Here is a 54,521-nt window from a genome sequence, read left to right as displayed (position 1 = left end):
GGACGACGACCCCGCCGGTGAGCCAGGTCGGACCACCCAGCGGCGGAACCAGCCCGGCAAGCGCCGGCGAGACCGCGAGGACGACGAGCGCGGCAAAGAGCGACCCGACGCCGGCGAGGACGACCCGGCGGGGGCCGAAGCGGCGGGCCAGCCGGCCGACGACGACGCCCTGGTTTATCGTTCCGAGGACGCCGATGTAGGTGAGAAACAGGGCCGCGCCGGTGGCGTCGTAGCCGAAGAAATCGGCGAGGAAGGGGATGAACATCACCTGGACGCCGGCGAAGGCGAAAGAGGTCAGGAAAAAGGAGAGCACGAGCGGGCGGATGGCGGCGTCGGCCAGCGCCTCGCGGAACTGCGAGACGAAGGTGACCCGGCGGGCGGGCGCGCGCTGTCGGTCGGGCTCTTTCAGGACGACGGCGGCAGCCCCGAGCGCCAGAAAGGAGAGGCCGGCGGCGGTGAAACTCGGCAGCGAGAAGCGGGTCGCCGGGACGACCCCCGGCAGGACGTCCCGGGCGAGCGCGACGACGCCGTCGCTTGCCATCAGGCCGCCGATGGCCGGGCCGAAGACGAAACCCAGGCCGAAGGCCGCGCCCACGAGGCCGAGCGCGCTCGCGCGGGACTCCCGGGGGGTCACGTCCGCGATGTACGCCTGCGCGGCGGCGATGTTCCCGCCGGCGGCGCCCGCGAGCAGGCGGGCCGCAAAGAGGGTCAGGACCGCCGCGGTCGTCCCGGCGGCCGCCCCCACCTCGGCGGCGACGCCGAAGACCAGCCAGGCGACCCCCGCCGCGCCGACCGAGAGCATCAGCACGGGCCGGCGGCCCCGCTCGTCGGAGATCCGCCCGAGGTAGGGAGCGGCGACGAACTGCGCCAGCGAGTACGAGGCCGCGAGCAGCCCGATGAAGACGTCGCTGATGGCAAACGACCGGACGTAGAAGGGGAGGATCGGGATGATGATCCCGAAGCCGAGCAGGTCCAGAAAGACGACGCCGACGACGACCGCGACGGCGCGGCGCGACCCGCCGGCTGTCGCGGTCGCGTCCGCCGCCGTCGCGGCCTGGCTCCGTGACACGCCTCCGGGGAACGGGCGGCGGCGTCAAATAGCCGGGGGTGTCGACTCGCTCAGTCCCCCTCGCGCTTGATGTGCAGGGAGACCCGCCCCGTCGCGACGTCCTTCCGTCCGACGGGCGTGTCGCCGGTCACGTCCACCTCCACCACGCCCATCGAGGTACCGGCGCGGACGACCTCCGCCTCCGCGGTCAGGTCGCCCGTCGCCGGCCGGAGGTAGGTGACATTGAGATCCGTCGTGGCGTGGGGCGTCCCGAAGGGGTCATCGAGGACAGTCCGGATGGCCGCGCCGCCGCCGTGGTCGATAAGCGTCGCCACCACCCCGCCCTGCATGGTGTTCGACCCCGGGTTCGCGAGCGAGTCGTCGTGTGGCAGCGAGAGCACGACCCGCCCCTCCTCCTGGTGGTCGAGCGCGATGCCGAGGTCCTGCAGGTGGTCGTGGTTCGCGAGAAAGCGCCTGTTGGCGTCGGCGTCCATGCCGACCCCTCCCACGCGGACCGACTTAACGTGGGGCGGTCCCGCCCCGGCGCGTGCCGCTCCGGCCGTCGGTGTGCCACACCGGCGCGCCGCCAGATTGACGACCCCCCGGAGAGACGTGGCGGCATGGCACAACCTGGCGAGCCGACCCACGGCTCCGCGTACGTCAACGGCGTCGACCTCCACTACGTCCGGGCGGGGGAGGGCCCGCCGCTGTTGCTGTTGCACGGCTGGCCCCAGACCTGGTACGAGTGGCGGGAGGTGATCGGGCCGCTGGCCCAGCAGTACACCGTCATCGCCCCGGACCTGCGGGGGATGGGCGACTCCGGCAAGCCACGGGAGGGGTACGACAAGCGGACCGTCGCCGACGACACCCGCGCACTCGTCCACGAGCTGGGCTTCGAGGAGGTGGCGGTCGTGGGCCACGACTGGGGGATGCCCACGGCCTACGCCTACGCCGCCCGCTACCGCGAGGAGGTGCAGGCGCTCGCCGTCATGGAGGCGATGCTGCCGGGGGTCCGGGAGGACGACAAGCTGGGGATGCTCTGGCACGTCCGCTTTCACCAGGTCCGGGACCTCCCCGAGCGACTGGTCTCCGGCAACGAGGAGACCTACCTCAAGTGGTTCTACCGGGAGGGCGCCTACGACCCCTCGGCCATCGACCGCGAGGCCCTCCAGGAGTACGTCCGCGCGTACTCCGCGCCGGGCGGGCTCCGCGGGGGCTTCGAGTACTACCGCGCCTACGACGAGGACGCCGAACACAACAAAGAACACACCCAGCAGGCCCTGGAGATGCCGGTGCTCGCGCTCGGGGGCGAGGCCTCCTTCGGGTCGATGCCCGTCGAGGATATGGAGGCCGTCGCGACCGACGTCGACGGCGAGGTCGTCGAGCGCGCCGGCCACTGGATCCCCGAGGAGCGCCCCGACTACCTGGTCGAGCGGCTCCGGGGCTTTCTCGAGGACGCCGGCTACGCACCCTGAGCGGGCGGTCGTCCGGCCGCCCACGTCCCGGGCCGTCGCCCGCTACTCCTCCCCGGGCTCGTAGGGCTGGGCGTCGTCGACGGAGGGCGCACCGATGGCGAGTGCGCGCACGCGCCCCTCGGCGCTCTCGGGGTTGAACGCCCGCTGTGGGCTCCCCGGCTCGACGACCAGCGCCTCGTCGGCGCCGACGGTCAGCTCTCCCTCCGGCGTCTGGACGTGTAACGTCCCCTCGAGGACGTAAAAGACCTCGACCTGCTCGTCGTGGTAGTGATAGGAAAGCGGGAACTGCTCGCCGGGGTCGGCCTCGTAGACGCGCATGCCGAGTTTCGCGTCCTGGTAATCCAGGCCCGCGGCGGCGCTTATCGAGCGGACATCGACGGGGCGGTCGTCCCACTGTTCCAGGGTGTCGGGGTCGACGTGGTGGTATCCCATACCGGCGTGTCGGTCCCGGGGTACAAAACTCCGGTCGGTAGCGAAACACTGCGGAGTCGACCGAACCTGACCTCGACGCTTTTCGTTCCCGGTAGCGGCAGGAGTGCGCCGGACGGCGGCAACGGCTGTCACCGGACTTCGAGCCAGACTGCGACAGCAACCAGAGCGGAGACCAGCGCCAGCGAAACCGGGACGACCGGCACGTCGACGCCCAGGTTGACCATGAAGACCATCACCTGCACGACCAGTAACAGGAGCATCGCCAGCGACCCGACGACCCGGTTGTCGGCGTCGACACCCACGCGCTCGAACAGGAGACTCATGAACACGACGACCGCCGGCATGAAGAGGACCGCGACCAGCTTCGGGACGGTACCGTCGGCCTCACCCGGACCGAGCCAGTAGAACGCCACCCGGTCCGGGAGCGCCGGGTAAAGTGCCACCCCGAGTAGTACCAACGCTCCAGCGACCCCTCCCGCAACCGTCTTCTGTTCGGTGAGTAGCCCTCTGAGCCTGGTCACGTTCGGTCACACCACACGATCCACGGCCAGTGACTAATAGCACAGTGCCGGAGACCAACTGATACGGTTTTGCCGATACGCCCGCACGCAGTCGCGCGGTCGACCCGGTACTGACGCACAGCAATCCGTATGAGTGGCACTCCATCGTCGTTGTCTCCCGGACCTCCCGTTCGTCCCGCACCTCCCGTTCGGTCAGGCGCCCTGCTGTCTCCTTTGCCCCCGCGAAATCGGTCCGGCCGCGGGACGGGAGCTGTTTGGATATACGAATCAGGGTGTCACAGAACGGTTGCCACACCCATCTTCTGACCTCCCCACTCGCCCGACGCAGCCACCGTGTCGATCACTCACCGATATGCCCAGGGGTGGTACGGAGGCTCCTGCTGTGGACTCATAAAGCGGGTGTTCATTCCCTCCAAAGCTACTGGCCGGGTCGCTCTACCTTCGAAATCAAACGCAACGTTCGGAAGAGGAACATCATGCTCTTCCGCATATACGACCACTGGTTGAAGGTCCCGACCAGATAGACGTCGATCGTGGGATTGTACACCATGAACGCACTGCTCGCACCCAATCCGCCCCACGAGTGGAAGCGTTTGAGAAACGGCAACGGACGGATGCGGACGAGGCCGTAGCCGTAGTCGATCCCCTGCCACAGTTTGTTCCACTGCTGCATCTCCTGGAGCGTCTCCTCGGCTACGAGTTCCCCCTCGACCAAGGCCCGCTGGAACCGGAATAGTTCTTCCCCGGTGTTCACCGTCTGCCCACCGGCGTAGAATGCGCTCAACGAGGGCACGTCATCCACATCGATCCTCGTCTCGTCGATGTAAAACGGGGCCGTGGGAAGCTCACTTTCGACAGCAGGGTCAGAGAACGGCGGTAAGTACGAATGCTCCATCCCCAACGGATCAAAAAGGAACTCCTCCAGAGCCTCGTGGTACGGTTGCTCAGTTACGCTTTCGATGGTCAACCCGAGCAGGTTGTACCCGAACTCCGAATAGTAGCAGTCCTCCCCGGGCGGGAAGTGCGGTTCCAGATGGTGTTTTGCCCACTCGATCGTCTCTTCGGGTTCCCACATCCGGTCGGGTTCCTCCAGCATCTCGTCGAACAGTGTTTTCCCCTCGGGGGATTCTTCCGATCGAGTGTTCAAGAACATCTTCCCGCCTTCGGGAAGGGAATGAGGGAGTCCGGAGGTGTGACCGAGGAGGTGACGGATACGGATATCGTCTGTGTAGTCCGTGCCGTTGATCGTGTGAAGACCGTCGAGAAGTGACTCCGACAGGTACTCCGAGACCGGGTCATCGAAACTCAGTTGCCCGTCGTCGGCGAGCATAGCCACGATTGTCGAGGTGAAGGTCTTGCCAATGCTGGCTGCGTAGTATGGCTGCTCTGGAGCGGCTTCGATGCCCTCCGTCTGACCGGTGGCTAGATTCCAGTGAAGGTCACGGCTGTCGGAATGGACCAGCAGGTACGCGGAGTGGAGGTCGGAGTTGTCTTCGACCGCAGATCGTAACCTGGATTCCAGACGGGATTTGGCTTCTTGGCATTCCATAATGGTCGAATATTATGTTTTGGGGGTTTTAAATGGTAGTACCGTCCCCGGGTCCGAAGGAAGTCTTCGACAAGAAGTCGTACTTGGAGAGAGTCTCGGGAAGACCGGGGGAGGAGTGGTTGATTGGATAGTGACCGGCACCGATGAGAGCGAGGCGGTCTCTGAACGTTTCCAGAGGCTTCTACTGACCGTTTTCTGTCGCACCCTCTGTACCAGTAGACGGTATTGTTGAGGGTCTCAACCGGTGATAGATTTCAGAAGCCGTGCTGGCTGCAGCGCGCATATCTCGCCTCGGCCGGCCCGGACAACGGCGAAGACCGGCCTGGTAACGCGTCGTACTAGCACAAACTGGATTGTTTCCCGGCAGCGGGCATAAATACTCGCCCGCCGTTGCTGACTGAGCACTTCGGCGGTTGGTACGTTACTCCCGTGGCGACAACCACCCGGACGGATCATGTCGAGACAGCGCCGCCTCTCACGTCGACAGTTTGTTGTGGCTGCAAGCACTGCAGGAATTGGAACCCTCGCTGGCTGTGCCAGCAGTGCCCCCGGTGACGGAACGACGACCCCCCGTTCGAACACACCCACTCAGTCTGCGGGTGCGGGGACACCGACCCCCAGCGACGGGGCAAAGTCCCCCGTCTCAGCCATCGAAGCCGAATCGGTCCCCATTGCGCTCTCCGGCGGTGACGGCCTTGACAGTGTGGCCTCAACGCTTGCGTCGGCTCCGATTGTCGGGATCGGGGAGAACTCACACGGGATCCAGGAGTTCAAGACCCTCCAGAAACTCCTCGTCGAACGGCTGGTAGCTGCTGAAGGATACCGATTGATCGCAATCGAGGGCACACTCGGAGAGTTCGGGCCCGTGAACGAGTACGTCACCGGTACCTCGGACGACCTCGACAGTGCACTCTCGGGGCTCGAGTTTTACTTCTGGCAGACGGAGGCGATCCGCCAGCTCTTCGAGTGGCTTCGGTCGTTCAACGACGGGCGCCCTGCAGACGACCAGGCTGTTGTCTACGGCTACGATGCGCAGTTCCATGACGTGAACGCGACCGCCCTGCGCTCGTACTTCAAACGGGTCGACCCTGACTACCTGAACGAGGTCGAGGACCGGCTGGACCCGCTGACGCAGCCCCTGTACGAACAGGACGAGGTCAGCTATATGACCGACGCGCAGACCTCGCTCATCTCGGACCTCCAGGCTCGACTCCACTCTCACGAGACGGCCTACGTCGATGCGAGTTCGCGGTCAGCATGGAAACTCGCACGCCGTCACGTCTGGACACTCAACCGAAGTCTCCAGTTCCAGCAGAAACTCCGCGCACACAAGTTCACACAGGGCAAGACGATCCGTGACGCAGCGATGGCACGAAACGTGCGCTGGCTACGTGAGTGGGCTGGCAAAGACCGGACAGTCGTGCTCGGGAACTCGAACCACACGATGCGGGGATCGAGTGGGTCCGGCGGTCATGGCGCTCGCATGGGCCAGCACCTCACCGAGACATTCGGCGAGGATTACTACTCGCTGGGGTTGCTGTTTGGCTCTGGACAGTTCAGAGCACCTCAGAGTCAGCCGCGAGAGCCATTCTCGACCTACGAACTCGGTGAGCCGACCGATGGGACACCAGCAGCCACCCTGGTCGATGTGCAACATCCCGAGTTCTTCTTGGACCTCGAGTCCGCTCGAGAACGCGCCCGTATCGACTCTTGGCTTGATACTGTGTCCGATGTCCAGTTCTCGACGCCGAGCGCCGCTGACCGAGGTTCGGTGCCGCTCCCAGCACCCCCCGGCACGGTCTACGACGGGATCGTGTTCGTGCAAACCGCCTCACCCAGCTCTTTCGAGTACAGGTCAGTACCCCACAGCTGAGGAACTCACACCGGCCCTCGGGAACTCTCGGAACTGGACCGCGAGTTGCATACGCAGCTCCCGAACAACAAACACAGTGCTGGAGAAGGTGAGACCAGACGGCAAGCCCAGCACCGAACACTATTCGCGGGGTTTCAACGGTGCCGTTCGATGCGTCGTAGAATCGGGATCTCATCGCGCCGCTGTTCGTCGAGGAGGCCCCACTCGATCCCGACCGGTTTGTCGTCGGCAGCCTCCGTCCGAACTGACCGTTCCGGGGTGAAGAGCCAGTCTATCGGAACGTCTTGCGGCGTCGTCGGGACCGCTTCGTCGACGACCTGAATTTCGTGAACGGTCGTGACGGTCGTCGTGTTGTCGTCGACCAGTCCGAACTCGCGGAGGATCGCGAACTCCAGGTCGCTGTACCCCTCGCCTTTCCCGACTCGTTCACCGTCCTCGGTCATCGCGACGCTCCCGGAGACGATCAACTCGATAGGCTCCATCTCCTCGGGGCCCACCTGCTCCCCCAGTTCCGACGAACCACCAATCGTTGTCGCGTGGTCGATGTCATCTATCTCGTCGGGGTCCAGCCGCAAGAAACACTCCTCGTCCCGTAACCGGGGGACAGCCATATAGACGACCTTGCCAGCCTCCAGTGCCCGCCGACGAACCGGGCGCTGAGGCGAATCCGGGTTCGACTTGATTACGTCTGCATTGTTCCAGACGTCGGTCCCGGCGAGACGCTCCGCAGCCTGCTCTGCACCCGCAAAATTGGGAATTCTCCCCCGCGGCGGAAATGGGAAACGGGCCTCTCCACTCTCCTCGAGTTCGCCCCAGACGCGCTCTCTGAGGTTCTCTTTCGCGGGCATCAGTTCTCTCGCTCCCGCTCACGGAGGTCGACCCGGCGGATCTTCCCCGTCGAGGTCTTGGGGAGCGCGTCGACGAACTCGATCTCGCGGGGGTACTCGTACTCCGCGAGGCGGTCCCGGGCTCGCTCGCGGAGCTCCTCGCGCAGGTCGTCATCGCCCGTCGCGTCCCCGACCAGCTCGATGAACGCTTTGATCACCTCGCCGCGGGTGTCGTCGGGGACGCCGACCACGCCGGCCTGTTCGACCGCGGGGTGGCCGAGCAGCGACTCCTCGACCTCCAGCGGGCCGACGCGGTAGCCGCTGGTGATGATCACGTCGTCCTTGCGGGATTCGAACCAGAGATAGCCGTCCTCGTCCTGACGGGCGAGGTCGCCCGTGAGATACCACCCGCCGCGCTGCTTCGCCGCCGTGGCCTCCGGGCGGTTCCAGAACTCCCTGAAGAACACGCGGTCGTCGTCGGGTCGGACGGCGATCTCCCCGACCTCTCCCCGGGGGAGCTCGTCGGGGTCCTCGGCGTCCTCCGGGAGGTCGGGGTCGACGATCCGCACGTCGTATCCGGGGAGGGGTTTGCCCATGCTCCCCGGCTTCGTCTCGAACCACCGGGAAGCGTTCGCGACCACCAGATTGAGCTCGGTCTGGCCGTAGTACTCGTTGACCGACACGCCTTCGAGCGTCTCGTCGGCCCACTCGAGGATCTCGGGGGTGACCGGCTCGCCCGCGGAGGCGACCGTCTCCAGGGCGAGGTCCTCCGGGGCCTCGGCGCTCATCATCATCCGGAGCGCGGTGGGGGGGACCAGCGCCTCGGTGACGTCGTACGCCTCGAGGATCTCGAAGGCAGCGCCGGCGTCGAACCCCTCCATCGGCGCGGCGACCACAGTCCCGCCGTAGTGCCACGTCCCCATGAGGAGTCCGCCGAGCGCCGACCCCCACGCCCAGTCCGCGGGGGTCCAGGCGACGGTGTCGGCGCCGAGCCCGCCCTCGAAGAAGTTGAACGCGGCGGCTCCCCGGCCGGCCCACAGCGCGTGCCCGTGCCGGACGCCCTTCGGCGGCCCCGTCGACCCGGAGGTGTACATGACCGCCGAATCCGTCGCCGGTGTCGCGTCGTAGGGCTCGACGTCGGGGTCGCGGTCCGCGACGAAGGGGTCGTAGTCGACGACCTCGCAGTCGATGTCGGCCCCGCCCTCCGCGGACACGTCGGGCTCGCCGACGTAGTAGGGCCGGTCGTCGAGGGCGATAGCGACCTCCAGCGCCGGAGACTCGCTGCTCGCGGCCGCCAGGTCGTCGCGGACGGAGGGCGCGAAGACGACCGCGCGCGCGCCGGCGTCGTCGAGCCGGTAGGCGAGCGCGTCCCGGCCGAACAGCGTCGTCAGGGGGATGGTGACCGCGCCGAGCAGCCAGCAGGCCATGTGGGTGATGGGGGTCTCCGGGCGCTGTGGCGCGACGACGCCGACGCGGTCGCCGGGCTCGATGCCGCGGTCGGCGAGTGCCGTCGCCAGCCGGCCGGCCGCCGCCCCGATATCACGGAAGGAGTGCTCCTCGCCGGTGGCGGCGTCGACCAGCGCGACCCGGTCGGCCGGTCCCGGGTCGTCGTGACCCCGCAGGCAGTACCGGGCCGGGTTGTAGCGGTCGGGCAGGTTCCAGGAAAAGTCCGCGCGGGCCCGCTCGTAGCTGTCGTAGTCCGGCATCGGCTCCCAGCTCATACCCCGCCGTTCGACCGACGCCGGCTTTAGGGTTCGGTCGCCGCTGGCAGGTCCGGGACCGGTCCGCTAGTCCCGTCCCCCGTACTTCGCCGCGAACTCCCGCCCCGTGCAGTGGTTCGTGCTCAGGCCGAACAACCGGAACTCGACCTCTTCGAACGGGATCCCCCAGATACCGAAGTCGGCGGGGAACTCCGCGTTCGCGGCCAGGCTCGCGTACGCCTGCTCCTGCTCGTTCTCCCCGATCTCCGCTATCTCACCCGTGATGACGACACTCCGCCAGACTGCCTCGTCGTCAGTGTCCTGCTCGTAGACGGTGAGACACACGTTGGGATTGGCGTCGATAGCCCGGCTTTTCCGGCTCCCGTACCCGCCACCCCACTGCATCGGGAACACCATCCGGTCGGAGTCGTAGCCGAACGACACCGGGACCGCGTACGGCTGCCCGTCGTCGACCATGGCGAGGACGCCGACCCCCTTCCGCACGAGCAGTTCGTCGATCTCGTCTCGCTCAAGACGTCTCATACTCTGCCGAGGATACCCGGCAGTGGTAAGTGATGCGATGGGGCGCCCCGGAACGGCCCGTCCGCCCCACGACGCCGGCTCCCCGGAGCCCAGGCTCGCAGGGGATACGCTCACGGAGGCGGTGCCGTAGCGGCGCCCGAAGGGTTACTGTGTCGGGCCCCGACGGGCCGGACATGCAGGGGATCCGTCTGCTCGGCGGCGGTGTCACAGCGCTCGGCGTGGCCGGGTACGTCGCCGGGGTCGCGGTCGAGTACCCCGGCCGGGCGTTCGCGGTCGCGGCGGTCATGCTCGGGCTCACGCTCGTCGCCGTCGGAGGTGACCGCCGGTGACCGACGCGCTCGTCTACAGCGACGGAACCGTCAGCACCCGGCCCGCCGAAACCCCGGCGCAGCTCCGGGCCGCGAAGGAGGCGGCCGGGACCACCTGGGTCCGCGCGAGCGGGGCCGACATCGACGCCGTCGCCGAGGCGTTCGGGCTGCACGCGCTGACCGTCGAGGACGTCCGCGGGCACGTCCGCCCGAAAAGCGAGGAGTTCGCCGACTACGCCTTCCTGCTGGTGAAAGACGCCGACCTCCGGCGGGGCGAGCAGACCTTCGAGGAGGAGATCGACGACCAGCCGGTCGGGCTCTACGTCGGCGACGACTGGCTTGTGACCCTCTCGCTGAACCCCGTCCCCGCCGTCGGGACCGTCTGGGAGCGGGCGCTGTCGGGCGACGAGCGCCTGCTGAGCCGGGGTCCGGACTTCGCCGCCTACCGCGTCGTCGACCTGCTCGTCGACGAGTACTTCGCCATCCTCGACCAGGTGGAGACCCAGATCGAGGTCATCGAGGACGAGGTCCTCGAGTCGACCGACATCGCCACCCTCGAGGGGCTCAACGCCGTCCGGCGTGACCTGCTCGCCTTCCGCAAGATCGCCTGGCCGACCCGGGAGGCGGTCAGTGCCTTCGCGCGCGGGCGTCCGGAGCAGGTCAACGCCGAGACCGAGAAGTACTACCGCGACGTCTACGACCACCTCGTCCAGGTGGTCGACCTGACCGAGACCTACCGGGACCTGACAGCCGGCGCCCGCGACATCTACCTCAACACGCTCTCGCAGTCGACCAACGAGGTCACAAAGGCGCTGACGGTCGTCGCCACGGTCTTCATTCCCCTGACGTTCATCGCGGGCGTCTACGGGATGAACTTCGCCGGCACCCCCTTCGCCATGCCCGAACTGGGGTGGACCTACGGCTACCCGGCCGTGATGGTCGGGATGACGCTCGTCGGAGTGGTGCTGCTGTACTCGTTTCGCAAGCGGGGGTGGATCTGAGTGGGCAGTTCCGACGCCCCCGAGGACCCGGACCTCGAGGACGCGATGGACGAACTGGAGGAGCTGGAGGAACTGGTCGACTCGCCGGCCGAGCGCGAGCAGGTCCGCGAGGCGATGCGCACGCTCCGGCGGGCCCGGGCACGCCCGTTCGGGCGCCTGCGCAGCGCCTTCGGGCGCCGGGACGCCGGGGAGGCGCTGGTGGGGAGTTTCATCTTCGGCATCCCGATGATCGTCGAGGAGGGGACCCTCGAGATCGGGGCCTACATCGCCGCGCGTCCGGCCTACATCGGGCTAACCGCAATACTGGGGCTGGGCTTCGTCCTCGGGATCCTGTACGCTGCCGGGTTCGCCGAGGTCGAGGAGGACCTGCTCGCCGGGGTCGTCCCGTTCCGCCTGGTCGGGATCCTCGTGGTCTCGTGCGGGGCGGCGCTCCTGTTGATGACCGTCTGGGGGCGGGTCGACTGGACGACGCCGGTGGTCGCCGGGAGCCAGACGCTCGTGACGGCTGTCGTGATGGCCGTCGGGGCCTCGCTCGGGGACATCCTCCCCGAACGGTAGCCATCCCGGGCCGGGGTCGGCGTCCAGGCCCCGGCCGAGGATCACGGGCGGCGCCTCCCCGGCAGTCGGCGTCCTGATACGCCGCCAGGGTGTGAACTTATACGCGAACGTGGAGTACGCGCAGGGGATGGTCGTCGACACGTTCGTGGACGTCTTCGGGACGAACCCGCTGGTCCACGGGCTGGTGGGGGGGATCTTCATCGCCCTGCTGAACGTCTTCGGTGCCGCGCTGATCTTCGTGGTGCGGGACCCGAGCCAGCGCGCGCTCGACGGGGCGCTGGGGTTCGCCGCCGGCGTCATGCTCGCCGCCAGCTTCACGAGCCTCATCGTCCCCGGGATCGAGCTGACGGAGGTGGTCGTCCCCGGCATCGAGGCGACCGGGTTCCTCCAGCCCGTCCCCGTCCTCGCGGGCGTGTTGCTCGGCACGCTCTTTCTGGACCGGGCGGACATGCTGGTCCCCCACGCCCACTACCTGCTGACCGGCGAGCGCCGCGCCGACGCCGCCGAGCCCGGCGACTCGCTGCCGGTCGACGACGCCCGGCTTGCCTCCGTGGTCCTGTTCGTCCTCGCGATCACCCTCCACAACATGCCGGAGGGGCTGGCTGTCGGGGTGGGCTTTGGCTCCGGGCGGGTCGGTGAGGCGCTGGCACTGATGCTCGCGATCGGGATCCAGAACATCCCCGAGGGGCTCGCGGTGTCGATCGCCGCCGTCAACGCCGGCCTGGACCGGCGGCTCTACGCCGCCGTCGCTGGCGTCCGGGCCGGCGTCGTCGAGATCCCGCTCGCGGTCTTCGGCGCCGTCGCGGTGACGCTTGCCGCCCCGCTTCTCCCCTACGCCATGGGGTTTGCCGCCGGCGCGATGCTCTTCGTCATCAGCGACGAGATCGTCCCCGAAACCCACCTCCGTGGCAACGAGCGGGTCGCGACCCTCGGGACGATGGTCGGCATCGTCGTCATGCTGTATCTCGACGTCGCGCTCGCGGCCTGAGGTTACCCGCCGAAAGCGGATGGTTTTGCCCCCTCCGGGCGCGGTGCTGGTCTGTGTGTGGACGGCCGTCGTCACTGGAAGATCTGTCTCGTCCCCAGGATCTGCCAGTTTCGGCGGCACTCGGCCGCCGGGCGCCGGCGGCCGGGCGTCAACGATACCGGTGCTCGTTGCCGGCATACCCGAGCCCTGGTAGCGTTTACAGGTGCGGCGAGCCTTATGAAGTGGAGGCTCTTAGGGAGGGACACGACTGACCCCGGAGGTCTGTCGGTGGCATGACTGAAGCAATGACAACGACATCTGACACCGAGGACGAGGCGCGGGACGGCGACCACCTAGAGGACATCGACGACGGGTGTGGCTGTGCCGAGGTCTGGGAGCACCTCTCGGAGCGCCGGGAGTCCGAGACCGACGAGGACTGAACCTACGGGACACTTTTGACGCTGAGCACGCTACGGTAACTCGATGAGTGGCGAGGGCCCCGACGAGGCGATCCCGACGGACCGCGAGTCGCCGGTCGGCGCGCCGGTGATCCGCGGCGACCCGTCGCTGACCGGCGAGCACGCCGAGCGGGCCGTCGAGTTCGACCCCGAGGACCCCGAGAGTCTCGCGCTCGCGGCGGAGACGGTCCGCGCGTTCGCCGACAACGAGGCCGGGGCCGACGACAACGTCCTGATGCTCCGGGGGGCGGCGGCGTGTGCCGCGCTGGTGCGCGGCGAGGGCTCCTACAAGGACGCGGCCGCCCGCGCCGGTGAGGGCGTCACCGTCTCATTCATCCGGAAGTGGTCGCGGGTCCACGACCTCCCCCAGGCGATCCGCCGTCACGTCGCCCGCGGGGAGATCGCGCCGACGGCCGCGAAACACATCGCCCGCCTCTCTGGCCCCGACCGGCTCCACCTCGCGTGGGCCGTGCTGGACCACGACATGACCGTCCGGCAGGTCCGCTCGGTAGCGAGCACCGTCGGCGACGGGACCGACATCGAGGCGGCGCTGGCCGACGAAGGGGTCACGCTCGGGGCGTTCGACCTCCGGCTCTCCCCGGAGGTCTACTGCAAGCTCCGCCGGCAGGCCTCGCTTGACGACAGCAGGCCGGGCGAGCTCGTCGATGACGCGCTCGAGGGCTGGCTCGAAGACGGCTGATCGTAAGGATTTACCTCCGGGGGACCTCCCATTGATCCGAGGGCCGGTAGCTCAGTGAGGGAGAGCGTCTGGCTTTTATCGTGACAGCCCGGTCGTACGGGAAGTCACGGAAGAGACCAGATGGTCGGGGGTTCAAATCCCTCCCGGCCCGTGCAGGGAACCGCTGAGCGACAGCGAAGCGGTGACCGAACCGGCCCGGAAGGATTTGAACCCGGGGAGTCGCAACCGTGAGCGGGGCGAGCGGTCCGTCTCCACTCGGTTCAAACCCCTCCCGGCCCGCTTTTGCGAGAAGCGGACGTGGCGAACGCAAGCCGCAGCCGGCGGCGTGAGGGGCGAGGTCGCGAACCGCACCACTTAGGTTCGCGCCCCACGAGCGCCCGTGCATGGTAACCGTCGAGGACAGGCTGGAGCCGCTCGGGGTCGCCGTCGGGGTCGTCCTGGTGCTGGGCTCGCTGGGGACGCTGCTCGGGTCGCCGTGGTCGACCGGAAGTGCAGTCGTCACCGTCCTGCAGCTCGTCGGGGTCGTACTCGGCGTCGGGGTCGGGGTGGGGCTGGCGTGGCTGAGCTACGGTGCGGGCGCGTCCTGACTATTTGACCGGCATGAACGCCGTCGCGAGCAGGAACAGTCCCGCCAGGAACGCGAGGATCACGACCCCCCACACGCCGTTGCGCCGCTCCTCGAAGTAGTCGATCTCCGTGAGCTGTGACTGGTAGTTGCCGTAGTACTCGTCGTTGGGGAGGAGCTGGACGCTCTCCTCGCTGGGGAAGTGGACGAAGTGTTGCTGGCCGTTGAGCGTCACGTTCGCGCCCTCCTGGAGGGGGATCCGGTTGGTCACGCTGGTGGTCCAGGACAGCGTCGCCGTGTCGGCGGTGACCGCCGTCACGGTCGCGGTGACGTTACCGGAGTCTGCGGGGTACCGGTAGTCGTCGCCGACCGCGAAGGTCAGCCGCTCGGGCTCGGGCAGGTACTCCGAGAGCGGCTGGAGCGTGCCGTCCTCGACGTACCGGACGTACTGCGTACCGTTCTGGTCGAACGGCTCGTCCTCGACGGCCGGGTCGGCCGCGAGGATGGCCGAGACGTTCTGGAGTGCCGTCAGCGTGATCTCCCCGGTCTCGTTGTCGAGACTGACGTTGTACTCCGTCCCCTCGTAGGTCGTCGTCGACCCGCTCTCGAGCGTCGCGGTCATGCGCGCGGAGTCGTTGACCCACGTGAGGTTCCCGCGGATGACTTCCTCGCCGCCGCCGCCACCGTGTCCGCCCTCCCCTCCGGTCGTCACGGTCGTGACGTTCGCGACCGTGTGTGTCCGCCCGTCGACGGTGATCGTATCATCCGATGCGTACTCCGGGGCGTCCGGGAACTGGACAGTGGGCTGGGTCATCCCGACCTGGACGAACCCGAGCGCACCCGCCCCGATGAGGACGAAGAGCACGAAGTAGACCGCCGCGGCGCGTCGTTGCATACGGGAAGGTGGCCACCCCGGATAAAAAACGGTTACTTTCCGTCGCCGAACCCGACCCGGTCGGCGTCGGCCAGCGCCCGCTCGCTCGCCGCCGCCACCGAGAAGTCCCGGACGGCCTCGCCGTCCCGGACGAGCGGCTCCAGCAGCGGCTCCCCGTCGGCGGGGCCCGGCCGGTCGGCCAGCCCGACGTGGTGGCCGCCGTCGGGCGTCCGGTAGACCTGCTTTTTGCCGTCGAGTTTCCCCCGCTTGGCGGCCGGCTCGCCCTCCACCTCGACGATGTCGAGCGCGAAATCGAGCGGGTCGGCGTTGCTGACGTAGCTGCCGACGCCGAACCCGTCGGCTACGTCCCGCAGTTCACGCAGTTCCTCGGCACCCAGCCCGCCGCTAGCGAAGATGCCCACGTCTTCGTCGCGGGCCTCGAGCTTCCAGCGGAGCTCCCGGAGGATGTGTCTGAAGTCCCCGCGCCGCGAACCGGTGGTGTCGATCCGGACGCTGTCCAGGTCTTCGACGGCGTCGACCGCGCGCAGGACCTCCTCGACCTCGTCGTCGTAGGTGTCACAGAGCGCCACCCGGGGGACGTCCTCGGCGACGGCCTCGTCGAAGGCCCGCCAGGCGGCCTCCTGGTTGCCGCGGCCGAAACAGATCACCAGCGCGTGGGGCATCGTCCCGCCGGCCTCGCGGCCGACCACCTCGCCGGCCGCGACGTTGGAGATGCCATCGAGCCCGCCCAGAAGCGCCGACCGCTCGACCATCGCCCCGATGGCGGGGTGGACGTGGCGGGTCCCGAAGCTCAGCACCGTCGAGTCCGGCGCGGCCCGCCTGGCGCGCAGGGCCCTCGTGGCGACGCCCGTGGCGTGAGAGAGAAAGCCGAGCAGCGCGGTCTCCAGCCGACAGAACTCCAGGTACGGCCCCTCGACCCGGAGGACGGGACCGCCGTCGAACAGCCGCCCCTCCCGGAGCGCCTCCACGTCGACGGCGCGCCCCTCGAACAGCGCGGCGGCGTCTTTCACCCCCGCCAGCAGGTGCCACTCGCCGGTGGGGAACTGGTTCGCGGTCACCTCGGCGACGACGTTCGGGTTCCGTCCGGCGTGGGAAAGCGTCTCGACCGTCCGGTCGAAGTACGCGTCCGTCGCTCGCCCTTCGGCTATCGCGTCCGGGCTCACGATGTCGAACTCCATGGCCAGCCCTACTCGGGCCCGGTTGAAACGATTTTCTCTTCATTCGAGGGTGATGAAGACCAGCGACCCTCATGGCGGGCCGGTCGGCGGGCATCGGGGTGGTCCCGCCGGGGTGGCCGCCACGGCTCGCCGCTCACTCCGCGTGAACGCCGTCGAGGCTCCCGGCGGTCGGGGCGTTGACGACCCGGACGCGGCTGCCCTCGCGGGTGACCCGGAAGGCGTCGGCGAAGGCCCCCTCCGGGATGACCCAGACCCCGTCACCGCGGGATACCGCCCCCCGCTTCTCCAGCAGTTCGCGGTAGGCGTCGTGGAACTCCCTGGCCTCTCCGGGGTTCTCCCAGGCGGTCTCCCAGACGTAGCCGTACTCGCCGCCCGACCGGTAGGGGACGAGCGCGTCGCCGGCCCAGCCGTCGGCCGCGGGGTGGCTGTAGCTGTACCGCGAGGGCGGCGTCTCGCCGACGCCGTTGGCGACCAGCATCGCGTAGACCGATGCCTCGCCGACGGTGTCGGCGACGGGGTCGTGGTCGAAGCGGTCCCACGCCGCCGACGAACGGTCCGGCACGGAGACGTCGACAGGCTCGTCGTCGGGGTAGCGCTCGGGGTGGATGACCTGCTCGGTGCTCGCGGGGTACGCCTCGTGGAGGTCGTCGACGGCGTCCCAGCCACCGCGTCCCTCGATGGCCGCGACGAAACCCGGCCCGCTGGCGTAGGGCTGGTAGAGCACGACGAACACGCCGGGGTTCGAGAGGCTCCCGCCGCCACCGCCGCCCCCGGGGACGGTGACACAGGACCACTCACCGTCACACCGCCCCTGGTAGCGGGCGGTCAGGAGGTTCGCCTCCCCCTCGACGACGGCGCTGTGGGCCAGCTGGCGGTCCTGGGTGTCCATCGACTCGTCCAGCCCGAACTGCTGGTCCTGGAGGGCGTGGACGAGTTCGTGGACCAGTGTCCCCCTGCGGAGCCGCGGGGTCGCGGAGTCGCTGACGATCACGATCTCGTCGCGGCCCGGCGAGTAGTAGCCCTGGACCGTGCTCCCGCGGAGGTCGTCGAAGACTGCCGAGACGTTCCTGTCCTCGCCGACCAGGAACAGGCCCTCCCAGACCTGGTTGTTCCACAGCTGGTGGGTCCGGTTGGGTGTCGAGGTCGCGTTGGCGCGGTACTGCTCGCGCGTGATGACGCGGACGGGTACGTCTTCGGTGAACTCCAGGCCGCGCAGGCGCTCGAGGCGGGCCATCGCCCGGCTCTTGACCGCCGTCAGTTCCGTCCCGTTGAGCCCGTCCTCTGTTGTGACCGATAGGTCGTCGTCGTAGCTATAGCCGTTCTCGACGCCGAGCTCGCCGTCGTCGGCCGGACCGACGGCGCCACACCCCGCGAGTACCGCCAGCGCGGCGAGCGCGAGTGTGAGAACCGCCGCGCGCCTCACGGAGCCCGCACCTCGTCCAGCCCGGCCCGCGTGGGCGCGTTGGTGACGGTCACCCGCGACCCGTCGACGGTCACGCGGAAGGCGTCGGCGAAGGGGCCGTCCTCGACGACCCAGACGCCCTCGGCGACCCGGTCCCCGCCCCAGTAGGACAGCAGCGCGCGATAGGCGCCGGCAAACCGTTCTGCGTCGGCCGGCGACTCCCAGGCCAGCCGCCAGACGTAGGCCAGCTCCTCGCCGTTGCGGTAGACGTGCAGGCGGTCGCCGGTCCAGCCGCGGGTGACCGCCAGGTCGTAGTTCAGCGGGTCGGTGGCGTTGACCTCGCCGCCGTCGAGGTTGAGCCACTCCTGTGCAGCAACGAGTGATGTCCGGTTCGAGTCGTCGTACAGCGTCCGGGCGAACATCGCGCCCAGCCCGGACCGGCCGAGGCGGCCGTAGTCCGGTCGGTCCGGGGGGCGGACCCGCTCCCAGCCGCCGGTCGCGCGGTCGGCCAGCTCGACGTCCTCGACCTCGAAGCTGCCGTAGTCGTCGGGGTCGATGACCACCCGCGCACTTCGCGGCGGGTTCTCGTAGGCGGCGTCCACCCGCGACCAGTCGTCCCCGTCACGGAGCGAGGCGATGAAGCCCGGCCCGTCACTGTACGGGAAAAACTGCAGGAAGTAGGTCCCCCAGTTCGGCGGCGGGCTCGGGTCGCCCCCCTCGCCGGAGTCGGGCGGGCTGAGACAGGTCCACTCCTCGCCACACCGGGCGGTGTAGGCCTGCTGGACGGTGTTCGCCTCGCCCTCGACCAGCCCGAGGACGCCGTTGTAGCCGTCGCGGGTGTCGACGCGGCGCTGGACCGAGAGGTTCAGCCGCTGGTCCTGGATGGCGTGGGTGAGTTCGTGCGCGAGCGTCCCCTCGCCGTCGAGCGTGGGCGTCGCCGAGTCGCTGACGAGCACGATCGCGTCGGCCTCGGAGTCGTAGTAGCCCGCAACCGTCTGGTTGCGGCTCTCCTGCTGGACCGACAGCGAGTCCTCGTCCTCGCCGATGAGGAATGCGGCCTCGAACTTCGCGTTGTCGAAAGACCGGAGTGCAGGGTCGCGGTCGCCGCCGCCACCGATGCTGGCGTTCTCGCGGCTGCGGACGCTCACCTCGACGGTGCTGTTGAACTCCAGGTCACGGACCCGCTCGACGCGGGCCATCGCCCGGGCGAGGACTGCCTCCCGCTGCTCGGCGGTGAGGTTCGCCGTGTTCTCGACCGACAGCGGGTCGTTGTACCAGTAGCCGTTCTCCCAGCCCAGCCGGTCGGTCTCCGGGTCCGGCCGGGGCTCGTCGGCCATCTCGGTCCCGTTCACCGTCGGGCCGTCACCGGGTCCGGGCTCCGCCGGGGTCGCCGTGCCGGGTCCGTCGGGACCTTCCGTCGACGTGTCCGGGCTGTCGGTCGCCGGGGCGAGCGTGCCGCCACAGCCGGCGAGCAGGAGGGCTCCGACCAGGGCGAGCAGGGCGGTCCGTCGCATTGCCCTCCCTTACGACCGCGCCGACAAAAGTGACGCGGGCGCCGGCCGGCCGGTGGCGGGCCGACGACCGGCAGGGAGCCCGGAGAAGTTTTCTTGAGCCTCGGCGCCGAACGGGCGGACATGAACCTCGACCCCGACACCACCGCGCTCGTGGTCGTCGACATGCAGAACGGCTTCTGTCACCCCGACGGCAGCCTCTACGCCCCGCCCAGCGAGGACGCCATCGAGCCCTGCGCCGGCCTGGTCGAGCGCGCCCGCGGGGCGGGTGCACAGGTCGTCTACACGCGCGACGTCCACCCGCCCGAGCAGTTCGAGGACGCTCACTACTACGACGAGTTCGAGCGCTGGGGCGAGCACGTCCTCGAGGGCTCCTGGGAGGCAGAGGTCGTCGACGACCTCCCGGTCCAGGAGGAAGACCACGTCGTCGAGAAACACACCTACGACGCCTTCCACCAGACCGACCTCGACGGGTGGCTCTCGGCGCGCGATATCACGGACCTCGTCTTCTGTGGCACGCTCGCAAACGTCTGCGTGCTCCACACCGCCGGCTCGGCGGGACTGCGCGACTACCGGCCGGTGCTGGTCGGGGACGCCGTCGGCTACATCGAGGAGGACCACCGCGAGTACGCGCTGGAGCACGCCGACTGGCTGTTCGGCGAGGTGACCGACCGCGACGCCCTCTCGTTCGGGTGAGCCACGCGGACCGGTCGATCCCGAACGTCGCAAATATCGCCCCGAGAGCGGCGAACACTCCCGTTTTCCCGAAACATTGATGTGTCTACAGGACTGTATGTCGGTGTACCATGTGCCACGGATACCACCCGGAGTGGGACAGCGCCCGGAGGACCGTCTACGACGAGGAGGAAGAGGAGACACCCTCATTCCTCGCTGAGGAGTCTTCGACGGAGACGGAGCTGCTGACCGACGGCGGCGACGAGGACGAGGAGTAACGGCCCCGACCGCCGCCCGGCCGGGAGCCCGGCGACGGCCCGGCCCCGCCGGCCCGATCCCGTCAGGTTTTCATCGCCCGGTATCGAGAGAGCAGCCGATGCGCGTTCGCGACCTCGCCCCCGAGGACGCCCCGGCGCTGACGGCTCTCTACGGGGAGTACGAGTGGTGGGCTGACCGCGAGCAGAGCCGCGTCCGCCGGGCGCTGGCCGGGTCGGACGTGGCCGTCGGCGTCGAGACCGCTGGCGGCGACCTCGTCGCCGCGGCTCGAGTCCTCACTGACCGCACCTTCTACGCGGCCGTCTACGACGTCATCGTGGCGACCGACCGCCGCAGGGAGGGCGTCGGCAGGGCGCTCATGGAAGGGGTCCGCGACCACCCCGTCCTCGACTCTGTGGACGGTATCAGCCTGCTCTGCCGGGAAGGGCTGGTCCCCTTCTACGAGTCGGTCGGGTTCACCGAGTTCGAGCGCCCGGTCGCCGTCCCGGAGGGCGGGACCGAGCAGCTCGTGCGGATGACCTATCAGAAGTGACTCACGCGGGAGGGTGACTCACGCAGCCGCCTCGACCGCGCGCCCGAGCGCCACGGCCGTCGCCTCGTCGTACCAGTCGGTCACGACCTGGCAGCCGACCGGCTCGCCGCCCGCCTCCACGGGCACAGAGAGCGCGGGGTGGCCGGTGAGGTTGAAGGGCGAGGTGTGGGCGATGGTCCGCAACAAGTCGGCGTCCTCGGTCACCTCGCCGAAGTCGGGTGCGGTCGTCGGCGTCGTCGAGAGGAAGAGTGCGTCGTACTCGGAGAGGCGGTCGTCGACGACGGCGTGAAACTCGTGGCGGGCGTTCTGGGCGGCGACGTAGCCCGCACCGCCCGTCGCCTCCGTCAGCGCCCGGCCGACCACCAGCCGCCCGCGGACGTTCTCACCTAGCTCGCCGGCGTCCATCCCGGCAACTGCCGCCCGCCAGGCCTCGCTGTAGCCCGTGCCGACGCCGTAGTCCTGGCCGGCCTGGGCGACGAGGGTCGTAAACTCCGTGGCTGTCACCGCGGAGTTGACGAGCGGCTGGGCGCCGAAGCCCGGCAGCGACACCTCCTCGACGGTCGCGCCGGCGTCGGCGAGCCCGTCGGCGGCGTCCTCGACCGCTGCCGCGACCGCGTCGTCGGCCCCCTCCTGGGCCTCGGTGACGAGGCCGACGCGGTAGTCCGCGGCGCTGGCGCCCGTGTCGCCGTCCAGCCCCCCGGTCGGGTCCGGGACGGGCGTCCCGTGGGTCGAGGGGTCCCGGCGGTCGGGGCCGTTGAGTTCCGCGAGGACGCGGGCGGCAGTCTCGACGTCCGGCGCGAGCGGCCCGACGTGGTCGAGCGAGGACGCCAGGTCCGCGAAGCCGAACCGGGGGACGGTCCGGAAGGTCGGCTTGAACCCGACCACGCCACAGAAGGAAGCCGGGATACGGACCGAGCCGCCGGTGTCGGTCCCGAGGGCGGCGTCGACGAGGCCGGCGGCGACGGCCGCGCCGCTGCCGCTGGAGGAGCCGCCCGGCACGCCGTCGGCGCCGGGGTTCTCGACGGGCCCGTGGGCGCAGGTTTCGCTGGTCGTGTGGTAGGCGAACTCGTCCATGTTGGTCGTCCCGACCAGGTCCGCCCCCGCCCCGAGCAGGCGCTCGACGACTGCCGCGTGGTAGCCGGGCTCGAAGTCCACCGCCGCCGACCCGCAGGTCATCGGGACGCCCGCGACCGCGATGTTGTCCTTGACCGCCACATCCATCCCCGCCAGTGGCCCCACGTCGGCACCGGGCAGGTCACACCGATACAGGAAGGCGTTGTGCTCGTCGTCGCCGGGTTCGACGTCGGCCGCCGGCGCGGATTCGAAGGCGGTCGGTTCGAGGTCACCCAGGAGGTCCTCGGTCATCTCGGCCTCGAGCGCGTAGCCCTCCCGTTCCTCCTCGGAGAGGTCGATCCCGTAGGTTGCCGCGGCGGCCTCGACCGCCGCCACGAGGTCGTCGTCTGTCATCAGTTCACACGGAGAGCGGAAACCGATTAAGCGTTGGGTAGGCCGGCGTCTCGGGTGATTTTTGAGCCGGCGTCTCCTGCTGTCTCCATGGACAGCCGCGAGGGAAAGCCCATCGAGACGTTCACCGGCGGGCGGTTCTACCCCTTCGACCCTCGCCCGGCGGAGGTTCGGCTGGAAGACATCGCCGGGTCGCTTGCACACACCTGCCGGTTCGGCGGGCACTGTCAACGCTTCTACAGCGTGGCCGAGCACTCCCTGTACGTCGCCCGCGAGCTGGCCGACCACGGCGAGCGCGTCCAGGCCTACGGCCTGCTGCACGACGCCGGGGAGGCATACGTCGGTGACGTTCCGCGGCCGGTCAAGTCGCGGCTGGGTGACTTCGAGGCCGTCGAGGCGCGCATCCAGGACGCGGTCTGGGAGGCGCTCGGCCTGCCCGCACCGACCGAATCCGAGTGGGAGGCGGTGATGGCCGCCGACGACCGCCTGCTGGCTCACGAGGCCGACCGCCTGCTCGACGACGGCTCCTGGGCCACGGAGGCACCGGAGCTGCGCTACGACCTCGACGCGTCCGTCCCGGCCTCGCCGTCGGATGCCCGGGCAGCGTTTCTCGACCGGGCGCGGTCGTTGCTGGACTGACCGCGGTGCGCGCTCCGCGAGGCGGTACTCGACGCGCTACTCGTAGCTGCGGCCGTAGTCGGGCTCGCGGCCCTCGTTGAACGCGGCGACGGCCTCGTCGTGTTCCTCGTCGGTGACACACTCCCACTGGTACTCGCAGGCCAGCGCGCAGTAGTCCTCGAAGGTCCGCTGCGGGTCGACCAGGTCGTTGGTCCGCCGGACGGCCACTGCCGGCTTGTCGCGGATCTCCGCGGCGAGTTCGCGGGCCGCGCCGAGCGCGTCCTCGGCCTCCTCGACCGCGAGCCCGATGTCGACGGCGTCCTCGGGGGTGATATCGCGGCCCGTCAGCAGGTACTCCCGGGCCTTTGACTCGCCGACCAGCCGGGGGAGCAGCCACGCGCCGCCGTCCCCGGGGATCAGCCCGATGTTGACGAACCCTTCGCGGAGCAAGCTCTCGGGAGCCATCACCCGCAGGTCGCAGGCCAGCGCGAAGTCACAGCCCGCACCCACCCCGGGGCCGTTGACCGCCGCGACCGATGGGGTCGAGGCCCCGCGGAGGTTGGCGACCACGCGCTGGACCATCCAGAGGTAGGCGCCGTACTCCTCCTCGGTGGCGTCGTCCCAGTCGCGCATGTCCGTGGTGTCCGCGCCGGCACAGAAGCCGTCGCCCGCGCCGGTCAGTACCATCGCGTAGACCCCGTCGTCGGCCTCCGCGGTTCTGACGGCCTCGTTTATCTCGAGGACCATCGGCCGGTTGAAGGCGTTGTAGACCTCGGGTCGGTCCAGTGTGATCGTCGCGATCCCCTCCTCGACGGCGTAGTCGAGATGCTCGTATGCCATGTGCGCCACGTCGGTCCGCCGGTATTTGTAAGCCGGTGCTATCAGCAGTGGCCACGGCCGAAGGAGTTCACGACAACAGGAAAACTCTCGAAGGCTCGACGATCGCGCCCCCCGCTGACTGATAGGAACCGGGTGCTGAATACAGAGGTGTTGGGTTCAGCAGGCTCGTGACGATCACCGGACCGACAGTCGTCAGTCGTTAGCCGACGGCGGTGATATCTCGGCAGCTTCCAGCTCAGAGAGCCGAGCCTCCACGGCAGCCAGGCGCTCGCGCAACTGCTCGTTCTCGCGGCTGAGTTCGTCAATCCGGTCTTGTTGGGCGTCGATGCGCTCGTCTCTGCGCTCGCGGCCGGCTTTCAGGTCGTCGATCTGGTCGGTCTTCTCGTTGAGCTTTTGCGAGAGGCCCTGGATGGCGGCCAGTGCCACACCGTCGGCATCGACGGTCGCAATCGTCTCCTCGTCGTCCCCGAAGTCGAACGTACTGTGGAAGTCCCCGGCCATCGGCCCGATGTGCCGGCCGTCATCCCGGTCGGTCAACTCCCAGTGGACGACGCCCCAACCGCGTCGGCAATCACTCGGAGGTCGGCCTTCCGGAAGGTGGACTCGTCCGCCGCTTCGGGCGACTCGGTGATGCCGACCTGCGCCCGGATGCGCCGGCGCATTCGCGTCGTCGACGGGCGCTCAGGATCGTCGACAGCAATCTCGAGTGTCTCACAGATCGCCTGGAGTTCTTCTTTCGTGAACGACGCCTCCACCTCCCGTTCGAAGCGCCCCGTTGCCGCTCGAATCGCGTTCCGAAGCTCCTGGACGGTCGGACTCATGATTCGCTCCTCTCGTGGCATCCTTCTCAAGGTTCTCACTCGGTCGTAAGCCACCCACGCAGCCTCGAGTGCCGTTCCTGAGCGCCCGGGAGTAGTCACGATCTGACGGAGAGTCACATCTGCGGGCGGCTACCCACCGGCCACGTCCGATGCGCAATACAGTCGCAAAAACTGGTGGTTCGACGAGACGGACTCCAGCGACGAACAGAGCAACGGTGAGCGGACACACTCGAACCCCGGCAGCTGGCAGCAGCGGAAGCGAGCGCACCGCATCGCTCGCTTCACAGTGACCGCACACCCGGAGCCAGTCGCACGCGATAGCTATCTCGAGGACGGGGCGCGGGTCGCCCTCTCCGATGAGGAGGTGTTCCTCCCACACCAACACGAGGGCGGGGACCGGACGAGAGATGTGTATCAGGAACCCTCGGGCCGGCGGTACAACCCCGAGACGGGGAGAGTCGCCGGCGAGGGTACGTCGGCGTACATTCCCGAGTTTTCCAGAGACGTGTTTGAGGCCGCCATCCACGGCGTGCTCGCCCGGACTGGACACCTCGAGAGCCGGCGCGACCAGTGGCTTACTTTCGCGGGACAGCTCTGGCACGATCCCCAGTACAACTCCTTCGGGAGGCTCCGGAAGTTCACCGAAATCAAACTCGAGTACGACGACGGCCTCCGTTCCCTGCCGTTTTGAGGAGTGCAGCAAGCCGACTGCTCACCACGCCACGCGCGCGGCCCGGAACGCTGGCCCGTCTATTCTGCGTGTGAGCGTGGGAATCGAACTCCGCTTAGCGTCTGTCCTTCGGGTTTCGCTCATACATCGGTGTATGACTGACGACCCCCGTGTGCGGGATATTTGGCCCTGTTAAACCCAGCAGCAGCCGGTAGGAACGGCGTGCGAAATATTGAGTGTACAGCCACCAAATGGAAGGAACGGATATATTCTCGCATGCTGAATCAGACTGAATCAGGTAGTTTCAATGAACGAACGGAAAGCAGTTTTTCGAAGGTGGATACTGGGCACCTCTGACCGTAATGGGCGGGTCCTTCCGATTACCCGATGGGTCGCGCGCTTCATTATCCCGTTTTTAGCTGCGGCGTTTCTGGTTCTCTACGGACTGCCCGACCAGACCACGACGTACTTCGCGTGGACGATCCAACCCGAGATGACGCCGATCATAATGGGCGCAGGCTACGGGGCGGGAGTGTATTTCTTTTATCGGGTCGCCTCCGTCAACAAGTGGCACACGGTCGCCCCGGTCTTCCTCGGGATCGCCGCATTCACGTGGCTGATGGCTATCGCCACCGTGCTCCACTGGGAAAACTTCAACCACAGTCACTTCACGTTCGGTCTCTGGGTGTTTCTCTACGCAGTCACTCCCGTCCTTATTCCAGCAATTTGGGTGCTCAATCGCCGGGCCGATCCTGAGGAACTGGAGGGGGGCGAGGTCCTTCTCCCACAAGTGGTGCGGGTGCTCGGCGGTGGCTTAGGAGTGCTCATCACAGTCAGTGCTGTCGCCCTGTTTATCGCGCCGGAACTCATGATTGGGGTGTGGCCATGGACCGTGTCCCCTTTCACGGCGCGGATTTTGGCGGGATGGTTTGCTCTCTTCGGCGTCGTTAACAGCGTCGTCGTGCTTGACCCTCGCTGGAGCGCTGCCAGAATACTGGTCCAAAGTCAACTACTTGGGTTCACGTTGGTCCTGATTGGTGTCGTCCGTGTCTGGGCCAACTTCGACCAATCGAACGCCCTGACGTGGGGCGTCGTCGGAGGGATGGGGCTGTATCTGATCGTCGTATCTCTTCTGTATATCGGGCTGGAATCCCGCAGGTCGTCTCTCGGATAGAAGCAGTTCGTGGTGACGGATACGTACGGTGTATCACGCAGGCTCGCTGAAGCCTCCCAGCGGTCACGGGTTTGAACAAAACCGGATGGTTGGACGGTCTCAAACCACCACAAGCGGGTTCACATGGTCGCGAACAGACACGAGAACCCACGAATTGGGATGCCTTTAGTCGGCTCCACATCCGAGGTGTGGATGGCACCCGCCGACACGCCCGCACCGTCTGGCATTCAAGCGGCGGCCTGGATTCGCCTCGTCCAGGCCGCACCCGACAGTCACGCCGGCACCCCAGGCGGGTGACCGCCCACGCCACACGTCTCCGTCCACTCCCGCTCCCGCGTTCTGAGAGCGCTACGAGGGCGACCCAGGCGAACTGGAGACCCTACTCGCGCAGGTCGAGGCCAGGGGTCCACCGAAGGACCGACTTGGTGATCCGGACCCCGATGCACCGAGTGCGGATGTCGATGGAACCGAAGGGCGCGATGATACCGCTACCGACACTACGACGGTGTCGTTGCAAGCATCCAGCGAGGTCGACTGGCTCGCCGACGGGCGCGACTCGGACGACGAGGGGTGACCCCGAGCCACTGAAGACGGCCCGGAGGCGTGAGTACGACCTCGAGCAAGGAGGACCTCGTGATCATTGTCGAAACCGCCGACGGCGACCTCTGGAGTGCGCGGAAGGTTTATTTTTCCTTGTGAACGAGTACCATACCCTATGGATGAGCGTACGACAGAGCCAGATCCCGGGGGGCAGCGCGGGGACTGGGGGGTGCGCTTGTCTGAGGACGACTTCTATCGGGCAATGGCCTCGACCCAGCGACGCCGGGTGTTGTATATCCTGCTTGTTCAGGACGCGGCCACGCTTGACGACCTCACGACTGTCCTGGCCGGCTGGGAGGCAACGGAGGCGGGCACGATGCGTGGAGCAGACGATTACCGACGGATCCGGAGCGAACTCCACCACCGGGACTTACCGGTCCTCGAGGATGCGGGACTCGTCGAGTACCACCAGGCGACCGACTCTATCACCCTGAGGCCGCTCAGCGATGATGTCGCGTCACTAATCGCCCGCAGTGTCGAGGGCGAGCAACGGGGTGACTGATGATGTTCGATACACTATTTGACGAGGTCCAGAGCCACGGGAAGCGGTTTATCGTCCACACACGAGACGACGAAGACGGCCTGAGCGACCGGTTTGCGAACCACCGGGTCACCGTCGAGCGGCGAGACCTCCCGCCGGGAAGGCCGGACCCGTTTGTCGCTATCGAAGACAACGGCGAATTTGTCGGCGCCCTCGGCTTGGACGCGTTAGAGGGGCTCCTCGAGCCGCCACTCGTCCGGCCGGGTGACTCCGAGGAGATTTCCGAGGGCTACCGGGCCCTGTTCGAGGTACTCGATGGAACCGTGTTCACAGCACTCGGGCGGCAGGACCTACTTGCGGTCAGCCGGGAGATAGAGGACCGTGCGTTCCGGGTTGGCCAGGGAACGCTTCGTGTGGCCTTTCAACGGCTCTCCGCGTTTGAAGCCCAGGTCGAGACGTACCGTCGCCTCGCCGTCGACACCGAGTTGGAACTCCACATCTACGGTATCGACGACTGGGACCCGCCGGCGATCCCGGGGGTTACCTATCACGAAATCGCCGGCGGGCTAACCCGGTACTGGGTGCTCGCGTTCGATGGTGGGGCGGAGTCCTGTGCGCTCGTCGCGCGTGCCGAGAACGGGCGCTACGCTGGGTTCTGGACTGACGACCTCGAACTGACCGGTGAAGTGCTTGCCGGGCTCGAGGGGGTGTAGGAAGAGGGGACGGGTTCGAGGCTCACGGGTTCACTGGCCGCCGCTTCGATGTGCAACCACGCGTGATGGCCGCTGCGGTTGCGTTTGCGCTCTCCGTGGTCATCGTCTCGCTGGAACTGTCGGCACCGCTTGCGGACTCACTCGTGGATTCCCAGGCCATGCTTCCACTGTGGAGGACAGCACCGCCTTCGGTGACAATCCGAACAGACGCCGGGCTGGTGACAGGCGAGACAGTACGTGTCTCGGGGCGGTCAGCCGTCACCCGGAGTTCCTGCGAGGAGGCGTCGAAGTAGACGTAGCGCGTGTCGCCGGCCGAGAGTGAACCATCCAAACTCACCGTGTCAGTTGTCCCGTTGGATTCTACTCGCACCGTCGTCGCACTCGGGACCACATCGCCCCTGATGTGTTTGAGTGTGAGATATGAGTTGTTTTCTACGTCAATGGAGAGTTGGGCCTGAACGCTCGCACCCGGTGGCACGTCGTCTATCCAGTCCGGTTCGGGGACACTGTCGACACCGGCCTGGCGCAACTCGTAGCTGTAGGTCACTGTCTCGCCGTCTTGAGTGGCTGTGACCGACAGATTCTGAATCCGGCCGGATTCGGTGACGACGAGACGGCCTTCGAAGGACTCAACGTCACCTGTCGAGGTGCTTGCTGCTGAAACGCTGTCCGCAGTGAGAACGACGTTGCTATCACCGGACGTTTCGTTGGCAACCTCGAAATCGCCTGCCGAGAGAAACCGGTAGACTTGGGAAAGGATAGTGAGCCGGTTGTTGTGCCCCTCAAGGACTCGGTAGTTCGTCTTCTCGTCTGAGGAGGTCCGAACGAATCGCGTGGTTTCGTTGCTCCACTGGTCGATGGTCGTGGACTGCCCGTCACTCAGCGACCCTGTACCTGAGATGGTGTACGTCGAGAGGTTCGCCCCAACGACGAGACGGGCGTCAATGGTCCCTTGAGCCGAGGACCGGTTGACCTGAAGGACAACTCCACGAGTCGTCACCGCGTTCCGATTTGCCTCAACAAGAGCCGAGGCGTTCGAGAGCGTCCCGTTCGTGACGCCAGGTACCTGGTCGGGCGATACGTGTGTTGAATCGGAGGGTCCTGTCTCCGCGCCCAAACCGCCGGCACAGCCCGCCAGGACGAGTGCTGAGACGAGTACGAGGACTACTGTATATCGTTCCACACCGGAACGACACCCCGGGTAACGAAAGTGATTGAGGTAACACAAACCACTCTTTGTGTGTGACCAGCCCCCATGTCTGGCAGACAGTATTTAAGATATTATACATATACGGCAGGGTGCTGTAACAACCGATTCCTTCAGCCGTCTCCCGGTTCGACTGCGGTGAGTGATACGCACCCTGCGCTCAGCAGGAATGCTGAACCCCATCCGGCTCAAGGGGGCAACGAGACCGCTCGACCCGAACTACTCCGCCTCGACCGACCCCCGGAGCACCTTCGCGCCGACGAGCACGGGGTCCCAGACCGGGCTGAACGGCGGCGCGTACGCGAGATCCGTCCGTTCGAGTTCTCCGACTGTCGCGCCCTGCTCGATGGCCGTCGCGAGGATATCGACCCGGATGGCCGCGCGGTCGGTGCCGACGATGCTCCCCCCGAGCAACAGCCCCGAGTTCCGGTCGGCCACGAGCGTCACGTCGGTCTCCGACCCGCCGGGGTAGTAGCCCGACCGCGAGCCCGCGGTGACGGTCTCGCTCACGGGGTCAAAGCCCGCCTCGCGGGCCCGGTCGGGGTCGATGATCCCCGTCCGGCCGGCCTCGCAGTCGAAGGCCTTCAGCACCCCGGTGCCGGCGATGGTCCCCACCGGTTCGGGGTCGCCCGCCACGGTCGAGCCGATGGCGCGGCCGGCGCGGTTGGCCGTCAGCCCCAGCGGCACCCACTCGGGCTCGCCCGTCACGGCGTGTTCCATCGTCGCGCAGTCCCCCGCGGCGTAGACGCCGTCGACGCCCGTCCGGCCGTGGTCGTCGACCACGATGGCCCCGCCGGGCCCGGTCCCAACCGGCTCGTCCGCCACGAGTTCGGTGTTGGGCTGGATACCGACGCCGACCAGCGCCAGCTCGGTGTCAAGCTCCGTCCCGCCGGTACAGACCAGGTGCTCGACCCGCCCCTCGCTGCCGGTCAGTTCCGCCACCTCTGTCTCCAGGTGAAGCGTCACCCCCCGCTCGCGGAGTTCCGCCTCGACCCGCTCGGCGACGGCCTCGCCGAAGGGCGGGAGGACGTGGGCGCCGCGCTGGAAGAGGTGGACGTCGCACTGGTGCGTACTGAATGCCTCGGCCATCTCGATGCCGACGTAGCCGCCGCCGACGATGGCCACCGTTTCGGGCGGGTCCATCGCGCCGTAGCGCTCGACGCGCTCGCGGTCGACGAACGCTTCGCCGCCGACATCGGCGAGGTGGTCAGTATCGGGGTCGAGCAGGTGGGCGCGGATCCCCGCAGCGGAGTCCAGGCCGTGTAGCGTGTGGGCCCCGTCGAGGTCCGTCCCGTCGACGGGGCTCGTCAGCGCGCGGGCACCCGTCGCGACCAGCAGGTCGCCGTACGGTTGCTCGAACTCCCCGTCCGGCCCCGCGACGCTGACGGTGCGGGCCTCGGTGTCGACGTCGAGCACTTCGTGGTTCCGGCAGAGCTCGATCCCCCGCTCGTCGACCTCGTCGGGCGACAGCGAGAGCAGGTCGGTCAGTTCGTCGACCTCCCCCTTGACGAAGTAGGGGGTCCCGCAGTGGGCGTAGGAGACCCACGAACCCTTCTCGTAGACGACGACTTCGCGGTCGGACTCGCGTCTACACTTGCTGGCGGCGCTGAGGCCGGCGGCGTCGCCGCCGACGACCACGAACGGCTCCCGGTCGGATGGCATGTGCGGGCCGATGGAGGCCTGCCACGTAACTCCCTGGTGTGGACGACGTAATCACACGGCGGAGCCGGGGGCACTCGCCAGGCACCCGTCCCGCGGCCGTCGACCCGGGTCGCAGACGGAGACGCCGCCGGTCGCGTGTCGAAGCGTTGAGATACCGGCAGACCCAAACGCCGGCATGGTCTCGCACGCAGCCACGGTCGCAGACGCGACCGCGGTCCCGCGCGCCGACGCGCTGTCGCTCGCGGACGCGGTGCCGCTACACGCCGGCGGGGGAGTGGCGTCGGACCCGCCGTGGGTACTGGCGGTCGTCGCCCTCGCGACGGTAGCGACGGCGGCCCTGCTCGGGCTCACCTTCGCCGCCTACGTCCGCCGGAAGTCCCGGTCGTACCTGCTGGTCGTCGCCGCGGTGGCAGCGCTTCTGGCCCGGTCAGTCGTCGCCGGGGTCACCTTCGCCGGGATGGTCTCGCCGGCCGGTCACCACCTGCTCGAACACGGGCTGGACGTGGTGCTGGTCGGACTGGTCGTCGGCGCCGTCTACTACGCCCGGACCGTCGAACGCGAGGGGGCCGCGACGTGAGCGGCCCGCGGGAGCGCATCCGGGACCACGTCGACGCCCATCCTGGCGTCCACTTCAACGCCCTGGTCCGGGAGCTGGACCTCGCGCCCGGCCAGGTCCAGCACCACCTCAAGCGGCTCACTCCCGACGCGGTCGTCGCCGAGCCGCTGTACGGCCGCACCCACTACTACCCCCCGGAGTACGACGCCTGGGAGCGGGGGGCGCTGGCGGTCCTGCGACGGGAGACCGCCCGCGACATCCTGGGCGTGCTCGCCGCCGAAGGGGAGAGCGCGCCGGCGGCCGTCGCCGACGACCTCGGGATCGCCCGGAGCACGCTGGAGTGGCACCTCGACCACCTCCTCGAGCAGGACCTCGTCGAGAAGCGTTACGACGAGCGCGGCCGGGTCACGCTGTCGCTCTCCCGGCCGGCCGAGACCGCGGCGCTGCTGGCGACCGTCGAGCCGTCCGTACCCGACCGGCTGGTCGACCGGTTCACGCGGCTGGTCGACAGCTTCTTCGACCCGGAGTAGCCGGACCTCCCCCGTTCGACGGCCGGACCAGAACCCACTTTCCCGAACGTCCACTACGACGGGTATGGACCGCCGGACGTTCCTCCGCGCCGGCGCGGGGGTGAGTGCGCTGTCGCTCGCTGGCTGTGCCGGTCTCCTCGAGAGTCGCGCGACGGGCAACGCCCCAGTCCCCGAGAACCGCCCCGACGGGATATACGTCCCCGGCCACGTCGAGGGCACGGGGATGGTCGACACGGGCGAGCGCGGCGACTTCGCCGCGGGCCTGATGTACAGCTACGCCCACCGCTTCTGGACCGTCACCGGCGACACCGTCGAGCGCACCTCCATCGAGGACGGCGACGACGTCCACCTGATGGCGAGCATCTGGGACCCCGAGACCCGGACCGTCCTCCCCGAAACCGGGCTCTCGCTCGAGATCCTCCGGGACGGGTCGCTGGTCTCCGAGGAAGTCATCTATCCGATGCTCTCCCAGCCCATGGGCTTTCACTACGGCGCGAACTTCGGGCTCGACGGCGACGGGAGCTACACCGTGCGCCTCTCGGTCGGCGGTGTCTCGACCCGGCGGACCGGGAGCTTCCGGGACCGCTTCGGCGAGCCGACGACCATCGACATCCCCTTCGAGTACAGCCGGTCCGCCCGGGACGAACTCGCCTACGAGGTGCTGGACCGCGGGGGTGAACCCGGCGCGGTCGACCCCAACGCGATGGAGATGATGCCCGACTCCTTCGCCCCGGCCGTCGAGGACCTCCCCGGGACCGTGCTCGGCAGCGGGCGGAGCAACGGCGCGGTGCTGGTGGCCACTGCCCTCGACAGCCCACCCGCGGGGGTCGAGGGCGAGGGTGCCTACCTCGCGGTCTCGGCCCGGACCCGCTACAACCGGATGGTGGTCCCGGCGATGGGGCTGGCAGGAGCGGTGCGCCGCGACGGCGAGCCCGTGTTCGACGGCGAACTCGTCCGGACGCTCGACCCCGACCTGGGCTATCACTACGGCGCCGTGGTCGACGGGGTCGAGTCGGGCGACGAGCTGACGCTGACACCGACGACCCAGCCCCAGACCGCCCGCCACGAGGGGTACGAGACGGCCTTCGGCGGGCTACAGGGCGGGATGGAGCCGGTGACGCTGTCGGCCTGAACCGACGGAGACAAACGCCGCAAGCGCCAGTTTCGGGTATGAAGCTGCGGTTTCTCGGCGGGGCGGGCGAGGTCGGCCGGAGCGCCGTCCTCGTCAACGACCAGCTCCTGCTCGATTACGGGATGAAGACCGCGAACCCCCCGCAGTTCCCGGTCGGCCTCTCCCGCGGCGGCGCCGGGCTCGACCCCGAGGCGGTCGTGGTGAGTCACGGTCACCTCGACCACGCGGGAGCCGTCCCCGCCCTCCTCTCCGGCGACCGCCGGCCGCCGGTCCACTGGACGCCGCCGACCCGGGAGCTGGCGCTCACGCTCGCCCGGGACACCCTGAAGTTGCACGGGGGGACCTACGACTGTCCCTTCACCGAGGCCGAACTCAAGCGGGTCACGCAGGTCTCGGAGACCCACGGCTACCGCGAACCGTTCGAGACAGCGGGACACGAGATAACGTTCTTCGACGCCGGCCACATCCCCGGGAGCGCCCACGTCCTGGTCGACGACGGCGACACCCGGCTGCTGTACACCGGCGACTTCCACACCGAGGATCAGCGAGGCGGCAGAGCCGCCTCGGGCCGCGCGAACGGGCGCGAAGCGCCCGTGAGCGGACAGCGACTGGTGGCGGGCACCACGGCCCGGCCCGACGCCGACGTCGTCCTCACCGAGAGCACCTACTCCGACGTCGACCACGGGCCCCGGGAGGAGGTCGAGAAGCGCTTCGCCGAGAGCGTCAAGACGACACTCTGGGAAGGCGGGACAGTCGTCGTCCCGGCGTTCGCCATCGGGCGCACTCAGGAGATGATGCTCATCTGTGAAGCGTACGACATCCCGTGTTACGTCGACGGAATGGGCAAGCAAGTCACCGAAATGCTTCGTCAGTACCCCGGGTTCGTCCGCGATGCCGATGCGCTTCGACGTGCGAAGTCTCACGCGCGATTCGTCACCGGCCGCGATGGACAGCGCAAGCGCATCACCGATCAGAAGGCCGCGGTCATCACCACCAGTGGAATGCTGTCTGGTGGCCCTGCCATGACCTACATCCCCGAGATACGGTCCAACCCGACGAACAAGATCACGCTGACGGGCTACCAGGTCGAGGGGACGCCGGGCCGCGAACTGCTGGAGACCGGCAGCGCGGAGATCGACGGCCGCGTGATGCCCGTCGCCGCGCAGGTCGAATCCTACGACTTCTCCGCCCACGCGGACCGCGACGGGCTGTGCGCCTTCCTCGACGCCTACCGCGACTCGAGGGTGCTCGTCAACCACGGCGACCGGTGTGGCGACTTCGCGGCCGAACTCCGCGGCGACGGCTACGACGCGAGCGCGCCCGAACTCGGCGAGACGGTGTCGGTCTGAACGGGATTCACGTTCCGACCCGGTCGGAGATGGCAGCGACGGCGTCGTCGACGGCGCGTTCCCAGTCCGGCGGCCGGTCGCCGCCGCGTTTCGGCGGGTCGACGTGAAGGTCCAGCGGGCAGTAGGAGAAGGCTTCGAGGGCGTCGGCGGCGACCCGGCCGACGAACTCCGCATCCAGGCGTTTCGAGGAGACGCCGCCGCCGGCGAGGTCGTAGTACCCCGAGAAGACCTGAACGACTGCGACCCGGCTCGCGCCGACCGCGCCCGACTCGAGGTGCCGGAAGAGCTTCGCGGTGTTGGCGACGGGGTCGGCACGGCGCCACTCCAGTTCGACGGCGACTAGACGCTCCTCGGACTGGCCCGCCACGTCGACCGGCGTCCCGCCGACGTCAAGCTCCGTCTCCCAGGCGAAGTGTGGGTGTCGGTCCGCGAGGCCGTCGCGGATGCGCGCCTGGACCGTCGCCGCGAACTCGCCCATGGCCCTCCTGGCGAGCTCGGGCACCTAACCGTTTCGCCGCCATCGCTGCCGGCCGCCAGCTATTCGACGACGTCCTCGCGCACGCGAAAGCGGAGGTAGCCGCCGTGGGAGAGGTCCAGCGCCCCGACCCACCAGTTCCAGCGCTCGGCCAGGGTGTGACCGTCGGGGGCGTCCTGCAGGTTCGAGACGACGGTCTCGACGGTCACCTCGAAGCCCAGGTCCTCGGCGACCCGGCCCGACTCCGCGAGGTCGCGGGCCTGGCGGGAGACCGTGCGCAGGCCGACCTCGCCGAACTCCGCGGCCAGCCGCGCTTCGAGTTCCTCGCGGTCCATGCGCCTGGCTACGTGGCGGTGGGGGGAAAGGTATGTGGTGGTGAACACGGCTGCAGCGCTGGCGGTAGGATGTGGCTGAGGGGAGTAAGCCCCCTTCTGTTCTGCCGGCATTCGGCTGAGCGTCCGAACCCGCGTCCGGGCTACCTGTGGGTCCGGACTTGCACCGGTGAGGGTTCGCCGTTCCATCCGTTCTCGTCCGTCGACGCGCGGGCGGAGCCCGCGCGCCCAGTTCGTTCACGCCGGGTGGCGGAACGCGCCCTCGGCGGGTCAACTCCCCCTCGCTTGCGCTCGGGGTTCGCGCGCCTCATCGGTCGGGACGAGGGGTCCCGTTTCTGTTCCAGAGCCGGCGGTCTCCCGCCCCGGGCTTGCGCCCGGTCACCCGCCCGGACGGTGGGGGGACTTTCCTCATGTCCCTTGCGCCAGTCGGCGTGCTGGGACACGGGGGCCGGGCTCCCTCTGCCATCACGACGTAGACGACCGGCGGTGGTAAGCCGTTCGGTCGTCCCGGCCGGCGTCGGTCCCGGGGGCGGCCCGGTCCGGGTCGGGCCAGTCCGCTCCCCCCGAGGGACGCACATTTATCACGACCTGATGCGTGTTAGCACGCATGGCGAAAGCGGAAACCAACAACCCTGGATTCGTTGAAACGGAGGAGCTGAGCCTCATCAAACAGACCGCCCGGGAGGTCGCGGAGGGGTACGACGACGAGTACTGGCGGGAGGTGACCGACGGCGAACGCCGGCCGACCGAGTTCTGGCAGGACTGTGCCGACGCCGGCTTTCTCGGCGTGACCGTCCCCGAGAAATACGGCGGCGAGGGGATGGGCGTCGTCGAACTGACCACCATCGTCGAGGAGCTGGGCGCCCACGGCTGCACGAGCGCGAACATGCTCTTCGTCGTCAACGTCGTCTTCGGCGCGGTGACGCTGGTCGAGCACGGCACCGAAGAGCAACGCGACGAGCTGCTGGGTCCGCTGATGGACGGCGACCTGCGCTTCTGTATGGCGCTGACCGAGCCAAACGCCGGCCACAACGCCCCCAACCTCGACACCTTCGCCGAGGACCAGGGCGACGGCACCTTCCGCGTCAACGGCAGCAAGCAGTGGATCAGCGGCGTCGACCACGCCGACCGGATGCTGCTGGTCGCCCGCACCACCCCCAAAGACCAGGTCGAGCGGCGCACCGAGGGGATCACCCTCTTCCTGGCTGACCCCTCCGACCCCAACATCGAACTCCGCGAGCTCGACGTCGGCATCCCCACCCCCGAAAACCAGTTCGAGCTCAGCTTCGACGACTACGTCGCCACCGAGGACGACATCATCGGGACGCGGGACCAGGGGCTGTACCAGCTGTTCGACACGGTCAACCCCGAGCGGCTGGTCGGCGCCGCGGGCGCGATCGGGACCGGGCGCAACGCCATCCAGCGCGCGGTCGACTACGCCAAGGAACGGGAGGTGTTCGGCCAGCCCATCGGCGGCCACCAGGCCATCCAGCACCCCATCGCGGAGTCACACTCCCAGCTGGAGGCCGCGAAGCTGCTGGTCCAGAAGGCAGCCTGGATGATGGACCACGGCGACGACCCCGCCCGCGTGGCCGAGCTCTCGAACATGGCCAAACTGCGGGCGACCGAGGCCGGCCACGAGGCCACCGACGTCGCCCTGCAGACCCACGGCGGCAACGGCTTCAGCCGCGATTATCACGTCGTCGAGATGTGGAAGGGGAGCCGGCTGGGCCGGGTCGCGCCGGGCTCCTCGGAGATGATGCGCAACCACATCGCCGAGCACGCACTCGGCCTGCCCCGCTCGTACTGATGGACCGCCACGAGGACCTCTCGAACCCGGACCTCGACGTCGCCGAAAGCGAGGACGGGCTGGTGCTGTGGGCCACCCTCGACCGCCCCGAGGAGCGCAACGCGCTCAGTCCGGACATCATCGGCGGGCTCCAGGAGGCCCTTTCCTACGCCGACGAGGGCGAGACCCGGGTGTTCGTCATCCGGGGCGCGGAGGGGACGTTCTGCTCGGGCGGCGACCTGTCCTCGATGAGCGAGACCTTCGGCGCGGGCTCGGAGGCCTACCGCGAGAACTTCTCCGGACTCGCAGACCTCGTCGAGTCGATGGTCGACGCGGCCGTGCTGACGGTGGCGGCCGTCGAGGGGTACTGCCTGGCCGGCGGCCTCGGGCTCGCGACCGCCTGCGAGTTCGTCGTCGCCGACGCCGAGGCCGTCTTCGGGACTCCCGAGGTCGACGTCGGTCTCTTCCCCGCGCAGGCGATGGCCCCGATCATGCGCGCGGCCGACGAGAAGGCCGGCCTGCGGCTGCTCTTCACGGGGGAGTTCATCGACGCCGCCGAGGCCGAGTCGATGGGACTGGTGACCGACGTCGCTCCCGAGGGGGAGTTCGAAGAGACGCTGTCAGCACTGGTCGACGAACTCGCCGACAACAGCCCCGTCCTCATCGAGATCGGCAAGGAGGCCTACTACACCCAGCGCGACCTGGGTTTCGAGTCGGCGCTGGACTATCTCAGCGAGGTCATCACGATCATCGCGATGAGCGAGGCCACCGAGGAGGGCATCGACGCGTACCTGAACGACCGGGAACCGGAGTGGAAACAGCGATAATACACATGACAAGAGTGACACATACATGAGCTTCGACACACAGGATTCAGTCAAGGGCAACGACCCGGGGCGGGTGGTCATCTCGGCGGCGCTGACGGGCGCGCTGACCACGCGCGACCAGTGCGAGGCGATCCCCTACACCCCCGCGGAGATCGCCGAGGAGGCCGCCGCCGCCCGCGAGGCCGGCGCGGCCGTCGCGCACATCCACGCCCGCACCGACGAGGGCGACCCCACCTTCTCGACGGAGACCTACCGCGAGATCTACGAGGAGGTCCGGGACCGGACGGACATCATCATCAACTTCTCGACGGGCGCCGTCGACGAACCCGTCGAGACCCGCACCGACTACATCCGCGAGGTCTCGCCGGACGTCGCCGCCCTGAACATGGGCTCGATGAACTACGCGAAGTACTCCGACCGCCGCGAGGACTTCGTCTTCGACCAGGTCTTCGACAACTCGTTCTCGGAGATCCAGGCCTTCCTCTCGGCGATGAACGACGCCGGCGTCAAGCCGGAACTGGAGTGTTTCGACACCGGCCACATCGGCAACATCCGCCCGCTGGTCAAGCAGGGGAAACTTACCCATCCCATCCAGTTCAGCCTCATCATGGGCGTGCTCGGCGGGATCCCGGCGACGGTCGAGAACCTGGCCCACCAGGTCCGCCAGCTCCCCGACGACGCGACCTGGCAGGTGATCGGGATCAGCCGCGACCAGTGGCCGCTGGTGGGCGCGGCGCTGTCGATGGGCGGGAACGTCCGCGTCGGCCTCGAGGACAACTTCTACCTCCCGGAGGGGGAGATGGCCGAGAGCAACGCCGACCTGGTCGCGCGGGCCGCGCGGATGGCCCGGGACGTCGGCCGCGAGCCCGCCACCCCCGACGAGGCCCGCGAGATCATGGAGGTGCCCGAATGAGCGAAGAGGGCGGTAGCGATGGCGCCGGCACGAGCGTCGGCCTCAGCGGGACGCCACCCTCGACGGACGTCTTCGCCGACGACCTGTTCGAGGGCGAGCGCGTTCTCATCACCGGCGGCGGAACGGGCATCGGCGAGGAACTCGCGCTGGCGTTCGCCGACCACGGCGCGGACGTGGCGGTCGCCTCCCGGAACATGGACCACCTCGAACCCGTCGCCGAGGCCGTCGAGGAGCGGGGCGTCCAGGCCTGTGCGACGACGGTCGACGTCCGGGAGTACGAGCAGGTCGAGGCGATGGTCGAGACCGTCGTCGACGAACTCGGCGGGATCGACGTGCTCGTGAACAACGCCGGCGCGAACTTCGTCACCCCAACCGAGGACCTCTCGCCGAACGGCTGGCGGTCGGTCGTCGGCACCATCCTCGACGGCACCGCCTACTGCACCTTCGCGGCCGGCGAGCACATGCGCGAGCACGGCGGCGGCTCGGTCATCGCGATGGGCGCGACCAACAGCGTCTGGGGGGCGCCGTATCACGCCCACTCCGGGGCCGGAAAGGCCGGCGTCCACAACCTCATGCAAACCGTCGCCAGCGAGTGGGCCGACGCCGGCATCCGCGCCAACACCGTCGCCCCGGGCGTGATCGAGACCGACGCGATCCGGGAGATCCTCACCGACGACCACCGCGAGCGGGTGGTCTCTGACCTTCCCGCGGGCCGGCTGGGTGACGCCGCCGACTGCGTGCCGATCACCCTCTTTCTCGCGAGCCCCGCCGCGGGCTACGTCACCGGCGGCTACTTCACCGTCGACGGCGGCCAGCTGCTCGCGCCGAACCCGTTCTGAGCGGCTGGCACCCGACGGTCGAAAGCCCCAACCCGGTCGTTCCGAACGGCCCCGTCCGGACGAGTCCCGTGGACTGCGACGAGACCGGCTGTTTTCGGGTCGACGGTATGCACATACGTGGGCGTTACTCGGTTTTTATACCGGAAAGGGAGGGTCGTACTATTCAGAGCACGTCCGATGAACCAGCGCGTAATCCACGACGTTACTCGGACCGTCGGAGACGTCTCGAGCTACTGGCACGGCTGGGACGGCACACCCACAGGGTGGGACGATGGCTGACGAACACGGCGCGGGCTCCCGGAAATACCGGATCCTCGCACTGCTCGCGACAGCGGAACTACTGGCGATGACGCTCTGGTTCAGCGTCTCGGCAGTCGGCCCGGAGCTGGCGACTGCCTGGGGGCTCTCCGATGCCGAAACCGCGTGGCTCACCAACGCGGTACAGCTCGGGTTCGTCGTCGGCGCACTGTTCTCGGCGCTGTTTACCGTCTCCGACGTGGTCAAGCCGCGGTACCTGTTCTCGGCCTCGGCGGCCGTGGGAGCGGCCGCGACGGTCGTCATCGCGACGAGCGTCAGTTCGTTTCTGCCAGCGGTCGTCCTTCGATTCCTGACCGGGGTGGCTCTCGCGGGAGTGTACCCCCCCGGAATGAAGGTCATGGCGGGCTGGTTCCGGGCCGGGAGAGGGTTCGCGATCGGCGTGCTGGTCGGCGCGCTGACCGTCGGGTCCGCGATGCCACACCTCCTGCGCGGCGTCGGTGGCGTCGGGCGACCCACGCCGGTGTTGCTCGGCGCCGCGGGCCTCGCAGCGGTCGGTGCCGTGCTGGTCCTGTTCGTGGAGCCCGGCCCGCACCAGGCGCCGGCCGCCCCGTTCGACCCGGGTGCACTCCGCCGGATCGCCGGGGACCGGGCGACGACTCTCGCCAACCTCGGCTACTTCGGTCACATGTGGGAGCTGTACGCGGTCTGGGCCTGGATCCCCGTGTACCTCTCGCTGAGTTTCACCGCAAGCGGCGGCGAGAGTGACGCCTTCGCCGCGCTCGTGACGTTCGGGACCATCGCCGTCGGCGGGGCCGGTGCCGTCGTCGCCGGCCTCAGCGCTGACCGGCTGGGCCGGACGACCGTCACCAGCGCCAGCATGGTGATAAGCGGCGGCGCGTGCCTGGGTGCGGGGTTCGTCTTCGGCGCCCCGCCGGTCGTGGTCGTTCCGTTCGTGCTCGTGTGGGGCTTTGCCGTCGTCGCGGACTCCGCACAGTTCTCGGCGGCCGTTTCGGAGCTCGCAGACGACTCCTACGTCGGGAGCGCGCTGACCTTCCAGACTGCGGTCGGATTCCTCCTGACGCTCGGGTCGATACAGCTGACGCCCGTCGTTGCGGACTGGGTCGGCTGGCAGTGGGCGTTCGCCCCGCTCGCAGTCGGTCCCCTGGTCGGCACGGTCGCGATGCTCGCGCTGCGTCGCCGTCCCGAAGCGGAGTTACTCGCAGGGGGACTGGGATAGCGAGGGTCCCGTCAGAACTGGACACGACCGCCCCGGGACACGTACCACTAAGTGCCCGAAGGGAGAGTCCGGAGCCATGCCACTCACCGACGCGGACCGGGCGCACCTGCGCGCACTCTTCGACAGACAGCTCGAGGTCGGCCTCCACCACGGCGCACAGCTTGCGGTCTACCACGAGGGCGACCTCGTCGTCGACTTCGCGGGCGGCCAGCCCCACCCCGAGGGCGGCGAGGAGACCAGCGGCCAGCGCCACGTCCTCTTTTCCTGTACCAAACCCTACGCCGGCGCCGCGGTCCACCGGCTGGCCGAGCAGGGCGAACTGGACTACGACGACCGCCTCGTCGAGTACTGGCCGGAGTTCGCCGACGAAGGCTCGACGAAAGCCGAGATCACGGTCCGGCAGGTGCTCAGCCACCAGTCGGGTATCCCCTTCGGCGAGTTCGACGAGCAGGTGGGCGACTGGGCCGACTGGGAGGCGGCCGTGGCGGCGATGGAGGACATCGAGCCGGTCTTCGAACCCGGAACGCAGCCCGCCTACCACGCGATGAACTACGGCTGGCTGGTGGGCGAACTCGTCCGGCGGGTGACCGGCCAGTCCATCCGGGAGTACTGCGCCGAGCACGTCTTCGAGCCGCTGGGGATGGACGACACCGGCATCGGCCTCGCACCCGAGGAGGGCCCCGACGTGGCGACGCTTTCCGGTTTCGCGATCCCCGACCGGTGTCGCGAGCCCGCCGACGGGCTGGAGGCCGAACCGGCCGACTCCGCCGCGCTCTTCAACAGCGAGGCGATCCAGCGGGCAATCATCCCCGCGGCCAACGGGATCGGGACGGCGCGGGACATGGCCCGGTTTTATGCCTGCATCGCCAACGGCGGCGAGCTCGACGGGACCCGCATCCTGGCCGAGGAGACCGTCGCGGAGGCCACCCGCACACACGCCGAGGCGGAGGTCGACGGCACCCTCGAACGGCCGAGCCGGTACGCGCTGGGCTTCGCGAAGGGCGGGCTCCCGACCGACCGCTTTGGAACTGTGAGCCACGAGCGCCAGTTCGGCCACGGCGGCCTGGGCAGCAGCTTCGCCTGGGGCGACCCCCAGGAGGAGGTCGCATTCGCCTACGTCACCAACGGGATCCGCGACGGGGCCTTCGAGCACCACGCCCGCGTCACGCAGCTGGTCGACGCCGTCCGCGAACTGGTGGCCTGAGCGGGCGGAGGAGAAGCGGCTACCGGGAGTGACAGCCGCCCGAGGGCGGCGTGAACTGAGTCCCGAGAGCAAAGTTTATTCGGGTGTTGTCTGTTGGTACCGTATGGACATCGACGACCTCCGGGAGGAGCATTTCACCGGGAACGTGGCGAAGCTCCACGACGCGACCGCGGAACACCACGGCGACGCGCTGGCCATCGAGAGCCACGGGGCGGAGCTGACCCACGCCGAACTGAAGGCGGCCTCGGACCGCTTCGCCGGCGGGCTGAGCGAGCTGGGCATCGAGGAGGGGGACGCGATGCTGGTCTACCTGCCCAACTGCCCGCAGTACATCATCGCCTCGCTCGGGGCGTTCAAGGCCGGCGTCCCCATCTCGCCGGTCAACCCCCAGTACAAGGGCCGGGAGCTGACCTACCAGCTGAACGACTCGGGCGCGGACGCGGTGCTCACCCACGAGGCCATCCGCGGGCGACTGGACGACGTACTCGCCGAGACAGAACGGGACGTGGCGGTCGTCACGGTCGGCGACGAGGTGCCCGAGGGTGACACCGCCTTCGGGGACGTCGGTGGCGAGCCGACGATGGTCGACGCCGACGACGACGACGTGGCGATCCTCCCCTACACGTCGGGGACGACCGGTCAGCCCAAAGGCGTCCAGCTCACCCACCGGAACTTCCGGGCGCAGATGTGCTCGACGATGGCCTCGAGCACCAACGACCTCGACGCCGAGGAGGTCCGCAGCCTCGTCTGGCTCCCGCTGTATCACATCACCGGCTTCACCCACACGGCCTTCCAGCCGCTGATCGCCGGCGGTGCGGTGTTCCTGCGCAACCCCACGAACTGGGACGCCGACGCCGCCATGTCGCTGATCGAGGAGGAAGAGATCACCCACTACGTCGGCGTCACCGCGATGTACGTCGACATGGTCGAAAGCGAGACCTTCGGCGACTACGACCTCACGAGTCTGGTCAGCGCCGGCGAGGGCGGCGCGAAGATGTCCGTCGCCGTCCAGCAGGCCTTCGAGGAGGAGACCGGCGTCGACATCAGCGAGGGGTACGGGCTGACCGAGACCAACGGCGCGACACACGCCCAGACCGGCTCGACCTACGGGCTGCGCCACGGCACCATCGGCCAGCCGCTGCGACACACCGACTGCCGGATCGTCGACACGGAGGGCGAGGAGGTCCCGGCCGGCGAGGAGGGCGAACTGCTCGTGCGTGGCCCACAGGTCATGAAGGGCTATCACAACATGCCCGAGAAGACCGAGCAGGCGTTCACCGAGGACGGCTTCTTCCGGACGGGCGATATCGCCCGCCGGGACGAGGACAACTACTACGAGATCGTCGACCGGAAGAAACACGTCATCGTCTCGGCGGGGTACAACATCTACCCCAGCGAGGTCGAGGCGCTGATCGCCGAACACGAGGCCGTCGCCGAGGCCGCGGTCGTCGGCATCCCCGACGAGCGCCGCAACGAGGTGCCCAAGGCCTTCGTCGTCCCCGCCCGCGGCGTCGAGGTCGGCGAGGACGTCACCACGGAGGAGATCAAGCAGTTCGTCCTCGACGAGATCGCGGAGTACAAACACCCCCGCGAGGTGGAGTTCGTCGAGGAACTCCCCCGGACTGCCAGCGGCAAGATCAAGAAGTACCAGCTCCGCGACGAGGACGAGAGCTAGCGAGCCTCGCCCCCGACTCGCCAGCGGAGACGAAGAGAACGGGCGCTATTCTGTCGACTCGTACTGGCGGACGCCGTCGACCAGCTGGTACTCCGCGCGACCGGCGTCCTCCAGATAGCCGAGCGAGCCCAGCGTATCCAGCAGCGTGGCGGGGTGTTCGGCCGGCCCGGCCCGCTCGTAGCTCACCTCGACCGGGCTCGCTGGCTCGACGGCCTGCAACGCGTCGGCGGTGTCCTCGACGAGGTCGTCGAGGCTCTCCCGCGTCGAGTCGACCGCTCCCTGGACGTCGTCGAAGGCTGGGCCGTGACCGGGGAAGGCGCGGTCGGCCTCGAGGGCTTCGAAGCTGTCCATCGCGCCGTAGAAGGCGTCGATGGCCTCGTAGGCGCCGCGGTCGATGCCCGCGTGGATGGCCGCCGCGCGGAACGGCTCGATCAGGGCGTCACCCGAGAACAGAGCCGTCTCGCCCAGGTCCGCGAGGAAGGAGGCGTGGGTCTTCTGGTGGCCCGGGGTGTACAGCGGCGTGAAGGTGTGACCGCCGATGTCGAAGGGCTCGCCGAAGTCGAAGGAGACGTCGACCTCGTCGGGCGGGAGCAGCCGCCAGTCCCGCTCCAGGGAGTCGACGGCCTGCTCGACGGCGCGGTCGGCCCGGTCGCCGTCCAGGCCCGCCTCCCGGGCGGTCCGCCGGACGGCCGCCTCCAGGTCGTCGGGGTCCCGGCGGAGCTGTTCGAGGGCGGGGCCGGGGGCGTACAGGCGCGCGCCGGCCTCGAGTAGCGTCGGGACCTGCCCGACGTGGTCGCTGTGGGGGTGGGTGACGACGACGTGGTCGACGTCCTCGATGTCGTACCCGTGGGCCCCGAGCTCGTCGGCCAGCGTCTCCTCGGCGGCCTCGCCGGGCGACCCGGCGTCGACGAGGATCGGCTCGGGCCCGTCGACCAGCCACGCGACGGCGTGGCCGGGCGGCCAGTCGACCTCGAACTCGATGCGGAAGACGGAGTCGAGCGACGGAGTCACCTCAGTGCCGCTCGCGCACTCGCTACTCATCGGTTTCTACCGGACCCCCGGCGGCCTTAACACTGCTGATGTACGCAATATGGGACCCTGCCACACTGCTGGCGGGCGCGCGTCTCAGGTCCCGACCTGCACCAGCGTGACGCCGACGACGATGGCGGCGACGGCCCCGACCAGCCGCGTCGACCGGGGGACCTCCCGCTCGGCGCTGTAGGTGATGACCATCACCAGAAGCGGCGTCGTGTTGAGCAGCGGGACGACGGTGACCACGCTCCCGGACTGGAGCGCGAAGAAGTTGGTGAGCCAGCCGACGAAGTTGAACGCGCCCGCGAGCGCGAACGCACCGAGTACGGACCGGCGAAGGCGAAGGCGGCCGCTCCCGATACCGGCAATCAGCGCCCACCCGGTGAAGAGCACGAGCGCGGGCGTCTGGGTGACCGCAGTGGCGGCGACGGGGTCCGGAAAGCCCGACAGCCCGAAGTCGATGAGGACGAAGGCACCGCCAGTCAGCAGCGTCGCGGCGGCGGGGTACAGCAGGTCGCGGGTGTCCGCTGCGGCCAGCTTCCCGGTGACGACGTCCTCGACGTCCGTCGAGTCGGCGCTCTCCTGGGTAACCTGCAGGAGAACCACCCCGCCGACGATGAGCGCGACCCCGGCGGCGGCAAACAGCCCGAGTACCTCGTCCAGGAGGGCAACGGCCAGCAGGACCGACACCGCGGGATAGGCACCGAGTACGGCGGCGGTGACGCTGGAGCCCACCCGGTCGATCCCCTCGTAGTAGAGAAACCGGAAGACCGCGGGGTAGGCCACGCCGGCGACGACGAAGGGCCAGACCCGCGCGGGGTCGGTCAGCGCGTCGGGGAGCCCGCGGGCGGCCGCGAAGGCCCAGAAGGCGACGGTGACGACCACCGTGCTGACGAAGACCGCGCCCAGCACCGGCGACGCCTCCCCCTCGGTCCAGGCCATCCCGTACTCGACGGTGACGGTGTAGCAGGCGAACCCGCCGGCTGCCAGCAGCGCGAGCATCCACGGCTCGAGTCCGAAGACGGCCATCCGTCCAACCCACCGAGCCGGCGTATTTGAATCTTGCCACGAACCCACACACCGCGCAGCCCCGTTCGGGCCCGTCCCGGCGGACTGAAGTACCGCTCCGCCCCCGGCCCGGGTATGCACCGGTCCGTCGGCGACTGGGCGGTCCACGGCGTGGACGTCGGCCCGGAGACGCGGTGTGCCCACTACGACACGGACCGGGACGTCATCGCCCTGCGGTTTGGCTGCTGTGGGCGCTTTTACCCGTGTCTGTCCTGTCACGACGCCGTCGCCGACCACGACCACCGGCCCTGGCCCCGCGACCGGTTCGACGAGCCGGCGGTGCTCTGTGGCGTCTGCGGGGCCGCGCTCTCCGCGCGGGCCTACCTCGACGCCGACCACGCCTGCCCGGCCTGTGGGGTAGCGTTCAATCCAGGGTGTGCCGCCCACTACGAACACTACTTCGAGGGGTTCTGAGCGGCGCCAGCGGGCCAGCAACGGCGTGTCAGTGGCTACTCCCCGAAGGTCGCCCGGAGGTCCTCGGCCAGCAGGTCGGCGGCGTCGTGAGCCCGGCTCACGAGCCCCAGGAGGTTGACGAAGCCGTGGTTCATCGCCTCGTAGTTCGCCATCGTCACCTCGACGCCGGCGTCCTGCAGGCGGTCGGCGTAGGCAAAGCCCTCGTCGCGGAGCGCGTCAAAGCCCGCGGTGACGACGGTCGCGGGGGGCAGCCCCGAGCAGTCCTCCGCGAGCAGCGGCGCGAAGTACCTGTTGCCCGCGTCGACGTCGCTGCGGGCGTACTTCCCGTAGAGCCACTCGGGCGACGTGTCCTCCTCGCGGTTCTCCGCGTAGCTGTCGAACGCGAAGCGCCCGGCGGGGTCGAGCCACGGGTAAATGAGGACCTGCCGGTCGATGTCGGGGGTCTCGGCGGCCAGGCGGCCGCCGCCCTCCCGTCGGTCGCGGGCCAGCAGCGAGACGGCCGCAGCGAGGTTCCCGCCGGCGCTGTCGCCGGCAACGGCCAGCCGGTCGGGGTCACCGTGGAGGTCGCCGGCGAAGCGGTCGGCCCACTCGACGGCCGCGTAGGCGTCCTCCACCGCCGCCGGGAAGGAGTGTTCGGGAGCCTTCCGGTAGTCGACCGAGAGCACGAGCGTGTCGGCGGCGTCGGTCAGGTAGCGACAGACGTTGTCGTGGGTGTCGGGGCTGCCGTAAACGAAGCCGCCGCCGTGGAAGAAGACGGTGACGGGGTGGGGGGCTTCGGCATCGGGGTGATAGGAGCGGACCGGAAGCGCTCCTTCGGGGCCCTCGATCTCGAAGTCGTTGACCTCGTCGACGCCGGGGGTGTCGATCCGGTCGCTCATCCCCTCGGTGTTGCGCTCCAGTTGCTCGCGGGCGGTCTCGGGGGTGACGGCGTGGGACTCGGGAGTCCTTCGGGCCTCGCGGATGGCCTCGATCTCCTGGAGCTCCTCGTCGAGTTCGGCTGCGCGGCGTGTCATACGGTCGTCTCTCCCGCATGCGGGTTAACGCTACTGACTGTAAGGATGTGGGTAGTCGAGCGAGGACTGTCGGACTCGACGACGCGAACAGCCAGAAAGCCCCTGACCGCTCCGGTCGCGCGCTTCGCTGTGCGCGCTCGCTGCGCTCGCGTGCTTGCGTCAGCGTGCTTCCCGGAGCGGTCAGCCCCTTTCGGTCCCGCCCAGCCCGGAAGTCGAGTCGGGCGCACGCTGTCGCGGCGGCCCTGCTGCGACAGCCGCCGTGCGAGGTCTTCCCGAGCGCAGCGAGAGAAGGCTCGGAAGGCGAGCCAGGCGAGCCTTCCGGTGGATGAGGAGCGCAGCGAACGCAGTGAGCGAGCCGCGAGGCGGCGGAGCCGCCTCGGCCCGTGGGAACGGGCGCTGCGCGCCCGTGAGCAGACACCGCAGTCGGCTGGGGAGGCGTGTGGTCCCGGGGCTTTCCTGCTGTTCGTGGGGAGTTCCTGCTCTAGACCGCAAAACGACGGGAGATCCGGCCTCAGTCCTCTTCGAGGTCGCTGCGGGCGATCTTCCCGGTGGCAGTCTTGGGGAGTTCGTCGTGGAACTCGACCTCGCGGGGGTACTCGTGTTTCGAGAGGGTTTCGCGGGCGAACTCCTGGATCTCCTCGGCCAGCCCCTCGTCGGGCTCCCGGGTCGGCGTGATGTGAGCCTTGACGACCTCGCCGCGGGTCTCGTCGGGGACGCCCACGACCGCGACCTCGGCGACGGCGTCGTGTTTCAGCAGCGTCTCCTCGACCTCGTCGGGGCCGATCCGGTAGCCCGCACTCACGATCACCGAGTCCTTCCGGCCGACGTACCAGAAGTAACCGTCCTCGTCCTCGCGGGCGAGGTCGTCGGTGTGGAGCCACCGGCCGGTGAACATCTCCGTCGTCGCCTCCGGCCGGCCCCAGTAACTGCCGCGGTCGTCGCCCTCCCGGCGGATGCAGATCTCGCCGGTCTCGCCCTGCTCGACGGGTTCCTCGTCGTCGTCGAGCAGCTCCACTTCCTTGCCCGGGAGCGGCCGGCCCATGCTGCCGGGCTTGACTTCCCAGTCCTCGAAGGCGTAGTTACAGACCGACATCCCGGCCTCGGTCAGGCCGTAGGAATCCTGTGGCTCGGTGCCGAGCACGTCCCGACACCAGCCGACGCTGTCCTCGTCCAGCGACTCCCCGGCCGCCAGCAGCACCCGGAGGTCGATCCCCTCGGCGTCGACGCCGGCCTGGGCGAGCTGCCGGAGCGCGGTCGGCGGGACCATCGCGTTGTCGACGTCCAGCCGGGCCAGCGTGTCCATCAGCATGCCCCCGTCGAACTCCCCGCGGTAACAGCCGATCGCGGTCCCGCGGATCCCGGGCATCAGCGACCCCATCACCAGCCCGTAGGACCACGCCGGCGAGGCCGCCACGAAGTAGGTGTCGTCGGGCCGGAGGTCGACGACGAACTCGACGTAGGCGTGCAGGTCGGGAACGTCGCCGTGGGTCATCGGGACGCCCTTGGGCTGGCCGGTGGTCCCCGAGGTGTAGCTGAGCGCGAACGGGTCGCCGGGGTGGGTGTCGACCGCCTCGAAGTCGCTGCCGTGGTCCTCGACGGCGCGGTACCCCTCCGTCCGGTCGCCGTCGACCTCGCCGCCGACGGTGACGACGCGGTTGACGACCTCGGGGATGGCGTCGCCGACGCGGCCGTAGTGGTCGGTGGTCGTGACGAAGACGGCGGCGCCGGCGTCGTCCAGCCGGTAGCCCGCCGCGTCGGGGCCGAAGACGGGCGCCATCGGGACGTAGACGCGGCCGGCCTTCAGCGTCCCAAAGACGACGGCGTACAGCTCCAGCCGGGTCGGCAGCATCGCCACGACGCGGGCACCTCGCTCGGTGTGCTCGACCAGGTAGTTCGCCACGCGGTTGGCGGCGGCGTTCAGCTCCGCGAAGGAGTACGTTTCGAGGTCGCCGGTCCCGAAGTCGCGGATCCGCAGCGCCGTCTCCTCGCTGTCGCCGTGTCGGCCGAGCGCCTCCTCGCCGATGTTGATGCCGTCGCGGTCGCCGGCGCTGACCATCTCTTCCCACCCCTCCTCGGAGTCGTAGAGGTCGTACACCGCCTCGTAGATGTCACCGTATGGCATGATACGCACCTCAGCACCCATCGGCATAAACGTTTCCGGGGTTGTTTGCCCGGTCCACCAACGGTCGTAAACGTGCCGGGTGTTACCACACAGCTTAGGCCGTCGAAACCGTGGGTGCGGGCATGGCGACACAGCGACAGGACGAGGCGGGCACCTCGGAGAGCGACGACGCGAGCGAGGGGGAGAGGGCATCCGTAGCGAGCGAGCGGCCGCTGCCGCCGTATCCGCCGAACCTGGGACACCCCGCCCTGCACATGTTCCGGCAGATGCGGGACACGCTAACGTTTGGCGAGCGGGCCCACCGGTTCGAGGACGTGGTCCGGACGCGGCTGCTGGGCCAGGGCGACATCTTCCACCTCGGCCACCCCGAGTGTGTCAAGCGCGTGCTGCTGACCGAGCGCGAGAAGTTCCGGAAGTCCGGCGATTTCGGGACTGCCTTCGGCGAGGGGCTGCTGACCGTCGAGGGCGAGGAGTGGCAACAGCAACGCGACGCGCTCCAGCCCCTCTTTACGCGGGACCGGGTGATGACCTACGCCGACGGGATGGTCGAGCAGATGCAGCGGCGGACCGACCGGTGGGAAGACGGCGACCGGCTGGACCTGCAGTCGGAGTTCACCGACATGACGCTGGACGTCCTCTTCGCGACGATCCTGGGCCGGGAACTCGACCTGGACGGTGACCGCCGGCTCCGGGAGGCCGCCGAGGACCTCCACGAGTGGTTCGTTCCGACTTCGTACCTGCTGCCGCCGTGGGTGCCGACGCCGGCCCGCCGGCGCTTCCGGGAGGGGAAGGCAACCATCCGTGAGGAGGCCGACCGGCTGCTGGCCGAGCGGGCCGGCGACGCGCCCGCCGACCCCACCGAGGCCGACGACCTGCTCTCGCTGCTCGTCGGTCTGCGGGAGGCAGGGATGGACGCCGCCATGCTCGACGACGAGCGGCTGCGCGACCAGATGGTGACGATCATCTTCGCCGGTCACGACACGACGACGACGTCGCTGACCTTCGCCTGCTGGGCGCTGGCGAACAACCCCGATGTAAAGGCGCGGTTCCAGGCCGAGGTCGACGAACTCGACGGGCCGCCGACCGCCGACGACGTCGCGGACCTCGAGGTCACCGACCGGGTCGTGACCGAGACCCTGCGTATGTACCCGCCGGTGTACGCTCTGCCGCGGCTGACCGCCGAGGAGGTCGCGATGGACGGCTACCGGATCCCCGAGGGCGAGCGCGTCATCCTTCCCTTCCGGCAGATCCAGCGCGACGAGCGCTTTTTCCAGGACCCAGACGAGTTCCGGCCCTCGCGGTGGGACGGCGACCTCCGCTCCGAGCTACACAACTTCGCCTACGCCCCCTTCGGCGGCGGCCCGCGCATCTGCATCGGCCGGGAGTTCGCGCTGCTGGAGGCGAAGCTGGCGCTTGCGACCATCGGCCGGGAGTTCGACCTCTACTGGCTCGGCGAGAACGACGCCGACGGCGAGCCGCCCGTCTCCCCGGAGATGACACTCCGGATGGAGCAGGGCCAGGAGTTCCTGGTCGCAGAGCGGTGACCGGGTCCGGGGTGGCGTCCCTGCTGCCGCTCAGAACGTGATGACCTCGTAGCCGTCCTCGACGAGCGAGCGGACGCTGGGGTGGCCGTCGTGGTCGTCCAGCCGGACCGCGCCGCTGTCGTTCACCGCGTCGTCGACGCCGAAGGCGCCGGCACAGAAGTCACAGACGCCGGCGTCGTCCTGTACTGCCCGGTAGAGGTCGTGGTAGTCGCTGTCGGGGTCTTCCAGCTTCGGGACCCACTGCGTGCCCGCGCCGTCGAAGACCAGTTCGAGTTCGTCGCCCTCGGCCTCGGCGAACTCCTTTGCGGCCTCGAGACCGTTGACGAGCCGGCCGACGTCGGGGTGTGTCTCCGTACCTGCGAGGATGATGACTGCTGCTTTTGTCATTGCGACTGCCGGTAGCGGCGGGAGGAGTATATACCGGCCGCGGCCTGGTGCGGGCCACGCCAGGCCGCGTGCCCGTGAAGTGAGCCGACCGGAACTGCCCGTGCCGGCGGCCAGAGGGCGTCAGTGTTCGTGGCTGTGGTCGTGTCCGTGGCCACTCCCGCCGCGGGTGAACTGCCCGGAAAAGGCCCGCTGGACCACTTCGGACAGCGCCGGGTGGATGTGGACCGCGTCGCGGATGTCCCGGACCGTCCCCGACCCCGCGGTCATCGCCACCACCACCTCCTGGATCAGGTTCGAGGCCTCCGGCCCCACGATGTGACAGCCCAGGATCTCCCCCTCCAGGTCGATGAGAACCTTGACCATCCCCTCCCGCTTCATCGCGTCACCGCGGGCGGTGTCCTCGTAGCGGTAGGTGTTGGTGGCGTACTCCCCCTCGAGTTCGTCTTCGGTCGCACCCACGCCCGCGACCTCCGGCGAGGCGAAGACTGCGAAGGGCATCGCCGTGTAGTCGACGGGCTCGGGGTCGCCGAAGAGATTTCGAACGACAGCGCGGGCCTCGTGGTTGGCGTTGTGTTTCAGCAGGTACTCGCCGACGATGTCGCCCAGCGCCCAGACGCCCTCGGCGGTCGTCCGGAGGTACTCGTCGGTCTCGACGAAGCCCGCCTCGTCGGTCTCGATGCCGGCGGTCTCGACGTGCAGCGTGTCCGTGTTGGGCCGCCGGCCGGCCGCCACCAGCAGGTCCGAGCCGGTGACCGTCACGCCCCCTTCATCGGGGTCGCCGTCGAACGCCGGCGGGTACGGCCGGGTCTCGACCGTCACCTCGCCGCCGGACTCGGAGACGGCGACGGCCTCGTGGCCCGCGTGGACCGTAAAGCGGTCGGCGTAGCGCTCGGTGAACGCGCGGCCGACCTCGGGGTCGGCCTCGGGCAGCAAGTGCGGGCGGCGGCCGACGACGGTCACGTCGCTGCCGAAGGTGCCGAAGAAGTGGCCCAGCTCGGCGGCGATGTACCCGCCGCCGACGACCACGAGGTGTTCGGGCGGTTCCTCCAGCTGGAGCGCGTCGGTACTGGTGAGGTAGTCGACGGTATCGATCCCTTCGATGTCGGGGATGGAGGGGCGCGTCCCCGCGGCGACGAGCACCCGGTCGGCCCGGATGCGGGCGCCGTCGTCCGCGCCGCCGGAGACCTCGACGGTCCGCTCGCCGACGAAGCTGGCCTCCCCCTCGTAGAGGTCGTGCTCCGGAGAGGAGCGCAGCCCGCGCCGGATCGAGTCGCTGTCCGCGCCGACGTCCTCGTTGACCTCGCGGACGATGTCGGCGAAGTCGACGTCGCGCACCTCGGCGTCGATGTTGAACCGGTCGGCGCGCTCGACGGTCTCCAGCACGTCGGCGTGGTACAGCAGCATCTTCGAGGGGATGCAGCCGCGGTTGAGACAGGTGCCTCCCAGCGGCCCCTTCTCGACGATGGCGACGGACTCGCCGCGGTTGACCGCCGCGTTGGCGACGTCCAGCCCGGAGCCCGAACCGATGACCAGGAAGTCGTACTCCTCCATGGCACCCCCTGGCTGTCCACGGACATGAATCCCCCAGCGAGGTTACCGACCGTTTACCGCCCGCTCCGGCGACCGGGTCACGCAACCCCGGCCCCGGCGAGCAGGAGCCGGACGCCGATGACCGTCTGGAGGCCGAGCACGACCGCCCGCCGGTGGGCCTCGCTCGCGCGAAAGCGGAGCCGCTTGCCGACGGCCACGCCGGCGACGGCGGGGACTGCGGCGACAGCAGAGGCGGCCACCACGTCGAGCCCGGGGTAGAGCCCGAGGGCTCCGGCCGCGGCGACCCGGACGCCGTTGAGCCCGAGAAACACCATCGCCACGACGCCGACGAACAGGCCGTGGGAGAGGTCACAGCTCCGCAGGTAGGCGACGACCTGGACGCCGACGTTCGTCCCGCCGAAGAGCAGCCCGGAGACCGCGCCGACGCCGGTCATCGCCGGCCCGGTCTCGACGAAACACCGGTCGCGCGTGGCGGCCAGCCCCGGGACCGTGACGGCCCGCTGTGCGGTGGCGACGAACGCGAGCGTGACCAGCCCCAGCCCGAGCTTCAGGGGTGCCTGCGGGAGCCGCTGGAGGACCGCCATCCCGGCGACGGCCCCGACCAGCGCGGCGGCGACCAGCGGGCCGAAGCGCCGGCCGCAGGTCCGGAGCTGGTCGGCCGAGAGGTCCCGGGCCAGCGAGAGGTTGACCGCCATCACCGGGAGGATCATGAACACGACCGCCGTCGCCGGGTCGACGACCGAGGCGAGCGCCATCGTCCCCACGAGCGCGAAACCGAAGCCGGCGAGGCCGTTGACCGCCCCGGCGACGAGAACGACCGCGGCGATACCGGCGACGAAGACTGGTGACGGACCCACGGCGTCCCGTCGACGCGAGGGCACAAAAACGGAACTGACGCCCGCGTTACCCCGCTCCCGCCGCTCAGTCGACGAGCCCGACGTCGTGGACGTGCCGCTCCAGTTCGGCCTCGGACTCGAAGGACTTCCCGCAGACTTCGCAGACGTACTCGCCCGGCCCGTCCGTGTCAGAT

General features: G+C 68.9%; 58 protein-coding genes, 1 tRNA gene and 1 other RNA gene (2 of these 60 cut by a window edge). 31 read left to right on the top strand and 29 right to left on the bottom strand.

Annotated elements, in window-relative coordinates; all coding sequences use genetic code 11:
- Positions 1–1,069: the 5' portion of an MFS transporter gene (locus GN153_RS12665; protein ID WP_159903344.1), read on the bottom strand. 251 nt of this gene lie to the left of the window's left edge; 1,069 of the gene's 1,320 nt are visible here — the first part of the coding sequence; it begins with the start codon at positions 1,067–1,069; the stop codon falls past the left edge of the window.
- Between the two features lie 50 nt (positions 1,070–1,119).
- On the bottom strand, positions 1,120–1,542 hold the full coding sequence (locus GN153_RS12660; RefSeq protein WP_159903342.1) for a PaaI family thioesterase: 423 nt from the start codon (positions 1,540–1,542) through the stop codon (positions 1,120–1,122).
- 126 nt (positions 1,543–1,668) lie between these two features.
- Here GN153_RS12660 and GN153_RS12655 point away from each other — a divergent pair, with 126 nt between their 5' ends.
- Entirely contained in the window at positions 1,669–2,523 is an 855-nt protein-coding gene (locus GN153_RS12655) for an alpha/beta fold hydrolase (protein WP_159903340.1), read from the top strand.
- A 42-nt stretch (positions 2,524–2,565) separates the two neighbouring features.
- On the opposite strand, the gene GN153_RS12650 is transcribed toward GN153_RS12655, so the two are convergent.
- The 3 genes from GN153_RS12650 to GN153_RS12640 all read right to left on the bottom strand — a co-directional run bounded on the left by GN153_RS12650 (position 2,566) and on the right by GN153_RS12640 (position 5,025).
- Complete coding sequence (locus GN153_RS12650; protein ID WP_159903338.1) at positions 2,566–2,955, bottom strand: cupin domain-containing protein; 390 nt, start codon at positions 2,953–2,955, stop codon at positions 2,566–2,568.
- A 128-nt stretch (positions 2,956–3,083) separates the two neighbouring features.
- Entirely contained in the window at positions 3,084–3,476 is a 393-nt protein-coding gene (locus tag GN153_RS12645; protein WP_159903336.1) for a DUF1648 domain-containing protein, read from the bottom strand.
- Positions 3,477–3,894: 418 nt separating this feature from the next.
- Positions 3,895–5,025 (bottom strand): serine hydrolase domain-containing protein, encoded by a 1,131-nt coding sequence (locus tag GN153_RS12640; RefSeq protein WP_159903334.1) that lies wholly within the window; start codon positions 5,023–5,025, stop codon positions 3,895–3,897.
- Positions 5,026–5,479: 454 nt separating this feature from the next.
- Between GN153_RS12640 and GN153_RS12635 the strand changes: the two genes are divergently transcribed.
- Complete coding sequence (locus GN153_RS12635; RefSeq protein ID WP_159903332.1) at positions 5,480–6,898, top strand: erythromycin esterase family protein; 1,419 nt, start codon at positions 5,480–5,482, stop codon at positions 6,896–6,898.
- A 134-nt stretch (positions 6,899–7,032) separates the two neighbouring features.
- Here GN153_RS12635 and GN153_RS12630 read toward each other — a convergent pair whose 3' ends face one another.
- From GN153_RS12630 to GN153_RS12620, 3 genes are all read right to left on the bottom strand, one after another.
- On the bottom strand, positions 7,033–7,746 hold the full coding sequence (locus tag GN153_RS12630; protein ID WP_159903330.1) for a 5-formyltetrahydrofolate cyclo-ligase: 714 nt from the start codon (positions 7,744–7,746) through the stop codon (positions 7,033–7,035).
- The gene (locus GN153_RS12625) at positions 7,746–9,446 is read right to left on the bottom strand and encodes an acyl-CoA synthetase (protein ID WP_159903328.1); all 1,701 of its coding nucleotides are present in this window, start codon (positions 9,444–9,446) and stop codon (positions 7,746–7,748) included. The genes GN153_RS12630 and GN153_RS12625 overlap by 1 nt, the downstream gene beginning before the upstream one ends.
- A 66-nt stretch (positions 9,447–9,512) precedes the next feature.
- Positions 9,513–9,968 carry a pyridoxamine 5'-phosphate oxidase family protein gene (locus GN153_RS12620; RefSeq protein WP_159903326.1) on the bottom strand — a complete coding sequence of 152 codons (456 nt, stop codon included), beginning with the start codon at positions 9,966–9,968 and terminating at the stop codon, positions 9,513–9,515.
- Positions 9,969–10,141: 173 nt separating this feature from the next.
- On the opposite strand from GN153_RS12620, the gene GN153_RS17565 reads away from it, so the two are divergent.
- From GN153_RS17565 to GN153_RS12590, 8 genes are all read left to right on the top strand, one after another.
- Positions 10,142–10,297: a hypothetical protein gene (locus GN153_RS17565; RefSeq protein ID WP_201287890.1), complete on the top strand. Its 156-nt coding sequence runs from the start codon at positions 10,142–10,144 to the stop codon at positions 10,295–10,297.
- Positions 10,294–11,277 (top strand): magnesium/cobalt transporter CorA, encoded by a 984-nt coding sequence (corA, locus tag GN153_RS12615; RefSeq protein ID WP_159903324.1) that lies wholly within the window; start codon positions 10,294–10,296, stop codon positions 11,275–11,277. The genes GN153_RS17565 and corA overlap by 4 nt, the downstream gene beginning before the upstream one ends.
- Complete coding sequence (locus GN153_RS12610) at positions 11,278–11,835, top strand: hypothetical protein (protein ID WP_236544804.1); 558 nt, start codon at positions 11,278–11,280, stop codon at positions 11,833–11,835.
- A gap of 127 nt (positions 11,836–11,962) precedes the next feature.
- The gene (locus GN153_RS12605) at positions 11,963–12,823 is read left to right on the top strand and encodes a ZIP family metal transporter (protein WP_159903807.1); all 861 of its coding nucleotides are present in this window, start codon (positions 11,963–11,965) and stop codon (positions 12,821–12,823) included.
- A 284-nt stretch (positions 12,824–13,107) separates the two neighbouring features.
- A complete protein-coding gene (locus GN153_RS17830) occupies positions 13,108–13,242 on the top strand; it encodes a hypothetical protein (RefSeq protein ID WP_268893129.1) in 135 nt (44 codons plus the stop codon).
- A 43-nt stretch (positions 13,243–13,285) separates the two neighbouring features.
- Positions 13,286–13,960, top strand: coding sequence for a DUF7119 family protein (locus GN153_RS12600; protein ID WP_159903322.1), 675 nt, complete (start codon positions 13,286–13,288; stop codon positions 13,958–13,960).
- Positions 13,961–14,000: 40 nt separating this feature from the next.
- A tRNA-Lys gene (locus GN153_RS12595) sits at positions 14,001–14,111 on the top strand.
- A 232-nt stretch (positions 14,112–14,343) separates the two neighbouring features.
- Positions 14,344–14,547 (top strand): hypothetical protein, encoded by a 204-nt coding sequence (locus GN153_RS12590; RefSeq protein ID WP_159903320.1) that lies wholly within the window; start codon positions 14,344–14,346, stop codon positions 14,545–14,547.
- Here GN153_RS12590 and GN153_RS12585 read toward each other — a convergent pair whose 3' ends face one another.
- The 4 genes from GN153_RS12585 to GN153_RS12570 form a co-directional block, all read right to left on the bottom strand.
- A complete protein-coding gene (locus tag GN153_RS12585) occupies positions 14,548–15,420 on the bottom strand; it encodes a hypothetical protein (protein ID WP_159903318.1) in 873 nt (290 codons plus the stop codon).
- 32 nt (positions 15,421–15,452) lie between these two features.
- Complete coding sequence (locus GN153_RS12580; protein ID WP_159903806.1) at positions 15,453–16,604, bottom strand: nicotinate phosphoribosyltransferase; 1,152 nt, start codon at positions 16,602–16,604, stop codon at positions 15,453–15,455.
- A 127-nt stretch (positions 16,605–16,731) separates the two neighbouring features.
- Complete coding sequence (locus GN153_RS12575) at positions 16,732–18,021, bottom strand: Hvo_1808 family surface protein (protein ID WP_159903316.1); 1,290 nt, start codon at positions 18,019–18,021, stop codon at positions 16,732–16,734.
- A complete protein-coding gene (locus tag GN153_RS12570) occupies positions 18,018–19,514 on the bottom strand; it encodes an Hvo_1808 family surface protein (protein WP_159903314.1) in 1,497 nt (498 codons plus the stop codon). Before GN153_RS12570 ends, GN153_RS12575 begins: the two co-directional genes overlap by 4 nt.
- A gap of 120 nt (positions 19,515–19,634) precedes the next feature.
- On the opposite strand from GN153_RS12570, the gene GN153_RS12565 reads away from it, so the two are divergent.
- From GN153_RS12565 to GN153_RS12560, 3 genes are all read left to right on the top strand, one after another.
- Positions 19,635–20,207, top strand: coding sequence for a cysteine hydrolase family protein (locus tag GN153_RS12565; RefSeq protein WP_159903312.1), 573 nt, complete (start codon positions 19,635–19,637; stop codon positions 20,205–20,207).
- A gap of 110 nt (positions 20,208–20,317) precedes the next feature.
- Entirely contained in the window at positions 20,318–20,464 is a 147-nt protein-coding gene (locus GN153_RS17560; RefSeq protein ID WP_201287889.1) for a hypothetical protein, read from the top strand.
- A gap of 98 nt (positions 20,465–20,562) precedes the next feature.
- Entirely contained in the window at positions 20,563–20,994 is a 432-nt protein-coding gene (locus GN153_RS12560; protein WP_159903310.1) for a GNAT family N-acetyltransferase, read from the top strand.
- Positions 20,995–21,012: 18 nt separating this feature from the next.
- On the opposite strand, the gene GN153_RS12555 is transcribed toward GN153_RS12560, so the two are convergent.
- Positions 21,013–22,461, bottom strand: a complete 1,449-nt coding sequence (locus GN153_RS12555; RefSeq protein WP_159903308.1) for an amidase — start codon at positions 22,459–22,461, stop codon at positions 21,013–21,015.
- Positions 22,462–22,548: 87 nt separating this feature from the next.
- On the opposite strand from GN153_RS12555, the gene GN153_RS12550 reads away from it, so the two are divergent.
- Positions 22,549–23,097 carry an HD domain-containing protein gene (locus GN153_RS12550; protein WP_159903306.1) on the top strand — a complete coding sequence of 183 codons (549 nt, stop codon included), beginning with the start codon at positions 22,549–22,551 and terminating at the stop codon, positions 23,095–23,097.
- Between the two features lie 36 nt (positions 23,098–23,133).
- Here GN153_RS12550 and GN153_RS12545 read toward each other — a convergent pair whose 3' ends face one another.
- The 3 genes from GN153_RS12545 to GN153_RS12535 form a co-directional block, all read right to left on the bottom strand.
- Positions 23,134–23,916, bottom strand: a complete 783-nt coding sequence (locus GN153_RS12545; protein WP_159903304.1) for an enoyl-CoA hydratase/isomerase family protein — start codon at positions 23,914–23,916, stop codon at positions 23,134–23,136.
- A 192-nt stretch (positions 23,917–24,108) separates the two neighbouring features.
- Positions 24,109–24,453: a hypothetical protein gene (locus tag GN153_RS12540; RefSeq protein ID WP_159903302.1), complete on the bottom strand. Its 345-nt coding sequence runs from the start codon at positions 24,451–24,453 to the stop codon at positions 24,109–24,111.
- Positions 24,450–24,737 (bottom strand): hypothetical protein, encoded by a 288-nt coding sequence (locus GN153_RS12535; RefSeq protein ID WP_159903300.1) that lies wholly within the window; start codon positions 24,735–24,737, stop codon positions 24,450–24,452. Before GN153_RS12535 ends, GN153_RS12540 begins: the two co-directional genes overlap by 4 nt.
- 286 nt (positions 24,738–25,023) lie before the next feature.
- On the opposite strand from GN153_RS12535, the gene GN153_RS12530 reads away from it, so the two are divergent.
- The 4 genes from GN153_RS12530 to GN153_RS12515 all read left to right on the top strand — a co-directional run bounded on the left by GN153_RS12530 (position 25,024) and on the right by GN153_RS12515 (position 28,375).
- Entirely contained in the window at positions 25,024–25,428 is a 405-nt protein-coding gene (locus tag GN153_RS12530) for a hypothetical protein (RefSeq protein WP_159903298.1), read from the top strand.
- A 286-nt stretch (positions 25,429–25,714) separates the two neighbouring features.
- Positions 25,715–26,581, top strand: a complete 867-nt coding sequence (locus GN153_RS12525) for a hypothetical protein (protein ID WP_159903296.1) — start codon at positions 25,715–25,717, stop codon at positions 26,579–26,581.
- Between the two features lie 715 nt (positions 26,582–27,296).
- Positions 27,297–27,683 (top strand): DUF7344 domain-containing protein, encoded by a 387-nt coding sequence (locus GN153_RS12520; RefSeq protein ID WP_159903294.1) that lies wholly within the window; start codon positions 27,297–27,299, stop codon positions 27,681–27,683.
- Positions 27,683–28,375 (top strand): DICT sensory domain-containing protein, encoded by a 693-nt coding sequence (locus GN153_RS12515; protein WP_159903292.1) that lies wholly within the window; start codon positions 27,683–27,685, stop codon positions 28,373–28,375. Before GN153_RS12520 ends, GN153_RS12515 begins: the two co-directional genes overlap by 1 nt.
- 22 nt (positions 28,376–28,397) lie before the next feature.
- Here the strand turns inward: GN153_RS12515 and GN153_RS12510 are convergent, their stop codons facing one another.
- Positions 28,398–29,558, bottom strand: a complete 1,161-nt coding sequence (locus GN153_RS12510; RefSeq protein WP_159903290.1) for a DUF7537 family lipoprotein — start codon at positions 29,556–29,558, stop codon at positions 28,398–28,400.
- 243 nt (positions 29,559–29,801) lie between these two features.
- Positions 29,802–31,244, bottom strand: coding sequence for an FAD-dependent oxidoreductase (locus GN153_RS12505; protein WP_159903288.1), 1,443 nt, complete (start codon positions 31,242–31,244; stop codon positions 29,802–29,804).
- Positions 31,245–31,419: 175 nt separating this feature from the next.
- On the opposite strand from GN153_RS12505, the gene GN153_RS12500 reads away from it, so the two are divergent.
- From GN153_RS12500 to GN153_RS12485, 4 genes are all read left to right on the top strand, one after another.
- Positions 31,420–31,821 carry a DUF7471 family protein gene (locus GN153_RS12500; protein WP_236544803.1) on the top strand — a complete coding sequence of 134 codons (402 nt, stop codon included), beginning with the start codon at positions 31,420–31,422 and terminating at the stop codon, positions 31,819–31,821.
- A complete protein-coding gene (locus GN153_RS12495; RefSeq protein ID WP_159903286.1) occupies positions 31,818–32,330 on the top strand; it encodes a winged helix-turn-helix transcriptional regulator in 513 nt (170 codons plus the stop codon). Before GN153_RS12500 ends, GN153_RS12495 begins: the two co-directional genes overlap by 4 nt.
- A gap of 64 nt (positions 32,331–32,394) precedes the next feature.
- On the top strand, positions 32,395–33,462 hold the full coding sequence (locus GN153_RS12490; RefSeq protein WP_159903284.1) for a DUF7350 domain-containing protein: 1,068 nt from the start codon (positions 32,395–32,397) through the stop codon (positions 33,460–33,462).
- A gap of 38 nt (positions 33,463–33,500) precedes the next feature.
- Complete coding sequence (locus GN153_RS12485) at positions 33,501–34,811, top strand: MBL fold metallo-hydrolase (RefSeq protein WP_159903282.1); 1,311 nt, start codon at positions 33,501–33,503, stop codon at positions 34,809–34,811.
- Between the two features lie 7 nt (positions 34,812–34,818).
- On the opposite strand, the gene GN153_RS12480 is transcribed toward GN153_RS12485, so the two are convergent.
- The 3 genes from GN153_RS12480 to rnpB all read right to left on the bottom strand — a co-directional run bounded on the left by GN153_RS12480 (position 34,819) and on the right by rnpB (position 36,082).
- The gene (locus GN153_RS12480) at positions 34,819–35,289 is read right to left on the bottom strand and encodes a hypothetical protein (RefSeq protein ID WP_159903280.1); all 471 of its coding nucleotides are present in this window, start codon (positions 35,287–35,289) and stop codon (positions 34,819–34,821) included.
- A 59-nt stretch (positions 35,290–35,348) separates the two neighbouring features.
- Positions 35,349–35,621: a hypothetical protein gene (locus tag GN153_RS12475; RefSeq protein WP_159903278.1), complete on the bottom strand. Its 273-nt coding sequence runs from the start codon at positions 35,619–35,621 to the stop codon at positions 35,349–35,351.
- Positions 35,622–35,694: 73 nt separating this feature from the next.
- An RNA gene (rnpB, locus tag GN153_RS12470) (RNase P RNA component) lies at positions 35,695–36,082 on the bottom strand.
- Positions 36,083–36,225: 143 nt separating this feature from the next.
- On the opposite strand from rnpB, the gene GN153_RS12465 reads away from it, so the two are divergent.
- The 7 genes from GN153_RS12465 to GN153_RS12435 all read left to right on the top strand — a co-directional run bounded on the left by GN153_RS12465 (position 36,226) and on the right by GN153_RS12435 (position 44,360).
- Positions 36,226–37,428, top strand: coding sequence for an acyl-CoA dehydrogenase family protein (locus GN153_RS12465; protein WP_159903276.1), 1,203 nt, complete (start codon positions 36,226–36,228; stop codon positions 37,426–37,428).
- Positions 37,428–38,234, top strand: coding sequence for an enoyl-CoA hydratase/isomerase family protein (locus tag GN153_RS12460; RefSeq protein ID WP_159903274.1), 807 nt, complete (start codon positions 37,428–37,430; stop codon positions 38,232–38,234). The genes GN153_RS12465 and GN153_RS12460 overlap by 1 nt, the downstream gene beginning before the upstream one ends.
- Before the next feature lie 25 nt (positions 38,235–38,259).
- Entirely contained in the window at positions 38,260–39,147 is an 888-nt protein-coding gene (locus GN153_RS12455) for a BKACE family enzyme (RefSeq protein WP_159903272.1), read from the top strand.
- Complete coding sequence (locus GN153_RS12450) at positions 39,144–39,986, top strand: SDR family oxidoreductase (protein ID WP_159903270.1); 843 nt, start codon at positions 39,144–39,146, stop codon at positions 39,984–39,986. Before GN153_RS12455 ends, GN153_RS12450 begins: the two co-directional genes overlap by 4 nt.
- Positions 39,987–40,257: 271 nt before the next feature.
- Complete coding sequence (locus tag GN153_RS12445; protein WP_159903268.1) at positions 40,258–41,481, top strand: MFS transporter; 1,224 nt, start codon at positions 40,258–40,260, stop codon at positions 41,479–41,481.
- A gap of 76 nt (positions 41,482–41,557) precedes the next feature.
- Complete coding sequence (locus GN153_RS12440; RefSeq protein WP_159903266.1) at positions 41,558–42,685, top strand: serine hydrolase domain-containing protein; 1,128 nt, start codon at positions 41,558–41,560, stop codon at positions 42,683–42,685.
- A gap of 103 nt (positions 42,686–42,788) precedes the next feature.
- Positions 42,789–44,360, top strand: coding sequence for a class I adenylate-forming enzyme family protein (locus tag GN153_RS12435; RefSeq protein ID WP_159903264.1), 1,572 nt, complete (start codon positions 42,789–42,791; stop codon positions 44,358–44,360).
- A gap of 45 nt (positions 44,361–44,405) precedes the next feature.
- Here the strand turns inward: GN153_RS12435 and GN153_RS12430 are convergent, their stop codons facing one another.
- Together GN153_RS12430 and GN153_RS12425 are read right to left on the bottom strand one after the other, a co-directional pair.
- Positions 44,406–45,401 carry an MBL fold metallo-hydrolase gene (locus GN153_RS12430; RefSeq protein ID WP_159903262.1) on the bottom strand — a complete coding sequence of 332 codons (996 nt, stop codon included), beginning with the start codon at positions 45,399–45,401 and terminating at the stop codon, positions 44,406–44,408.
- Positions 45,402–45,485: 84 nt separating this feature from the next.
- Positions 45,486–46,421, bottom strand: coding sequence for a DMT family transporter (locus GN153_RS12425; RefSeq protein ID WP_159903260.1), 936 nt, complete (start codon positions 46,419–46,421; stop codon positions 45,486–45,488).
- Between the two features lie 114 nt (positions 46,422–46,535).
- On the opposite strand from GN153_RS12425, the gene GN153_RS12420 reads away from it, so the two are divergent.
- Positions 46,536–46,874, top strand: coding sequence for a CHY zinc finger protein (locus GN153_RS12420; RefSeq protein ID WP_159903258.1), 339 nt, complete (start codon positions 46,536–46,538; stop codon positions 46,872–46,874).
- 35 nt (positions 46,875–46,909) lie between these two features.
- On the opposite strand, the gene GN153_RS12415 is transcribed toward GN153_RS12420, so the two are convergent.
- Together GN153_RS12415 and GN153_RS12410 are read right to left on the bottom strand one after the other, a co-directional pair.
- Entirely contained in the window at positions 46,910–47,887 is a 978-nt protein-coding gene (locus GN153_RS12415; RefSeq protein WP_159903256.1) for an alpha/beta hydrolase, read from the bottom strand.
- Between the two features lie 511 nt (positions 47,888–48,398).
- Complete coding sequence (locus GN153_RS12410; RefSeq protein ID WP_159903254.1) at positions 48,399–50,009, bottom strand: acyl-CoA synthetase; 1,611 nt, start codon at positions 50,007–50,009, stop codon at positions 48,399–48,401.
- A gap of 122 nt (positions 50,010–50,131) precedes the next feature.
- Between GN153_RS12410 and GN153_RS12405 the strand changes: the two genes are divergently transcribed.
- On the top strand, positions 50,132–51,553 hold the full coding sequence (locus tag GN153_RS12405) for a cytochrome P450 (RefSeq protein WP_159903250.1): 1,422 nt from the start codon (positions 50,132–50,134) through the stop codon (positions 51,551–51,553).
- 30 nt (positions 51,554–51,583) lie between these two features.
- Here the strand turns inward: GN153_RS12405 and GN153_RS12400 are convergent, their stop codons facing one another.
- The 4 genes from GN153_RS12400 to GN153_RS17555 form a co-directional block, all read right to left on the bottom strand.
- Positions 51,584–51,940 (bottom strand): DsrE family protein, encoded by a 357-nt coding sequence (locus GN153_RS12400; RefSeq protein ID WP_159903249.1) that lies wholly within the window; start codon positions 51,938–51,940, stop codon positions 51,584–51,586.
- Between the two features lie 120 nt (positions 51,941–52,060).
- Positions 52,061–53,491: a dihydrolipoyl dehydrogenase gene (locus GN153_RS12395; protein ID WP_159903248.1), complete on the bottom strand. Its 1,431-nt coding sequence runs from the start codon at positions 53,489–53,491 to the stop codon at positions 52,061–52,063.
- Between the two features lie 77 nt (positions 53,492–53,568).
- A complete protein-coding gene (locus tag GN153_RS12390) occupies positions 53,569–54,348 on the bottom strand; it encodes a TSUP family transporter (RefSeq protein WP_236544802.1) in 780 nt (259 codons plus the stop codon).
- Between the two features lie 64 nt (positions 54,349–54,412).
- Positions 54,413–54,521 carry the 3' portion of a C2H2-type zinc finger protein gene (locus GN153_RS17555; RefSeq protein WP_201287888.1) on the bottom strand. It continues 8 nt past the right edge of the window, so the window shows 109 of its 117 coding nt (coding positions 9–117); the start codon falls outside the window, past its right edge; its stop codon occupies positions 54,413–54,415.

Origin of the sequence: Salinirussus salinus, assembly GCF_009831455.1 — an archaeon.
GTDB lineage: Archaea > Halobacteriota > Halobacteria > Halobacteriales > Haloarculaceae > Salinirussus > Salinirussus salinus.
This window is presented reverse-complemented; position numbering and strand designations above follow the sequence as displayed.

What these genes read in the sequence shown, in the direction of transcription:
- GN153_RS12505 (WP_159903288.1), bottom strand. Translation starts at nt 31,244, where the DNA reads ATGCCATCCGACCGGGAGCCGTTCGTGGTCGTCGGCGGCGACGCCGCC.
- GN153_RS12415 (WP_159903256.1), bottom strand. Translation starts at nt 47,887, where the DNA reads ATGACACGCCGCGCAGCCGAACTCGACGAGGAGCTCCAGGAGATCGAG.
- GN153_RS12535 (WP_159903300.1), bottom strand. Translation starts at nt 24,737, where the DNA reads ATGAGTCCGACCGTCCAGGAGCTTCGGAACGCGATTCGAGCGGCAACG.
- GN153_RS12435 (WP_159903264.1), top strand. Translation starts at nt 42,789, where the DNA reads ATGGACATCGACGACCTCCGGGAGGAGCATTTCACCGGGAACGTGGCG.
- GN153_RS12545 (WP_159903304.1), bottom strand. Translation starts at nt 23,916, where the DNA reads ATGGCATACGAGCATCTCGACTACGCCGTCGAGGAGGGGATCGCGACG.
- GN153_RS12515 (WP_159903292.1), top strand. Translation starts at nt 27,683, where the DNA reads ATGATGTTCGATACACTATTTGACGAGGTCCAGAGCCACGGGAAGCGG.
- GN153_RS12625 (WP_159903328.1), bottom strand. Translation starts at nt 9,446, where the DNA reads ATGAGCTGGGAGCCGATGCCGGACTACGACAGCTACGAGCGGGCCCGC.
- GN153_RS12525 (WP_159903296.1), top strand. Translation starts at nt 25,715, where the DNA reads ATGAACGAACGGAAAGCAGTTTTTCGAAGGTGGATACTGGGCACCTCT.
- GN153_RS12550 (WP_159903306.1), top strand. Translation starts at nt 22,549, where the DNA reads ATGGACAGCCGCGAGGGAAAGCCCATCGAGACGTTCACCGGCGGGCGG.
- GN153_RS12420 (WP_159903258.1), top strand. Translation starts at nt 46,536, where the DNA reads ATGCACCGGTCCGTCGGCGACTGGGCGGTCCACGGCGTGGACGTCGGC.
- GN153_RS12490 (WP_159903284.1), top strand. Translation starts at nt 32,395, where the DNA reads ATGGACCGCCGGACGTTCCTCCGCGCCGGCGCGGGGGTGAGTGCGCTG.
- GN153_RS12480 (WP_159903280.1), bottom strand. Translation starts at nt 35,289, where the DNA reads ATGGGCGAGTTCGCGGCGACGGTCCAGGCGCGCATCCGCGACGGCCTC.
- GN153_RS12460 (WP_159903274.1), top strand. Translation starts at nt 37,428, where the DNA reads ATGGACCGCCACGAGGACCTCTCGAACCCGGACCTCGACGTCGCCGAA.
- GN153_RS12450 (WP_159903270.1), top strand. Translation starts at nt 39,144, where the DNA reads ATGAGCGAAGAGGGCGGTAGCGATGGCGCCGGCACGAGCGTCGGCCTC.
- GN153_RS12555 (WP_159903308.1), bottom strand. Translation starts at nt 22,461, where the DNA reads ATGACAGACGACGACCTCGTGGCGGCGGTCGAGGCCGCCGCGGCAACC.
- GN153_RS12655 (WP_159903340.1), top strand. Translation starts at nt 1,669, where the DNA reads ATGGCACAACCTGGCGAGCCGACCCACGGCTCCGCGTACGTCAACGGC.
- GN153_RS12630 (WP_159903330.1), bottom strand. Translation starts at nt 7,746, where the DNA reads ATGCCCGCGAAAGAGAACCTCAGAGAGCGCGTCTGGGGCGAACTCGAG.
- GN153_RS12475 (WP_159903278.1), bottom strand. Translation starts at nt 35,621, where the DNA reads ATGGACCGCGAGGAACTCGAAGCGCGGCTGGCCGCGGAGTTCGGCGAG.
- GN153_RS12425 (WP_159903260.1), bottom strand. Translation starts at nt 46,421, where the DNA reads ATGGCCGTCTTCGGACTCGAGCCGTGGATGCTCGCGCTGCTGGCAGCC.
- GN153_RS12410 (WP_159903254.1), bottom strand. Translation starts at nt 50,009, where the DNA reads ATGCCATACGGTGACATCTACGAGGCGGTGTACGACCTCTACGACTCC.
- GN153_RS12400 (WP_159903249.1), bottom strand. Translation starts at nt 51,940, where the DNA reads ATGACAAAAGCAGCAGTCATCATCCTCGCAGGTACGGAGACACACCCC.
- GN153_RS12485 (WP_159903282.1), top strand. Translation starts at nt 33,501, where the DNA reads ATGAAGCTGCGGTTTCTCGGCGGGGCGGGCGAGGTCGGCCGGAGCGCC.
- GN153_RS12445 (WP_159903268.1), top strand. Translation starts at nt 40,258, where the DNA reads ATGGCTGACGAACACGGCGCGGGCTCCCGGAAATACCGGATCCTCGCA.
- GN153_RS12570 (WP_159903314.1), bottom strand. Translation starts at nt 19,514, where the DNA reads ATGCGACGGACCGCCCTGCTCGCCCTGGTCGGAGCCCTCCTGCTCGCC.
- GN153_RS12605 (WP_159903807.1), top strand. Translation starts at nt 11,963, where the DNA reads ATGGTCGTCGACACGTTCGTGGACGTCTTCGGGACGAACCCGCTGGTC.
- GN153_RS12640 (WP_159903334.1), bottom strand. Translation starts at nt 5,025, where the DNA reads ATGGAATGCCAAGAAGCCAAATCCCGTCTGGAATCCAGGTTACGATCT.
- GN153_RS12660 (WP_159903342.1), bottom strand. Translation starts at nt 1,542, where the DNA reads ATGGACGCCGACGCCAACAGGCGCTTTCTCGCGAACCACGACCACCTG.
- GN153_RS12590 (WP_159903320.1), top strand. Translation starts at nt 14,344, where the DNA reads ATGGTAACCGTCGAGGACAGGCTGGAGCCGCTCGGGGTCGCCGTCGGG.
- GN153_RS12635 (WP_159903332.1), top strand. Translation starts at nt 5,480, where the DNA reads ATGTCGAGACAGCGCCGCCTCTCACGTCGACAGTTTGTTGTGGCTGCA.
- GN153_RS12565 (WP_159903312.1), top strand. Translation starts at nt 19,635, where the DNA reads ATGAACCTCGACCCCGACACCACCGCGCTCGTGGTCGTCGACATGCAG.
- GN153_RS17830 (WP_268893129.1), top strand. Translation starts at nt 13,108, where the DNA reads ATGACAACGACATCTGACACCGAGGACGAGGCGCGGGACGGCGACCAC.
- GN153_RS12405 (WP_159903250.1), top strand. Translation starts at nt 50,132, where the DNA reads ATGGCGACACAGCGACAGGACGAGGCGGGCACCTCGGAGAGCGACGAC.
- GN153_RS12650 (WP_159903338.1), bottom strand. Translation starts at nt 2,955, where the DNA reads ATGGGATACCACCACGTCGACCCCGACACCCTGGAACAGTGGGACGAC.
- GN153_RS12500 (WP_236544803.1), top strand. Translation starts at nt 31,420, where the DNA reads ATGGTCTCGCACGCAGCCACGGTCGCAGACGCGACCGCGGTCCCGCGC.
- GN153_RS12465 (WP_159903276.1), top strand. Translation starts at nt 36,226, where the DNA reads ATGGCGAAAGCGGAAACCAACAACCCTGGATTCGTTGAAACGGAGGAG.
- GN153_RS12430 (WP_159903262.1), bottom strand. Translation starts at nt 45,401, where the DNA reads ATGAGTAGCGAGTGCGCGAGCGGCACTGAGGTGACTCCGTCGCTCGAC.
- GN153_RS17560 (WP_201287889.1), top strand. Translation starts at nt 20,318, where the DNA reads ATGTGCCACGGATACCACCCGGAGTGGGACAGCGCCCGGAGGACCGTC.
- GN153_RS12440 (WP_159903266.1), top strand. Translation starts at nt 41,558, where the DNA reads ATGCCACTCACCGACGCGGACCGGGCGCACCTGCGCGCACTCTTCGAC.
- GN153_RS12455 (WP_159903272.1), top strand. Translation starts at nt 38,260, where the DNA reads ATGAGCTTCGACACACAGGATTCAGTCAAGGGCAACGACCCGGGGCGG.
- GN153_RS12520 (WP_159903294.1), top strand. Translation starts at nt 27,297, where the DNA reads ATGGATGAGCGTACGACAGAGCCAGATCCCGGGGGGCAGCGCGGGGAC.
- GN153_RS12560 (WP_159903310.1), top strand. Translation starts at nt 20,563, where the DNA reads ATGCGCGTTCGCGACCTCGCCCCCGAGGACGCCCCGGCGCTGACGGCT.
- GN153_RS17565 (WP_201287890.1), top strand. Translation starts at nt 10,142, where the DNA reads ATGCAGGGGATCCGTCTGCTCGGCGGCGGTGTCACAGCGCTCGGCGTG.
- GN153_RS12620 (WP_159903326.1), bottom strand. Translation starts at nt 9,968, where the DNA reads ATGAGACGTCTTGAGCGAGACGAGATCGACGAACTGCTCGTGCGGAAG.
- GN153_RS12395 (WP_159903248.1), bottom strand. Translation starts at nt 53,491, where the DNA reads ATGGAGGAGTACGACTTCCTGGTCATCGGTTCGGGCTCCGGGCTGGAC.
- GN153_RS12585 (WP_159903318.1), bottom strand. Translation starts at nt 15,420, where the DNA reads ATGCAACGACGCGCCGCGGCGGTCTACTTCGTGCTCTTCGTCCTCATC.
- GN153_RS12600 (WP_159903322.1), top strand. Translation starts at nt 13,286, where the DNA reads ATGAGTGGCGAGGGCCCCGACGAGGCGATCCCGACGGACCGCGAGTCG.